At 67.9% G+C, this 56,300-nt stretch carries 52 protein-coding genes (2 of these 52 cut by a window edge); 22 read left to right on the top strand and 30 right to left on the bottom strand.

All coding sequences use genetic code 11. The features are described from left to right. Nucleotides 1-1,177, bottom strand: the 5' portion of a protein-coding gene (locus AC1DFC_RS07590) for a phosphoglycerate kinase (protein ID WP_007829062.1). The gene continues 17 nt to the left of window position 1, outside the view; 1,177 of the gene's 1,194 nt are visible here — the first part of the coding sequence; the start codon lies at nt 1,175-1,177; its stop codon lies off the left edge, out of view. A gap of 91 nt (nt 1,178-1,268) precedes the next feature. Further along, nucleotides 1,269-2,174 carry a LysR family transcriptional regulator gene (locus AC1DFC_RS07585; protein WP_478178914.1) on the bottom strand — a complete coding sequence of 302 codons (906 nt, stop codon included), beginning with the start codon at nt 2,172-2,174 and terminating at the stop codon, nt 1,269-1,271. A gap of 93 nt (nt 2,175-2,267) precedes the next feature. Here AC1DFC_RS07585 and AC1DFC_RS07580 point away from each other — a divergent pair, with 93 nt between their 5' ends. From AC1DFC_RS07580 to AC1DFC_RS07555, 6 genes are read left to right on the top strand one after another with little or no spacing between them, the layout of a single operon-like run. Beyond that, the gene (locus AC1DFC_RS07580; protein WP_007829066.1) at nt 2,268-2,804 is read left to right on the top strand and encodes a VOC family protein; all 537 of its coding nucleotides are present in this window, start codon (nt 2,268-2,270) and stop codon (nt 2,802-2,804) included. After that, nucleotides 2,797-3,918, top strand: coding sequence for an alpha/beta hydrolase family protein (locus AC1DFC_RS07575; protein WP_007829067.1), 1,122 nt, complete (start codon nt 2,797-2,799; stop codon nt 3,916-3,918). The genes AC1DFC_RS07580 and AC1DFC_RS07575 overlap by 8 nt, the downstream gene beginning before the upstream one ends. 7 nt (nt 3,919-3,925) lie before the next feature. Beyond that, nucleotides 3,926-5,578: an FAD-dependent oxidoreductase gene (locus tag AC1DFC_RS07570; protein ID WP_478178913.1), complete on the top strand. Its 1,653-nt coding sequence runs from the start codon at nt 3,926-3,928 to the stop codon at nt 5,576-5,578. Continuing rightward, nucleotides 5,575-5,793: a DUF2783 domain-containing protein gene (locus tag AC1DFC_RS07565; RefSeq protein ID WP_478178912.1), complete on the top strand. Its 219-nt coding sequence runs from the start codon at nt 5,575-5,577 to the stop codon at nt 5,791-5,793. Before AC1DFC_RS07570 ends, AC1DFC_RS07565 begins: the two co-directional genes overlap by 4 nt. Then, complete coding sequence (locus AC1DFC_RS07560; RefSeq protein WP_478178911.1) at nt 5,790-6,755, top strand: MBL fold metallo-hydrolase; 966 nt, start codon at nt 5,790-5,792, stop codon at nt 6,753-6,755. The genes AC1DFC_RS07565 and AC1DFC_RS07560 overlap by 4 nt, the downstream gene beginning before the upstream one ends. Before the next feature lie 40 nt (nt 6,756-6,795). Further along, nucleotides 6,796-7,770 carry a Bug family tripartite tricarboxylate transporter substrate binding protein gene (locus AC1DFC_RS07555; RefSeq protein ID WP_413331905.1) on the top strand — a complete coding sequence of 325 codons (975 nt, stop codon included), beginning with the start codon at nt 6,796-6,798 and terminating at the stop codon, nt 7,768-7,770. Between the two features lie 96 nt (nt 7,771-7,866). Here the strand turns inward: AC1DFC_RS07555 and AC1DFC_RS07550 are convergent, their stop codons facing one another. Genes AC1DFC_RS07550 through def form a run of 5 tightly spaced genes read right to left on the bottom strand, consistent with a single transcriptional unit; the run spans nt 7,867 to nt 10,939 of the window. Further along, nucleotides 7,867-8,178 (bottom strand): AzlD domain-containing protein, encoded by a 312-nt coding sequence (locus AC1DFC_RS07550; RefSeq protein ID WP_126021278.1) that lies wholly within the window; start codon nt 8,176-8,178, stop codon nt 7,867-7,869. Nucleotides 8,179-8,210: 32 nt separating this feature from the next. Continuing rightward, entirely contained in the window at nt 8,211-8,951 is a 741-nt protein-coding gene (locus tag AC1DFC_RS07545; protein WP_478178910.1) for an AzlC family ABC transporter permease, read from the bottom strand. Beyond that, nucleotides 8,951-9,910 carry a methionyl-tRNA formyltransferase gene (fmt, locus tag AC1DFC_RS07540; protein WP_007829080.1) on the bottom strand — a complete coding sequence of 320 codons (960 nt, stop codon included), beginning with the start codon at nt 9,908-9,910 and terminating at the stop codon, nt 8,951-8,953. The genes AC1DFC_RS07545 and fmt overlap by 1 nt, the downstream gene beginning before the upstream one ends. Next, nucleotides 9,907-10,416, bottom strand: coding sequence for a hypothetical protein (locus AC1DFC_RS07535; protein WP_478178909.1), 510 nt, complete (start codon nt 10,414-10,416; stop codon nt 9,907-9,909). The genes fmt and AC1DFC_RS07535 overlap by 4 nt, the downstream gene beginning before the upstream one ends. 4 nt (nt 10,417-10,420) lie before the next feature. Beyond that, a complete protein-coding gene (def, locus tag AC1DFC_RS07530) occupies nt 10,421-10,939 on the bottom strand; it encodes a peptide deformylase (RefSeq protein WP_056592978.1) in 519 nt (172 codons plus the stop codon). A gap of 159 nt (nt 10,940-11,098) precedes the next feature. On the opposite strand from def, the gene AC1DFC_RS07525 reads away from it, so the two are divergent. From AC1DFC_RS07525 to AC1DFC_RS07515, 3 genes are all read left to right on the top strand, one after another. Further along, the gene (locus AC1DFC_RS07525) at nt 11,099-12,316 is read left to right on the top strand and encodes a LysM peptidoglycan-binding domain-containing protein (protein ID WP_007829086.1); all 1,218 of its coding nucleotides are present in this window, start codon (nt 11,099-11,101) and stop codon (nt 12,314-12,316) included. 34 nt (nt 12,317-12,350) lie between these two features. Then, nucleotides 12,351-13,496 (top strand): DNA-processing protein DprA, encoded by a 1,146-nt coding sequence (dprA, locus tag AC1DFC_RS07520; RefSeq protein ID WP_478178908.1) that lies wholly within the window; start codon nt 12,351-12,353, stop codon nt 13,494-13,496. Nucleotides 13,497-13,647: 151 nt separating this feature from the next. Further along, entirely contained in the window at nt 13,648-14,166 is a 519-nt protein-coding gene (locus AC1DFC_RS07515; RefSeq protein ID WP_007829088.1) for a Smg family protein, read from the top strand. A 19-nt stretch (nt 14,167-14,185) separates the two neighbouring features. Here AC1DFC_RS07515 and AC1DFC_RS07510 read toward each other — a convergent pair whose 3' ends face one another. The 5 genes from AC1DFC_RS07510 to AC1DFC_RS07490 all read right to left on the bottom strand — a co-directional run bounded on the left by AC1DFC_RS07510 (nt 14,186) and on the right by AC1DFC_RS07490 (nt 23,888). Next, nucleotides 14,186-16,564, bottom strand: coding sequence for a DUF1631 family protein (locus tag AC1DFC_RS07510; protein WP_007829089.1), 2,379 nt, complete (start codon nt 16,562-16,564; stop codon nt 14,186-14,188). Between the two features lie 157 nt (nt 16,565-16,721). Continuing rightward, the gene (gene secF / locus AC1DFC_RS07505; RefSeq protein WP_413334306.1) at nt 16,722-17,675 is read right to left on the bottom strand and encodes a protein translocase subunit SecF; all 954 of its coding nucleotides are present in this window, start codon (nt 17,673-17,675) and stop codon (nt 16,722-16,724) included. 18 nt (nt 17,676-17,693) lie between these two features. After that, entirely contained in the window at nt 17,694-19,577 is a 1,884-nt protein-coding gene (gene secD, locus AC1DFC_RS07500) for a protein translocase subunit SecD (protein ID WP_007829091.1), read from the bottom strand. Nucleotides 19,578-19,656: 79 nt separating this feature from the next. Beyond that, nucleotides 19,657-19,992 (bottom strand): preprotein translocase subunit YajC, encoded by a 336-nt coding sequence (yajC, locus tag AC1DFC_RS07495; protein WP_007829092.1) that lies wholly within the window; start codon nt 19,990-19,992, stop codon nt 19,657-19,659. Nucleotides 19,993-20,276: 284 nt separating this feature from the next. After that, entirely contained in the window at nt 20,277-23,888 is a 3,612-nt protein-coding gene (locus AC1DFC_RS07490; RefSeq protein ID WP_478178907.1) for an indolepyruvate ferredoxin oxidoreductase family protein, read from the bottom strand. Nucleotides 23,889-24,064: 176 nt separating this feature from the next. Between AC1DFC_RS07490 and AC1DFC_RS07485 the strand changes: the two genes are divergently transcribed. The 4 genes from AC1DFC_RS07485 to AC1DFC_RS07470 all read left to right on the top strand — a co-directional run bounded on the left by AC1DFC_RS07485 (nt 24,065) and on the right by AC1DFC_RS07470 (nt 27,901). After that, on the top strand, nt 24,065-24,541 hold the full coding sequence (locus AC1DFC_RS07485; protein ID WP_007829095.1) for an Lrp/AsnC family transcriptional regulator: 477 nt from the start codon (nt 24,065-24,067) through the stop codon (nt 24,539-24,541). Nucleotides 24,542-24,630: 89 nt separating this feature from the next. Next, entirely contained in the window at nt 24,631-25,389 is a 759-nt protein-coding gene (locus tag AC1DFC_RS07480; RefSeq protein WP_478178906.1) for a basic amino acid ABC transporter substrate-binding protein, read from the top strand. A gap of 86 nt (nt 25,390-25,475) precedes the next feature. After that, nucleotides 25,476-26,246: an amino acid ABC transporter permease gene (locus AC1DFC_RS07475; RefSeq protein WP_007829099.1), complete on the top strand. Its 771-nt coding sequence runs from the start codon at nt 25,476-25,478 to the stop codon at nt 26,244-26,246. A gap of 29 nt (nt 26,247-26,275) precedes the next feature. Next, nucleotides 26,276-27,901: an MFS transporter gene (locus AC1DFC_RS07470; RefSeq protein WP_007829101.1), complete on the top strand. Its 1,626-nt coding sequence runs from the start codon at nt 26,276-26,278 to the stop codon at nt 27,899-27,901. Between the two features lie 24 nt (nt 27,902-27,925). On the opposite strand, the gene AC1DFC_RS07465 is transcribed toward AC1DFC_RS07470, so the two are convergent. Genes AC1DFC_RS07465 through AC1DFC_RS07440 form a run of 6 tightly spaced genes read right to left on the bottom strand, consistent with a single transcriptional unit; the run spans nt 27,926 to nt 33,160 of the window. Next, entirely contained in the window at nt 27,926-28,240 is a 315-nt protein-coding gene (locus AC1DFC_RS07465) for a cytochrome C oxidase subunit IV family protein (protein ID WP_007829103.1), read from the bottom strand. A gap of 8 nt (nt 28,241-28,248) precedes the next feature. Further along, on the bottom strand, nt 28,249-28,950 hold the full coding sequence (locus AC1DFC_RS07460; RefSeq protein WP_007829105.1) for a heme-copper oxidase subunit III family protein: 702 nt from the start codon (nt 28,948-28,950) through the stop codon (nt 28,249-28,251). Nucleotides 28,951-28,960: 10 nt separating this feature from the next. Next, on the bottom strand, nt 28,961-29,578 hold the full coding sequence (locus AC1DFC_RS07455) for a cytochrome c oxidase subunit 3 family protein (RefSeq protein ID WP_007829107.1): 618 nt from the start codon (nt 29,576-29,578) through the stop codon (nt 28,961-28,963). A 59-nt stretch (nt 29,579-29,637) separates the two neighbouring features. Beyond that, complete coding sequence (ctaD, locus tag AC1DFC_RS07450; RefSeq protein WP_042672769.1) at nt 29,638-31,404, bottom strand: cytochrome c oxidase subunit I; 1,767 nt, start codon at nt 31,402-31,404, stop codon at nt 29,638-29,640. A 26-nt stretch (nt 31,405-31,430) separates the two neighbouring features. Then, a complete protein-coding gene (locus AC1DFC_RS07445; protein WP_478178905.1) occupies nt 31,431-32,597 on the bottom strand; it encodes a cytochrome c oxidase subunit II in 1,167 nt (388 codons plus the stop codon). Between the two features lie 47 nt (nt 32,598-32,644). Further along, on the bottom strand, nt 32,645-33,160 hold the full coding sequence (locus AC1DFC_RS07440; RefSeq protein ID WP_007829115.1) for a hypothetical protein: 516 nt from the start codon (nt 33,158-33,160) through the stop codon (nt 32,645-32,647). A gap of 194 nt (nt 33,161-33,354) precedes the next feature. Between AC1DFC_RS07440 and AC1DFC_RS07435 the strand changes: the two genes are divergently transcribed. From AC1DFC_RS07435 to AC1DFC_RS07400, 8 genes are all read left to right on the top strand, one after another. After that, on the top strand, nt 33,355-34,176 hold the full coding sequence (locus AC1DFC_RS07435) for a creatininase family protein (protein WP_478178904.1): 822 nt from the start codon (nt 33,355-33,357) through the stop codon (nt 34,174-34,176). Then, nucleotides 34,173-34,970: an ABC transporter ATP-binding protein gene (locus AC1DFC_RS07430; RefSeq protein ID WP_413314060.1), complete on the top strand. Its 798-nt coding sequence runs from the start codon at nt 34,173-34,175 to the stop codon at nt 34,968-34,970. The genes AC1DFC_RS07435 and AC1DFC_RS07430 overlap by 4 nt, the downstream gene beginning before the upstream one ends. Further along, complete coding sequence (locus AC1DFC_RS07425) at nt 34,948-35,835, top strand: ABC transporter permease (RefSeq protein WP_007829124.1); 888 nt, start codon at nt 34,948-34,950, stop codon at nt 35,833-35,835. The genes AC1DFC_RS07430 and AC1DFC_RS07425 overlap by 23 nt, the downstream gene beginning before the upstream one ends. 120 nt (nt 35,836-35,955) lie before the next feature. Further along, a complete protein-coding gene (locus AC1DFC_RS07420; RefSeq protein ID WP_413334317.1) occupies nt 35,956-37,353 on the top strand; it encodes an FAD-binding oxidoreductase in 1,398 nt (465 codons plus the stop codon). A 56-nt stretch (nt 37,354-37,409) separates the two neighbouring features. Continuing rightward, nucleotides 37,410-38,435 carry an ABC transporter substrate-binding protein gene (locus AC1DFC_RS07415; RefSeq protein WP_007829128.1) on the top strand — a complete coding sequence of 342 codons (1,026 nt, stop codon included), beginning with the start codon at nt 37,410-37,412 and terminating at the stop codon, nt 38,433-38,435. Between the two features lie 155 nt (nt 38,436-38,590). After that, nucleotides 38,591-39,181, top strand: coding sequence for an NAD(P)H-dependent oxidoreductase (locus AC1DFC_RS07410; protein ID WP_478178903.1), 591 nt, complete (start codon nt 38,591-38,593; stop codon nt 39,179-39,181). A 37-nt stretch (nt 39,182-39,218) separates the two neighbouring features. Further along, nucleotides 39,219-40,184, top strand: a complete 966-nt coding sequence (locus AC1DFC_RS07405) for a PDR/VanB family oxidoreductase (RefSeq protein WP_478178902.1) — start codon at nt 39,219-39,221, stop codon at nt 40,182-40,184. After that, nucleotides 40,181-40,846 (top strand): TetR family transcriptional regulator C-terminal domain-containing protein, encoded by a 666-nt coding sequence (locus tag AC1DFC_RS07400; RefSeq protein WP_478178901.1) that lies wholly within the window; start codon nt 40,181-40,183, stop codon nt 40,844-40,846. The genes AC1DFC_RS07405 and AC1DFC_RS07400 overlap by 4 nt, the downstream gene beginning before the upstream one ends. On the opposite strand, the gene AC1DFC_RS07395 is transcribed toward AC1DFC_RS07400, so the two are convergent. The 10 genes from AC1DFC_RS07395 to mdeB all read right to left on the bottom strand — a co-directional run bounded on the left by AC1DFC_RS07395 (nt 40,839) and on the right by mdeB (nt 52,197). Further along, nucleotides 40,839-41,309: a RidA family protein gene (locus AC1DFC_RS07395; RefSeq protein ID WP_478178900.1), complete on the bottom strand. Its 471-nt coding sequence runs from the start codon at nt 41,307-41,309 to the stop codon at nt 40,839-40,841. The two genes, AC1DFC_RS07400 and AC1DFC_RS07395, sit on opposite strands and share 8 nt — an antisense overlap. Next, on the bottom strand, nt 41,306-42,502 hold the full coding sequence (locus tag AC1DFC_RS07390) for an amidohydrolase family protein (RefSeq protein ID WP_007829138.1): 1,197 nt from the start codon (nt 42,500-42,502) through the stop codon (nt 41,306-41,308). The genes AC1DFC_RS07395 and AC1DFC_RS07390 overlap by 4 nt, the downstream gene beginning before the upstream one ends. Continuing rightward, complete coding sequence (gene otnI / locus AC1DFC_RS07385; protein ID WP_413334321.1) at nt 42,499-43,317, bottom strand: 2-oxo-tetronate isomerase; 819 nt, start codon at nt 43,315-43,317, stop codon at nt 42,499-42,501. Before otnI ends, AC1DFC_RS07390 begins: the two co-directional genes overlap by 4 nt. Nucleotides 43,318-43,329: 12 nt before the next feature. Continuing rightward, entirely contained in the window at nt 43,330-43,995 is a 666-nt protein-coding gene (locus tag AC1DFC_RS07380; protein ID WP_413334324.1) for a class II aldolase/adducin family protein, read from the bottom strand. Next, on the bottom strand, nt 43,992-45,263 hold the full coding sequence (gene otnK / locus AC1DFC_RS07375; RefSeq protein ID WP_478178899.1) for a 3-oxo-tetronate kinase: 1,272 nt from the start codon (nt 45,261-45,263) through the stop codon (nt 43,992-43,994). Before otnK ends, AC1DFC_RS07380 begins: the two co-directional genes overlap by 4 nt. 3 nt (nt 45,264-45,266) lie before the next feature. Further along, nucleotides 45,267-46,280: a D-erythronate dehydrogenase gene (denD, locus tag AC1DFC_RS07370; protein ID WP_007829145.1), complete on the bottom strand. Its 1,014-nt coding sequence runs from the start codon at nt 46,278-46,280 to the stop codon at nt 45,267-45,269. 23 nt (nt 46,281-46,303) lie between these two features. Then, the gene (gene ltnD, locus AC1DFC_RS07365; RefSeq protein WP_007829147.1) at nt 46,304-47,227 is read right to left on the bottom strand and encodes an L-threonate dehydrogenase; all 924 of its coding nucleotides are present in this window, start codon (nt 47,225-47,227) and stop codon (nt 46,304-46,306) included. Nucleotides 47,228-47,243: 16 nt separating this feature from the next. Then, nucleotides 47,244-48,578: an MFS transporter gene (locus AC1DFC_RS07360; RefSeq protein ID WP_478178898.1), complete on the bottom strand. Its 1,335-nt coding sequence runs from the start codon at nt 48,576-48,578 to the stop codon at nt 47,244-47,246. Between the two features lie 126 nt (nt 48,579-48,704). Continuing rightward, nucleotides 48,705-49,481 carry a FadR/GntR family transcriptional regulator gene (locus AC1DFC_RS07355; protein ID WP_007829150.1) on the bottom strand — a complete coding sequence of 259 codons (777 nt, stop codon included), beginning with the start codon at nt 49,479-49,481 and terminating at the stop codon, nt 48,705-48,707. Nucleotides 49,482-49,539: 58 nt separating this feature from the next. Beyond that, a complete protein-coding gene (mdeB, locus tag AC1DFC_RS07350; RefSeq protein WP_478178897.1) occupies nt 49,540-52,197 on the bottom strand; it encodes an alpha-ketoglutarate dehydrogenase in 2,658 nt (885 codons plus the stop codon). A gap of 105 nt (nt 52,198-52,302) precedes the next feature. Between mdeB and AC1DFC_RS07345 the strand changes: the two genes are divergently transcribed. Next, nucleotides 52,303-52,770 carry an Lrp/AsnC family transcriptional regulator gene (locus AC1DFC_RS07345; protein WP_007829154.1) on the top strand — a complete coding sequence of 156 codons (468 nt, stop codon included), beginning with the start codon at nt 52,303-52,305 and terminating at the stop codon, nt 52,768-52,770. A 123-nt stretch (nt 52,771-52,893) separates the two neighbouring features. On the opposite strand, the gene AC1DFC_RS07340 is transcribed toward AC1DFC_RS07345, so the two are convergent. Both AC1DFC_RS07340 and mltA read right to left on the bottom strand, forming a co-directional pair. Continuing rightward, on the bottom strand, nt 52,894-55,167 hold the full coding sequence (locus AC1DFC_RS07340) for a PhoX family protein (protein ID WP_478178896.1): 2,274 nt from the start codon (nt 55,165-55,167) through the stop codon (nt 52,894-52,896). A 125-nt stretch (nt 55,168-55,292) separates the two neighbouring features. Next, on the bottom strand, nt 55,293-56,300 hold the 3' portion of the coding sequence (gene mltA, locus AC1DFC_RS07335) for a murein transglycosylase A (RefSeq protein ID WP_478178895.1). The gene runs 141 nt beyond the window's last position; the window shows 1,008 of its 1,149 coding nt (coding positions 142-1,149); its start codon lies off the right edge, out of view; it ends in the stop codon at nt 55,293-55,295.

Below are 56,300 nucleotides of genomic sequence, written 5' to 3'. Positions count from 1 at the left end.
TGGCCAGGATTTCGAAGGCCGGCAGGGTCTTGCCTTCCAGCACTTCGAGGAAGGCACCGCCGCCGGTCGAGATGTAGCCGACCTGCTTCTCGATGCCGTACTTGGCGATGGCCGCGAGCGTGTCGCCGCCGCCGGCGATCGAGAAGGCGCTGCTGTCGGCGATGGCTTGCGCGATGGCCTTGGTGCCGCCCGCGAACGCGTCGAACTCGAACACGCCCACGGGGCCGTTCCAGACGATGGTGCCGGCTTCGCGCAGTTGCGCGGCCAGGATCGCGGCGGTCTTGGGGCCGATGTCCAGGATCAGGTCGTCGTCGGCCACGTCGTTCGCATCCTTGACGGTGGCGGCCGCATCGGCCGCGAAGGTCTTGGCCGTGACCACGTCCACCGGGATCGGCACGTCGGCACCGCGCGCACGCATCGCCTCGATCACCGCCTTGGCCTGGTCGACCAGATCGGGCTCGGCCAGCGACTTGCCGATCTTCAGGCCGGCCGCCAGCATGAAGGTGTTGGCGATGCCGCCGCCGACGATCAGCTGATCGACGTTGGCCGACAGGCTTTTGAGGATGGTGAGCTTGGTGCTGACCTTCGAGCCCGCCACGATGGCCACCAGCGGCCGCTTGGGCTGCGCCAGCGCCTTGCTGATGGCGTCCATCTCGGCCGCCAGCAGCGGGCCCGCCGCGGCCACCTTGGCGAACTGCGCGATGCCGTAGGTGGTGGCTTCGGCGCGGTGGGCGGTGCCGAAGGCGTCGTTCACGTAGATGTCGGTGAGCGCGGCGAGCTTGCGGGACAGCGCCTCGTCGTTCTTCTTCTCGCCCTTGTTGACGCGGCAGTTCTCGAGCAGCACGACCTGGCCGGGTTTGACGTCGACGCCGTCGACCCAGTTGGCCACCAGCGGCACATCGCGGCCGAGCAGTTCGCCCAGGCGCCTGGCGACGGGGGCCAGCGAGTCCTCGGGCTTGAACTCGCCTTCGGTCGGGCGGCCCAGGTGCGAGGTGACCATCACGGCCGCGCCGGCGTCGAGCGCCAGCTGGATGCAGGGCACGGAAGCGCGCACGCGCGTGTCTTCGGTGATGTTGCCGGCGTCGTCCTGCGGCACGTTGAGGTCGGCACGGATGAAGACGCGCTGGCCGGCGGCCTTGCCCTGTGCGCAGAGGTCGGTGAATCGAATGACGTTCATGGGTCTGGAGGAGGTGGAAGACGGGTCGGCCTGCATTGTAGATTTGGCCCCGTCGCCGCCCTGAGCGGCTGTTACCGCGGGCCGATGCTTTTCAGGCCTTTTGCTGCGCCCTGGCGAACTGTTCGAGGATCTCGACAAAACCCGTGGCGGCCGGCGAAAGGCTGCGCCGCGCCGCGCTGTAGACGCACACCTCGCGGTGGAAGTCGGGCGATTCGAGCCGCACCATCTGCAGGCCGTGCGCGCGCACCAGCGGCGCGGAGTAGGTCGGGCACATCGTGAGCCCGAGCCCCGAGGCCACCATCCCAAGCGCGGTGGTCATGTACGACACCTCTTGCGTGCCGGGACGCAGCATGTAGTCGCGCTCGGCCGGCGCCAGTTCGGGCAGCACGCGCTGGCGGAAGTCGCGTGTGGGAGCGATGAAAGTGTAGGGGCCGAGCTCGTGCCAGCGCACCTTGCGACGCTTGGCGAAGGCGTGGTCGGGCGGGCAGATCAGCCAGTGGCGGTCACGGAACAGGGTACGGCGCTCGATGGCGCCGTCCACGGCCACGTCCTGGCCCACGGCCAGTTCCACGTCGCCGGCCATCACGCCCACCAGCAGGCTCTCGGGCAGCGTGTCGGCCAGGCGCACATCGACGTCGGGGTACTGCGCGCGATAGACCGCGATCACGCGCGGCATCAGCGTGCAGGCCATGAGTTGCGGCGCCGCAAGCCGCAACAAGCCTTTCTTCTTGTCACGAAGATCGGTGACGCCGGCCACCGCGCTCGTCAGGTCGCCGAGCAGACGGTGCACCGACGGCAGGAACTCACGCCCGGCTTCGGACAGCTGCACGCTGCGGGTGTTGCGGTCGAGCAGCTGCACGCCCATTTCGCGTTCGAGCTCGCGCACCAGCACGCTGAGTGCCGACTGCGTGAGGTGCAGCTGCTGCGCCGCGGCGGTGAAGCTGCCGCTTTCGGCCACGGCGGCGAAGGCGCGCAGCTGGCGCAGGGTCAGGTTCATATATATGGTTATTTCATCAATTGATGAATTAATTTCGATTGCATCATAAGACGCCGCATCGCCCAATCGGGGGCTTACCGGAGAACACGAGCCATGCCGACCCCACCAACCGTGCGCGGGCTGCACCATTTCGCCTGGCGCTGCCGCGACAGCGAGGAAACCCGCCGCTTCTACGAAGACCTGCTGGGCCTGCCGCTGGCCCACGTCATCAAGAGCGACCACGTGCCGAGCACGGGCGAGTACTGCCCCTACGTGCACATCTTCTTCCGCATGCGCGACGGCTCGTTCATCGCCTTCTTCGACCTGGGCGACGACGTCGCCGCGCTGCCCTCGCCCAACACGCCCTCGTGGGTGAACCACATCGCGCTGCGCGTGGACTCGGTGGCCGACCTGCTGGCCGCCAAGGCGCGGCTCGAAGGCGCGGGCGTCGAGGTGCTGGGCGTGACCGACCACCACATCATCGAGTCGATCTACTTCTTCGACCCCAACGGCATCCGCGTGGAGCTGACCACGCCGACCGTGCCGCAGGCCGAGATGGACGCGCATGCGCTGCGCGCCCATGCGGACCTCGATGCATGGACCGCGCGCAAGGCCGAGCTGCGTGCTGCAAGGGGTGCATCGAATGCCTGATCTGCAACTCGCCGTCATCGACGTGAAGCCCGGCGCGGCCATGGAGAGCCAGTCGGGCCTGCAGCTGCTGCGCCCCCGCATCTACGGCGCCTGTCGCGCGCCGCAGGGCCCGAAGAAGATCGCCGCCATCGTGATGCACCCCACGAGCAACTTCATGGGCCACTACCTGATCGGCCCGCTGGCCGAGCGCGGTATCTGCTGCATGGGCCTCAACTCGCGCTTCGTGGGCAACGACACCGTGCTGCTGATGGAGCGCGCCATCCAGGACCTGGGCGCAGGCGTGCAGTACCTGCGCGCGGCCGGCTACGAGAAGGTGTTCCTCGTCGGCAACTCGGGCGGCGCAGCGCTCTCGGCCTTCTACCAGGCGCAGGCCGAAAAACTCACGGCCACGCACCTGCCCGACGGTGACCCCACGCACCTGCACCCGAGTGACCTGCCGCCGGTGGACGGCATCGCGCTGTGCGCCGCACACCTGGGCCGCACCCGGCTGATGCGCGACTGGATCGACCCCTCGGTCACCGACGAGCACGACCCGCTCTCGGTCGATCCCGAGCTCGACATGTACGACGCGCGCCATCGCGTGCCCTACGACAGCGACTTCCTCGCGCGCTTCAGCGCCGCGCAGAAGGCGCGGCTCGACCGCATCGAGCAGTGGTGCCTCGACCGCCTCGCGCTGCTGCGTGGCACACCCGGCGCACCACGCGACCAAACCTTCATCGTCTACCGCACGCACGCCGATCCGCGCTGCGTGGACCTCTCGCTCGACCCCAACGACCGCCTGCCCGGCAGCGTGTGGGGCGACGCACGGCAGGTGAACTACTCGGCCAACGCGATGGGGCGCACCACCTCGCTCACGGCCTTTCTCTCGCAGTGGTCCTCGCGCTCGCAGGCCGATGGGCCGACCAACCTCGCGCGCACCACGGTGCCGAAGCTGCTGCTGACCTACACGGGCGACCAGTCGACCTTCCCGAGTACGCGCGACGCGTGGATGGCCGCGGGCGGCTCGCGCATCCGCAACGTCGACATCGTCGGCGGCAACCACTATCTCGCGGGACAGCCGGAGCTGGTTCCGAAGGCGGCGGATGCCATTGCCGAGTTCGCGCACGCGCTGTAGGGCACGCATGGAAAACGTCGCTTTCGCGCCGGCCTACGAACTGCCGGCCTGGCCCTTCACGCCACCGCCCGAGTTGGGCAACACGAAGCCCGCGCGCCATCCGATCGTGATCGTCGGCGCCGGCCCCTCGGGCCTCACGCTGGCCTGCGACCTCGCGCAACGCGGCGTGCGCGCCGTGCTGCTGGACGAGGACGACACCGTCGGCGTGCGCGGCGCCTCATCGCGCGGCATCTGCTACGCGCAGAAGAGCCTGGAGATCTTCGAGCGCCTGGGCATCTACGAGCGCATCGCGGCCAGGGGCATCACCTGGTCCTTCGGGCGCACCTTCTCGGGCGAGCAGGAGGTCTACAACTTCAACCTGCAGGCCAACAGCGTCTCGCGGCAGCCGCCCTTCATCAACCTGCAGCAGTTCTACATCGAGTGGTTCCTGGTCGACCGCATCATCGAACTGGGGCTGACCGACCTGCGCTGGAAGAACCGCGTCACGCGCGTGGAGCAGCTCGCCGACGGCGTGCGCCTGGAAGTCGAGACGCCTGCCGGCAGCTACACCATCGAGGCCGACCGGCTGATCGACGCCACCGGTGCCAACAGCGCGATCCGCACGCAGCTCGGCATCGAGACGCACTCCTCGCGCAGCACCGACCGCTGGTGCATCAGCGACGTGCGCTTCAAGAAGCCGTTGCCCACCGAGCGCTGGACCTGGGTGGATGCGCCCTTCAACGAGGGCCGCGGCGTGTGGCAGCACCTGATGGCCGACGGCGTGTGGCGCATCGACTACCAGATGCCCGAGGACTGCGACACCGCCTACATCAGCAAGCCCGAGGTGGCGGGGGCGCGGCTGCGCGAGCAGCTCGGGCCGGACGTGGAGTTCGAGTTCGTCTGGATCGGCCCCTACGGCTACCGCGACCACCTGCTCGACAGCTTCCGCCACGGCCGCGTGTTCTTCATCGGCGACGCGGCGCACGTGGTGAGCCCCTTTGGCGCGCGCGGCGGCAACAGCGGCATCCAGGACGCGGCCAACCTCGGCTGGAAGCTCGCGCTGGTCGCGCAAGGCAAGGCCGGCGACGCGCTGCTCGACAGCTACGACGCCGAGCGCCAGCCCGCCGCGAAGCAGAACCTGCAGGTCACGAGCCGCTCGGCGCGCTTTCTCGCGCCGCGCTCGCCGGCCGAGCACACGCTGCGCCGCGCGGTGGTCGCGCTGGCGACGCGCCATCCCTTCGCGCGGACGCTGGTGAACACCGGCCGCATGTCGGTCGCCAACGACTACCCCGCCGCGCCGCTGCTGCCCGAAGGCGCGCGCTCGGTGCAGAACCTGCCGCTGCGTTGGTCCGACGGCCGCGAGACCACGCTGATGCAGCTGCTGGCCGAGGGCACGCATTGCATCGGCCTGTGGTTCGCGCCGACGCGCGGGCAGGCGATGGCGGCGCTCGACGCCACGGCCTCCTTGCCGCTGCGCCTGCTGGCCGTGGGCGGCGACAGCGGCCTGCCCACGCTGCAGGCCGACGAGAAGCTCGCGGCCCATCTCGGCGCTGGCGACGCGGGCAGCTTCGTGCTCGTGCGTCCCGACGCCTACCGCGCCGCGGTGCTGGCGAACGCCACGCCCGACGCCATCGCCAGCGCCGTACGCACCGCACTGGCCTCCAACGACCGCAATCCATGATCACCGAGCCCCGCATCCCCGACCCCGACGACTTCTACGCCGCGCTGCTCGCCGCCCACGAAGGCCGCAGCGAAGCGCAGAGCGCCGATCTCAACGCCCGCCTCGTGCTGCTGCTGGCCAACCAGTGCGCCGACCAGGACGTGCTGCTCGCCTGCATCCGCGCGGCGGCCGAAGAAGAACCCACGACGACAACGGACGACCACGACACCCCATGACCACGACCGTTTCCTTCGCATCCGCCTCCGACACGCGCGAGCAGAAGCCCCGGCTGCAGGAGCTCGGGCCCGGCGCTTATGGCTACATCAGCGACTTCGATCCCAACTGCGGCTTCGTCGTCGGCGACGAGCACGTGGTGCTGATCGACACGCGCCCCACGCCGCGCATGGCGCGCGACTTCCTCGCAGCCATCCGCACGGTGACCGACAAGCCGATCCGTACCATCGTGCTCACCCACTACCACGCGGTGCGTGTGATGGGCGCGAGCGCCTTCGACGAGGTGCGCGAGATCGTCGCCAGCAGCGGCACGCTCTACTGGATTCGCACGCGCGGCCAGGCCGATTTCGATTCGGAGGTCGGCCGCTTTCCGCGCCTGTTCGCGGGCGTCGAGGAAATACCGGGCCTGACCATTCCCACGACGGTCTTCGATCGCGAGACCACGCTGCCGCTGGGCGGCGGCCGCGAGTTGCGGCTGATGTCGCTGGGCCGCGGCCACTCGGGCGGCGATGCGGTCGCGTGGCTGCCCGACTGCGGCGTGCTCTTTTCGGGCGACGTGGTCGAGAACCGCTGCGGCGTGTATGCCGGCGACGCCTACATCGGCGACTGGGCCGGCACGCTCGACGCGGTGGCGGCTCTGAAGCCGCGCGTGCTGGTGCCAGGCCGTGGCGCGGTGCTGCAGGACGAGGCCGCATGCGCCGAGGCGATCGCGCTCACCAAGGCATTCCTCTCGACGCTGCTGGAGAGCGTGAAGGCCGGAATCGCGGCGGGCGAGACGCTCAAGGGCTGCTTCGCGCGCGCCGAGGCGGCGATGACGCCGCGCTTCGGCGACTGGCCGGTGTTCCAGCACGTGCTGCCCTTCGACGTTTCGCGCGCCTACGACGAGCTGCGCGGCATCGAGCACCCGGTGGTGTGGACCGYCGAACGCGACCGCGAGCTATGGCAAATCTTGCGCGGCGAATGACCTGAACCGATTTCAAAACAAGCAACGGAGACAAGAGACGATGAAGCGATTTTTTCTTCCCCTGCTGGCCTCGGCCTTCGCGCTGGCCGCCGGCCTCGCATCGGCGCAGCCGGCGGCCTATCCCGCCCAGCCGATCAAATGGATCGTGCCCTACGTGGCCGGCGGCGGCACCGACAACCTCGCGCGCACGCTGGCCGAGGCGATGCAGCCCTCGCTGGGACAGCCGCTCATCATCGACAACCGGCCGGGCGCCTCCACCAACATCGGCGTGGGCGTGATGATGCAGGCCAAGCCCGACGGCTACACCATCATGCAGGCCGAGAACGCCGCGCTGCTCTTCAACGAGCACATGTTCGCCAAGCTGCCGTACAAGCCCGCGAGCGACTTCACCTACATCGGCACCATCGGCCGCTTTCCGGTGGCGCTGGTGGTGCACCCCGACTTTCCCGCGAAGAACGTGGCGGAGTTCGTGCGCTACGTGAAGGCCAACCCCGACAAGGTGAGCTACGCCTCGCCCGGCAACGGCTCGCCGCACCACATGGCGATGGAACTCTTCAAGCAGAAGGCCGGCCTGAGCATCACGCACGTGCCGTACAAGGGCGCCGCGCCGGCCATGACCGACGTGATGGGCGGCCAGGTGCCGACGATGATGCTGGACTTGGCCTCGGGCCTGCCGATCATCAAGTCGGGCAAGGTGCGGGTGCTGGCCATTGCGCTGCCGCAGCGCGCGGGAGCCCTGCCCGAGGTGCCGACCTTCGTCGAGGCCGGCTTTCCCGACGTCAACGCCTATGCCTTCCACGGCCTGATCGGTCCGGCCGGCATGCCGCCGGAAGCGGTGGCGCGGCTCAACGCCGAACTGCACAAGGCGATGAAGGCGCCGAAGGTGGTGAAGCTGTTCGCGGACTTCGGCTTCGAGGCGCTGCCGGGGACGCCGCAGGACTTCTACAAGCTGTCTCGCGCGGAGAGCGAGCGCTGGGGCAACATCATCAAGACGGCCGGCGTGAAGCTCGATTGACGAACCGAGAGCCCCGGCTTTTCACTTCGCTTCGCTACGTGTAACTCCACCCCCGAGGGGGAGGCGCGGGCCGCCTTGGGGCGGCCCGGCGGCGGCCTACCAGCCCAGCCCGAGGTGCAGCGGCAGGTACACAGCCATGCCCGCGAGCATCGTGCCGAGCACGCCGCGCCGCCAGTAGAAGTACGCGGCGCCGACCACCGCCGCGTACAGGCGGGCGTCGTGCAGCGTGGTGATGAGGTGGCCCTGCGTCATGACGATCTCGGGCGCGATCACGCCCGCGAGCGCGGCGGCCGGCGCGTAGTGCAGCGCGCGGTGCGCCCACTCGGGCAGGCCCCAGGGCCGGTCGAGGATGAAGAAGAAGCAGCGCGTGAGCACGGTGACCAGGGCCAGGCCGACGATCACGGCCATGGTCCACCAGTCGGTGGTAGCGCCGGCGCTGCTCACTTGTCGTCCTCCGCGTTCGGGTCGAGCCCGAGCTGCTTCTCGAGCCAGAAGCACAGCAGCACGGCCACGCCGATGGCGGCCACGATGTTGAGCTTCAGCGGCAGCGCATAGGCCGCCACGGCCGTGGCGCCGGCGATCAGCCCGGCCAGCACGCGCAGCCGCGTGGTCGCCATCGAGCAGACGATGGCCACCAGGCTCAGCACGCCCGCGAAGCCCAGACCCCATTTCTGCGGAATGAAGTTGGCCAGCGCGACGCCCAGCAGGCTCATGCCCATCCAGGCGCACCAGGTGATGAAGTAATTGCCGGTGAGGTAAGCCTCCTGGGCTTCCTGCTCGGCGATGGTCAGCGGCGGCTTCGGGTACTTCTTGGTGAAGAGCGCGTAGCTCATGTCCGCCGTAAGGTAGCCGTGCAGCATGCGGCGCCAGCGCGGCATGTGCATGAGGTAGGGGCGCAGGTGCAGGCTGAACACCACGAAGCGCAGGTTGACGCAGAAGCCCGTGGCCAGGATCACCCAGGCCGGCGCGCCCGCGAACAGCAGCGGAATGGCCGCGAGCTGCGAGCTGCCCGCATAGACCAGCAGGGTCATCGCCACGGCCTCGAGCACGCTCATGTTCGACTTGACCATGGCCACGCCGGTCATCAGCCCCCAGGCGCCGATGCCGAGCGCCACCGGAGACATGTCGCGCATGCCGATGCGGAATTCCGGTCGGCCGCGGATGCTTTGCGAGAGAAACATCAGCCGAACACCTGCCCGGGCTTCAGGTCGAAGCCGCGCAGGAAATCGGCCACGGCGAGGCGCTTGCCGCCCGGCCGCTGGAGTTCGGTGACGGCGACAACCGAATCGGCAGCCGCCGCCACGGCCACGCCGGCATCGCTGACGGCGAGGATCGTGCCTGGCGCGGCCGATGCCATGGGTGACGGCACCGCATGGGCCGCCCAGAGCTTGATGGTCTCGCCATCGAGCGGGCTGTTGGCGCCGGGAAAGGGGTCGAAGGCGCGGATGCGGCGCACGATGGCGTCGGCCGGCTGGGCCCAGTCGATCAGCGCCTCGTGCTTCTCGACCTTGCTGGCGTAGGTGACGCCTTCGGCCGGCTGCGGCGTGCGCACGAGCGCGCTGATATCCGCAAGCGCCTCGACGATCATCCTTGCGCCCAGTTCGGCCAGCCGGTCGTGCAGGCGGGCGGTGTTGTCGTCGCCGATGTCGACGGCCTCGCGCAGCAGCATGTCGCCGGTGTCGAGCCCGGCGTCCATCTGCATGATGGTGATGCCGGTCCGTGCGTCGCCGGCCTCGATGGCGCGGTGGATCGGCGCGGCGCCGCGCCAGCGCGGCAGCAGGCTCGCATGGATGTTGAGGCAGCCGTGCACCGGCAGGTCGAGCACCCACTGGGGCAGGATCAGGCCGTAGGCCGCGACCACCATCACGTCGGGCCTGGCGGCCAGCAGGGTGTCGCGCGCGGCCGAGGCTTCGTCGGGGTACTTGCCATCGAGCCGCAGGCTGCGCGGCTGGGCCACGGGCCAATTGTTGGCGACCGCGCATTGCTTGACGGGCGACGCCTGCAGCTTCATGCCGCGGCCGGCGGGCCGGTCGGGCTGGCTCATTACCAGCACCACGTCATGGCCGGCGGCGGCAATGGCCTCCAGCGCGACGCGCGCGAACTCGGGCGTGCCCGCGAAAACGACTCTGAGGCGGCTCAATCGCGGATCCGATCGAGCTCGAGATCGTCCCCCGTGTGATAGCGCCGGACCACGCCGGTCGGATCGATGTAGATGTACAGCATGCGGCGCTCGTTCACGGCCTTGTAGCGCCAGTTCCAGACGACACCGTCGAAGGAGCTGACGCGGGTGATTTCATAGGGGCGGCCGTAGAAGGCCACCACATCGTTCTGGCGCCACTGGTCGACCTTGATGTCCTGGCCGAAGCGCGCCTCGCTGAGCACCTGCGTCACCGAGACCACCTTGCCCGAGGCGTCGACATCGATGTCGGTCACCTCGAAGCCGGCCGGCATGCGCGAGTACTGCAGCCGCTCGCCGCCGCCCGTCAGCGGGTAGCGCCCCGTGGGCGCGCCCAGGCGCTGCAGGGTGTCGGCGGCCGTGGCGCCCGGCTGGATGCGCGTGGGCTCGTTGGCGCAGCCGGCAAGACCCAGGGTGGCGACGGCGACGACCGCCTGTGCGGCAAGGGAACCGAAACCGCGTGCGCGCATGGGATCAGGCCCGTTCGCGCAGGTCTTCGCGCTGCTGCTTGAGCAGCTTGCTCTTGATGCGGTTGCGTTTCAGGGGGGAAAGGTACTCGACGAACACCTTGCCCAGCAGGTGGTCGAGCTCGTGCTGGATGCACACGGCGAGCAGGCCGTCGGCCTCGATGGTGCGCGACTCGCCGTTCTCGTCGAGCGCCTGCACCTTGACCGAGGTGGATCGCATCACGCCGTCGTAGATGCCGGGCACCGAGAGGCAGCCCTCTTCGTTCAGCACCTTCTCGTCGCTGGCCCAGGTGATCTCGGGGTTGATCAACACGATCGGCTGGTTGCGCTCCTCGGAAATGTCGATGACGACGACGCGCTCGTGCACGTCGACCTGGGTCGCCGCCAGGCCGATGCCGCTGGCGTCGTACATGGTTTCCAGCATGTCGGCGACCAGCGCCTTGACGCGCGCGTCGACGCCCTGCACCGGCTTGGCCACCGTGTGCAGGCGTTTGTCCGGGTAACTCAGAATGATTCGTTTGGCCATGAAATCGGGGGAAAGTTGTGGCTATTTTCGCCAATTCCGCGACTCAAGGCGCCGCAGGAGCCCGAAATCGTTGCCCTCCAAAGGGCTTCAGCGCAGAATTCGTAGCAAATTGTGAGATTCGTATGCGCCGCGCTACCGTGGGCGCTCACCCATCCAGACATGAAAAAGCTCAGACTCACCGAACGCCAGCGCCCCTCCCTCCTCGCCACGCTGACAGCCCTGGCGGTCATCGGCAGTTGCGGCGCCACGACAGCCTGGGCCCAGAACTACCCCGTCACCCCGCAGCAGCGCGCCACGGCGCAGCAGACCGCCCAGGCCGGCGTGCCGCTGAGCGAACTGTCGCCCAAGGCGCCGGACGAATACACCGTCAAGCCCGGCGACACGCTCTGGGCCATCTCCCGCCTCTACCTGCTGCGCCCCTGGCGCTGGCCGGAGCTGTGGGGCATGAACATCAATGAAATCGCCAACCCGCACCGGATCTATCCGGGCCAGGTGCTCTACCTGGACAAAAGCGGCGGCCGCGCCCGCCTGACCACCCGCCGCGGCGGCTTCAGCGGCGACGGCGGAACCATCAAGCTGTCACCTCGCACCCGTTTCGACTCGCTGGCCGGCATGGCACTGCCCACGCTCAACCCGAGCATCATCGAGCCCTTCCTCAGCGAACCCATCGTGGTGGACGCCGGCACGCTGGAAAGCGCGCCGCGCATCGTCGCGGGCAACGACAGCCGCGTCCTGTTGTCGCGCGGCGACCGGGCCTATGCCCGCGGCAGCGCCGAAGCGCCGCTGGTCGAGGTGCCGGGACCGGTGCAGAACTTCCGGATCTTCCGCAACGCCACGCCGCTGAAGGACCCGGGCACGGGCGAAATCCTCGGCTACGAGGCGCAGTACCTGGGCAAGGCCCGGCTGCAGCGCGGCGAGTCGACCACGGTCGAGACGGTGGAAGACAAGGACGTCATCACGGTGGTGCCTGCCAGCATCGACATCGTCGCGTCGCGCGAGGAAATGCGCGCCGGCGACCGCCTGCTGCCCGAGCCGCCGCGCCAGCTGCTGAGCTACGCGCCGCGCGCGCCCTCCACCCAGGTGGACGGCCGCATCGTGTCGGTCTATGGCAACGCGGTGCAGTTCGCGGCACAGAACCAGGTGGTGGCCATCAACAAGGGCACGCGCGACGGCATCGACAACGGCCATGTGCTGGCTATCCTGAAGAACGGCGAAACCATCCTCGACCGCACCGGCGCCCGCAAGGAAACCATCAAGCTGCCGAACGAACGCATCGGCCTGCTGATGGTGTTCCGCACCTTCGAGAAGGTGTCCTACGCGCTGGTGCTCGAAATCAACGACACTCCGCGCGCCGGCGACTTCCTCGTCAACCCCTGACCAGCGACCCCGGCTTCATTCCTCGCACATTCGTTTGGAACGCGCAGAACTCGCAGGCTGGCTGCGGCTTTCATTGACGCCCGGCATCGGTGACGGTGCCGCACGCCGTTTGCTCGCGGCCTTCGGGCTGCCCGACGGCATCTTTGCGCAGCCCCCTGCCGCGCTGCGCGAGGTCGTCTCCTTGGCCCAGGCCGAAGCGCTGCTGCAGCCGCCTCCCGGCCTGCAGGCGCAGATCGACCAGACCTGGCAATGGCTGCAGGCGGCCGATGGCGGCGTCTCGCGCCGCATCGTGACGCTGGGCGACAGCGGCTATCCGGCCTCGCTGCTTGAAATGGCCGACCCGCCGCTGATGCTCTACGTGCTCGGTACCGCGGACTTCGACCTCACGCAACTCGGCCACAGCATCGCCGTCGTGGGCAGCCGCAATCCGACGCCGCAGGGCGCCACCAACGCGCGCAGCTTCGCGCGGGCGCTGGGCGAGGCGGGGCTGCCCGTGGTGTCGGGCCTCGCGCTGGGCGTCGACGGCGCGGCGCACCAGGGCGCGCTCGATGCGGCCGGCGATGCGCCCCGGCTCGCAACCGTGGCCGTGGTGGGCACGGGGCTCGACCGGGTCTACCCCGCGCGGCACCGCGACCTGGCGCACCGCATCACGCTGCAGGGGCTGATCGTGAGCGAGCTGCCCCTGGGCACGCCGCCGCTCACGCAGAATTTTCCGAAGCGCAACCGGCTCATCGCCGGGCTGGCACGCGGCACGCTGGTGGTCGAGGCGGCGCTGCAGTCGGGCTCGCTGATCACGGCGCGGCTCACGTCGGAGCAGGGCAAGGAAGTGTTTGCGATCCCGGGCTCGATCCATTCGCCGCAATCGCGCGGCTGCCATGCGCTGATCCGCCAGGGCGCGAAGCTCGTGGAATCGGTCAACGACATTCTCGAAGAGCTGCCGCCCCTGCAGCCGCGAGCGGCGGCGACGCCCGCGTCCGGAAATGGAAGCACGGCTGCCGTCGCCACCGACGAAGACCCGCTTCTGGAGGCTCTCGGCCACGACCCCGTGAGTCTCGATGCCCTCAGCGCGCGCACCGGCTGGAGCGCCGCGGCACTCCAGGCGAAGATGCTCGAGCTCGAGCTGGACGGCCATATCGCACGCCTGCCCGGCGGCCTCTTCCAGAGAACGGCCATCGGCTGATTCCCGGGCCCCAGGCCGCGCCCTTTTTTTGCGGGGGCCGCCGCGCACGGCCGCCCGAAGCGGCCGGCCCGCCCCCGGCAGGGGGAAGGAGAAGTGACACGAAGTGCACGAAGCCTGGGGGTGAGCCACCTTACTGGGCTATATTGGGCTCATGTTCGAAGTGCTTGTTTTTGTGTACGAAAACTATTGGCGCGGCGATGCCTGTCCCGAACCCGATCAGCTGGGCCGCAAGCTCAGCGCACACGGCTTCGAGGCAGAGGAAATCCGCGAGGCCCTTCACTGGCTCGACGGCCTGAGCCTTGCCACGCAAGGCATGCAGATCGAGCGCAGCGCCAACGACGAGGGCAGCGCCACGGTCGTTCTCCGGGGCACCCCCGAAGCGGCCATGCCGCAGTCCGCCGATGCGATGCGCATCTACTCGCAGGCCGAGCAGGAGCACCTCGGCGCCGAGTGCCTCGGCTTCATCCGCTTTCTCGAATCGTCGAACGTGCTGCCCTGCGGCCTGCGCGAGATCGTCGTCGAGCGTGCCATGGCGGCGCCCGGCGACCCGGTCGCACTCGACGAGTTGAAAATCATCGTATTGATGGTGCACTGGAGCACGGGCATCGAACCCGATGCGCTGGTGCTCGACGAGCTCTGCGAGTCGCGCGAGGGCCGCACGGCACACTAGGCGCCGCAGGAGCTGGCTGCTAGTTCAGCAGCCGCTCGGGATTCGCATCCAGCTTCGCCAGCGCTTCGCGCGTGGCACGCACCGTGAGCGTTTCTTCTTCCGCCGGCACCAGCAACCCGGCCTGCAGGTAGGTCGCCAGCCGCCCCGCCTGGATCAGGAAGCTGCGTCCATCCGACGACGCGAACAGGTGCAGCTGCTTGCGATCGCTGCGCCAGACGAACTGCACCTGGCTCACGCGGTCGTTGTGGTCCAGCATGAACCAGTTGCCCACCTGCAGCTCATGCGCCCAGGCGAGCATGTCCTCGGGCACCTTGGTGCCGGCGGCGTCGGGAATGACCTCGATCGAGGCCGCATCCACGCCCAGCAGCAGCTCGATGCTGTGGGCATCGAGCGGCAGATCGGCGGTGCCGCCCACGTCGGTCACGAAATCTTCCAGGTGTGCCAGCCGCTCGGCCATCGCCTCGATCTTGGCCTGCGGGATCGCCTCGGTCTTCGACAGGAAGGCGTCGGACAGCGTGGCGCCGATGGTCTTGATGTGCGCCTCCTGCGGCTCGTCCACGATGCCGAGCAGGGCCATCCCCTGGCGCAGTCGCTGCAGCAGCTGCGGCAGGTCCTGGATCACGCGGGCGCGGTCGGTTCGGTTGGGCTTGGCGCTCGCGGCCCATACCAGCTCCGAAGCCACGCGCTTGAGCATCACGGTCTGTTCGCCCTGCGCGCCGTAGCGCAGCGCGGCAATGGCGAGAACCTCGGCCCAGACCTTGAAGAGAAACTCCCGGATCTCGTCGCGCACCGGCATGTCGTTGAGCATCTTGCGCAACTCGATGGTGTACTGGATCGCCATCGTCTCCTTCTGCTCGACCTGCTGCGCCACGCTCATCACGCGCTGCGTGGTGTCGCTCTGGGTCAGGTAGCGGTTGAGGAAGGCGACGAATTCGTCGAACACCAGCTTGAACACGCGCTGGCCGGTTTCGGGATACTGCTCGATCACCTGCACGACGCGGCGGATCTCGCCTTCGAGCGCGCTGCCGGTGATGGCGGCCGCATCGAAGCCCATCACGCAGGAGCCCATGCGGTCGATCAGCATGCGCGCGGGGTGCTGCAGCGTGCCGAAGAACTCGGGCTCGGCGATGGCCACGCGCAGCACCGGCATCTGCAGGCGCGCGAACCACACGCGCGCCGAGAACGGAATGCGCTCTTCGGCCAGGATGGCCTGGAACATCAGCGCCACGATCTCGACCGTGGCCTTGTCGGCCGTGGTGGGCGCGCGCTTCTTGAGTTCGGTGGAGCGCCGGCGCAGGTCGACGGCGGTCTGCTGGATCAGCGTGGCCTGTTCGCCCGCGCCATCCATGTACTGCGTGGCGGCCATCCGGTAGGCGACCTCGGCGTCGGCGATGGCGCCGGCGAAGGTCCTGGAGAACACGCGGGGCGCCGCGCCGCCGCCCTGGCCCGGTTGGCCGCCGCCGCCCGTGGCGCGCCCTTCCGCCCCCCCGGCCTGGAACTGTGCGGCGGCACCGCCCGCGTCGCCGCCGATGCGCGCAGTCACGAAGCGCTTGAGGCTCAGCAGTGCGGTCTGCGCACGTTGCCGCGCGATCATCAGCGGCGAGCCGCCGGTGGTCGACGTGGGCGCCATGGTCGAGGGCATGGACGCCTGCTGATGTCCTTCGAATCCGTACCCGGGGCGCTGCGCAATGGTAGAACCGCCGGTCATGCCGCTGTCGACCGGCGCGACGCCCGATCCGCCGCCGCCTGCATTGCCCGTGCGCCGGACAAAGCTCTTGAGATCGATCTCCTGCATCACGCCATTGGCGATCAGATAGGCATTGGCGCTCTCGTAGGCCTTGACGATCACCTCGACCAGCCCCTGCTGCACCGTGTCCTGCACACGGGCCCACAACCCGCGGCTCAGGCCTGCCGCCAGCCACTGGTCGACCAGCAGCTTGGCCAGCGTCTCGGGCTTGAGCACGTCCTTGGCGTCGAGCTCGGTCGTGCCTTCGAGGTGCTGGATGCGCAGGCGCAGGTCGCTGAGCTCGAAGCTGGCCTTGTCGTGGATCATCTGCGCGAGGCGCGAGGAGAGGATGTTGCTCTCCACTACTTCATTGCCGATCAGTTCGAGCCGCAGCGCCGCAGGCGCGGTCATGGCGCCGGATGTGGTGCCCAGCGCCTTGCGCCAGCCGGCCTGCGCGAGCGTCACCCATTGCGTGGCGTGGCCCTGGAACGCGACGAAGTCGTCGCGGTTTTCCTGCATGGAACGGGCGTTGCCGACCTCGGAGGCCAGGGCCGTCAACCGGTCCCGGATCGCGCCGGCCAGCGGCGCAATGGCGCCCTCGGTGGCCGATACGAAACGCTCACGCGTCTCGCGTGCGAGCTGCAGGGAAGAGGCGGACCGCGCAATGCTCATTGAAAAGTCGGGAAGGCCAGGATGGTCGATTCGTCGGCAACAACTGCGAGCTTGCATCGGGAAGCGCCACCGCACAAGTGCGGAGAGCGCCCGGCGTTGCATGCGAACCGCGGTGGCAGCCGGGCCGCCGCCGCTGTGTTGAACCCCGAAGTATCCGTCAGACCACGGCGCCGGCGTTCGGGTCGTCCTCGGATTCGCCGTCGCGCTTGGTCGGGCCGCCCTTGATGAGGTCTTCGCGCTTCACGCCGAGCCACATGGCGATCGCCGCCGCCACGAAGGCCGACGAGTAGATGCCGAAGCAGATGCCGATGGTCAGCGCCAGCGCAAAGTAGTGCAGGGTCGGGCCGCCGAAGAAGAACATCGACAGCACCACCAGCTGGGTGGAGCCGTGGGTGATGATGGTCCGGCTGATGGTCGAGGTGATCGCGTTGTCGATGATCTCGGTGGTCGACATCTTCCGGTAGCGGCGGAAGTTCTCGCGGATCCGGTCGAAGATCACGACCGATTCGTTCACCGAATAGCCCAGCACCGCCAGCACCGCCGCCAGCACCGCCAGCGAGAACTCCCACTGGAAGAAGGCGAAGAAGCCCAGGATGATCACCACGTCGTGCAGGTTTGCCAGTACGGTGGCCAGCGCGAACTTCCACTCGAAGCGGAACGCCAGGTAGATCATGATGCCGACGACCACCATGCCCAGGGCCTTCAGGCCATTGGTGGTGAGTTCGTCGCCGACCTGCGGGCCGACGAATTCGTTGCTGCGCAGCTCCACCGTCGGCTCGGCCACCTTCAGCGCGTCCATCACCTGTGCGCTCTGCTGGGCGGAGGTCACGCCCTTCTTCACGGGCAGGCGGATCTGCACCGACTTGCCGAAGCTCTGCACCTGCACTTCGGTGTAGCCCAGCCTGCCGACGATGTCGCGCACCTTGCCGACGTCGGCCGACTGCGTGTACGCCACTTCCATCACCGTGCCGCCGGTGAACTCCACCGACAGGTGCAGCCCGCGGTGGAACAGGAAGAACACCGCCAGCGCGAAGGTGACGAAGGAGATGATGTTCAGCACCAGCGCGTGGCGCATGAACGGGATGGTCTTGTGGATGCGGAAGAATTCCATGGCTGTCTCTTCTGCCTCTTACTTGGTTTCGGCCACGGCCGCGCCGTCGGTCTTCGGCCGCCACACCGTGCCGATGGACACCGTCTTGAGCTTCTTCTTCTGGCCGTACCAGAAGTTCACGAGGCCGCGCGAGAAGAACACGGCCGAGAACATCGAGGTGACGATGCCGATGCAGTGCACCACCGCAAAGCCGCGCACCGGACCCGAGCCGAAGGCCAGCAGCGCGATACCCGCGATCAGCGTGGTCACGTTGGAGTCGAGGATGGTGCCCCAGGCGCGTTCGTAGCCCGCATGGATCGCCGCCTGCGGCGACGCCCCGTTGCGCAGTTCCTCGCGCACGCGCTCGTTGATCAGCACGTTGGAGTCGATCGCCACGCCGATGGCCAGCGCCATGGCCGCGATGCCCGGCAGCGTGAGCGTGGCCTGCAGGATCGAGAGAATGGCCACCAGCAGCATCAGGTTGACGGCCAGCGCGATCGACGAGAACAGGCCGAACAGCGCGTAGTAGATGCACATGAACACCATGATCGCGGCGAAGCCGTACATCACGCTGTCGAAGCCCTTCTTGATGTTCTCGGCACCCTGCGTCGGGCCGATGGTGCGTTCCTGGATGATTTCCATCGGCGCGGCCAGCGAGCCGGCGCGCAGCAGCAGCGCGAGGTCGTTGGCTTCGGACACGGTCATCGAACCTGACACCTGGAAACGGTTGCCCAGTTCGCCGTTGATCGACGGGGCCGTGAGCACTTCGCCCTTGCCCTTCTCGAAGATCAGCATGGCCATGCGCTTCTTGTAGTTCTCGCGGCTCACGTCACGCATGATGGTGCCGCCCTTCGAGTCCATGGTCAGGTCGACCTTGGGCTGGTTGCTCTGCTGGTCGAAGCCGGGCTGCGCGTCGGTGAGGTTCTCGCCGGTGACGAGCACCTGCTTCTTCACGATCACCGGACGGCCCTGGCGATCGAGGAATTTCTCGGAACCGAAAGGCACCGGCCCACCGCTCAGTTCAGCCGAGCGGCCTTCGGCGCTTTCGTCCACCATGCGCATTTCGAGCGTGGCGGTGCGTCCGATGATGGTCTTGGCCTGGGCCGGGTCCTGCATGCCGGGCAGTTGCACGACGATGCGGTCGATGCCCTGCTGCTGGATCACGGGTTCGGCCACGCCGAGTTCATTGATCCGGTTGTGCAGCGTCGTGACGTTCTGCTTGAGCGCCGCGTCCTGGATGCGGCGCGCGGCCTCGGGCTTGATGCTGGCCACGATGCGCCATTCGGTGCCCTGCTGGCTCTCGACGGTGCTGAGGTCCGGCATCGTGTCCTGGATCAGGCGCCGGGTGGTTTCCACGCTGTCGGCGTCGCGCAGCGTGATTTCGACGGTCTGGCCGTTGCGGTTCACGGCGCTGCCGCGCACCTTCTTCTCGCGCAGCCCCATGCGGATGTCGCCGGCGAAGGATTCGGCCTTCTTGTCGAGCACGCCGCGCATGTCGACCTGCAGCAGGAAGTCGACGCCGCCGCGCAGGTCGAGGCCCAGGTACATCGGGAAGGCGTGCAGCGCGGTCAGCCACGAGGGCGAGCGCGACACGAGGTTCAGCGCCACCACGTAGGAGGGTTCGTCCGCGTTCGGCACCAGGGCCTGCTGCAGCGTATCGCGCGCCTTGATCTGGTCGTCGGTGGTGGCGAACCGCGCCCGCACCGCGGTGGGTTCGAGGCTCAGCAGTTCGGGCGTGAGGCCGGCCGTCTTGAGCAGCTCCTGCACCCTGGCCCGGGTCGACGCGTCGATCTTGACGGTCGACTTCGCAGCCGACACCTGCACCGCAGGCGCCTCGCCAAAGAAATTGGGCAGGGCGTAGATGAGCCCCACGAGCAACACGACCACGATGATCGCGTACTTCCAGACCGGGTAACGGTTCATGAGAAAGCGCTTTTTCTGAAACGGAACACGGCGTGAATTGGGGCCCCGCGCCGCAAGGCGCAAGGTTCAGCTCACGCTTTTATTGCTTGACGGCGCCCTTGGGCAAGACCTGCACCACGGCGCTGCGCTGGATCTTGATCTCGATGCCATTGGCGATTTCGAGGCCGAGGTACTGGTCGCCGATCGAGGTGATCTTGCCGAGCACCCCGCCGGCGGTGGCGACTTCGTCGCCCTTGGCCAGGGCCTCGATCATGGCGCGGGCTTCCTTCTGGCGCTTCATCTGGGGCCGGATCATGACGAAGTACAGCACCACGAACATCAGCACCAGCGGCAGCATGCTGCCGAGGGAGGACAACATGTCACCGCCGCCGGCTGCAGCGGGCGCGGTCTGGGCGAAAGCAGAGGAAATGAACAAGAGAGTCTCCAGCAGAGGGAAGAGAAAACGATGGGAGCGCAGGACGTGCCCGCGGTTCCTTGGGCTTCGCGGCCGCGAAGGAGGCGGACCGCAAGTCAAAGCGCGGCGCGGCTTGGCCGCGCACAGCACCGGCCATTGTATTCGGCGCAGATGACCGCTCCGCGCGCTTATCCGGCGCGGCCGGGAGGGCTTTCCGGGCAGAGGATTGCGCGCCGTTTTGCTATGTTTTGAATAGCAACGGGCGCCCATCGGGCGCCCGTTGCATGGTCGACCAGCCTTGAAGATCAGGCCGCCGCGCGCTGCCCCTGCGGATTGCGCCACTTGGCCATCAGCTCGCTCCAGCGGGTGCGGGCCGCCGCCAGGTTGCGATCCTTCACGTGGCCGTAACCGCGGATCTGCTCGGGCAGGGCCGCGATTTCCAGCGCCAGCGCGTGGTTGTCCGCGCGCAGGCCTCCGATCACTTCCTCGATGCTGGCGCGGTACTCGCCGATCAGCGCGCGCTCGGTCTTGCGCTCCTCGGTGCGGCCGAAGATGTCGAGCGCCGTGCCGCGCAGGCCCTTCAGCTTCGCGAGGAAGCGGAAGCCCGTGAGCATCCAGGGGCCGAACTTCTGCTTCTGGAGCTGCCCCTTGGCGTCCTTCTTCGCGATGAGCGGCGGCGCCAGGTGGTAGTTGAGCTTGTAGTCGCCCTCGAACATGCCTTCGACGCGGTCGAGGAAGCTGCGATCGATGTGCAGGCGGGCGACTTCGTACTCGTCCTTGTAGGCCATCAGCTTGAACAGATAGCGCGCAACCGCTTCGGTCAGCGCGGTGCTCTTGCCGGCGGCCGATTCGGCCTGCTGCACCTTGCCGACGAACTGCCTGTATTCGTCGGCGTAGGCGGCGTTCTGGTAGCCGGTCAGGAACTCGACGCGGCGCGCGACCAGGCTTTCGACCGATTCGCGCTTCTTGAACTCGATGACCTGGCCGGGACGCACGCGCTTTTGCAGCTCCTCAGGACGCACCGCCGCCTGGCGGCCCCATTCGAACGCCGTCTTGTTGTTCTCGACGGCCACGGCGTTGAGTTCAATGGCGCGCATCAGCGACTCGTGCGCCAGCGGGATCCAGCCCTTTTGCCAGGCGTAGCCCAGGATCATCGGGTTGACGTAGATGCTGTCGCCCATCAGCGTGGTGGCGGCGGCATCGGCGTCGAAGGTGCCCATGCCGTCGACGCCCACGGCGCGCGCGATCTCGGCGGCGCAAGCGTCTTCGGGGTTCTGCCAGTTGGCGTTGCGCACGAAAGCCGCCGTCGGCGAGCTGTGACTGTTGAGCGCCACGTGCGTGCGCCCTTCGCGCATGCGCGCCATGGTTTCGCCGTTGACCGTGACCAGCGGATCGCAGGCCAGGATCAGGTCGGCCGCCGCGGTGCCGACGCGCGTGGTGCGGATGTCGTCCTGCGTGTCGCCGATGAGCACGTGGCTCCAGGTGGCGCCGCCCTTCTGCGCGAGGCCGGCCGCATCCTGCGTGACGATGCCCTTGGCCTCGATGTGCGCCGCCATGCCGAGCAGCTGGCCGATGGTGATCACGCCGGTGCCGCCGACGCCCGCTACCACCACGCCCCAGACCTTGCCGCCGACCAGCGACGGAATCGCGGGCTCGGGCAGCAGGCCGAACTCGGCCGGCGTGGCGCCCTTGTTCTTGCCCTTCTTCTTGAGCTGGCCGCCTTCGACGGTGACGAAGCTCGGGCAGAAGCCCTTCAGGCAGCTCATGTCCTTGTTGCAGCTGCTCTGGTTGATGGTGCGCTTGCGGCCGAACTCGGTCTCCAGCGGTTCGACCGACAGGCAGTTGCTCTGCACGCTGCAGTCGCCGCAGCCTTCGCAGACCAGCTCGTTGATGACCACGCGCTTGGCCGGATCGACGGCCGTGCCCCGCTTGCGGCGGCGGCGCTTCTCGGTCGCGCAGGTCTGGTCGTAGATGATGGCCGTGGTGCCGGGGATCTTGCGGAACTCGCGCTGCACCTCGTCGAGCAGGTCGCGGTGCTTCACCTGGACATGGTCGCCGGGGATGCTCACGCCCTCGTACTTCTCGGGCTCGTCGGTCACGATCACGACCTTCGCGGCGCCCTCGGCATGCAGGCTCTCGGCAATCTGCAGCACCGAGTGGCCTTCCGGCCGCTCGCCGACCTGCTGGCCGCCGGTCATGGCGACCGCGTCGTTGTAGAGGATCTTGTAGGTGATGTTCACACCCGCCGCGATGCTCTGGCGGATGGCGAGCAGGCCGCTGTGGAAGTACGTGCCGTCGCCCAGGTTCGCGAAGATGTGCTGGTCGGTGGTGAAGGGCTGCTGGCCCACCCATGGCACGCCCTCTCCGCCCATCTGCGTGAAGCCGATGGTGGAGCGGTCCATCCAGGTCGCCATGAAGTGGCAGCCGATGCCGCCCATGGCGCGCGAGCCTTCGGGCACCACGGTGCTGGTGTTGTGCGGGCAGCCCGAGCAGAACCAGGGCTGGCGCGTGGCGTCGGCCACGCTGGTGGAGGCCTGCTGCACCACCATCGCGCGTTCCTTGGCTTCGAGGATGGCGAGTTGGGCATCGATGCGCGCGGCCATGTCGGCGCCGGCGGCGGCCAGCAGGCCGGTCTTCTTCAGGCGCGAGGCGATGGCCTTGGCGATCAGCGCGGGGTTCAGGTCGGCATTGGCGCGCAGCAGGGTGTGCGCGGTCGGGTTGGGCATCGACCATTCGCCGCCCGAGTAGCCCTCGGCCGCGTGCACTTCGCCCTCGTCGAACTTGCCGACCACGTTGGGGCGCACGTCGGAGCGCCAGTTGTAGAGCTCTTCCTTGAGCTGGTATTCGATGACCTGGCGCTTCTCCTCGACCACCAGGATCTCCTGCAGGCCGGTGGCGAATTCGCGCGTGAGCTGCGCCTCGAGCGGCCACACCACACCCACCTTGTGCAGGCGGATGCCGAGCTGGCGGCAGGCCGCGTCGTCCAAACCCAGGTCGATCAGCGCCTGGCGCGTGTCGTTGAAGGCCTTGCCGCTGGCCATGATGCCGAAGCGGTCGTTCGGGCCCTCGATCACGTTGTGGTTCAGCCGGTTGGCGCGGATGTACGCCAGCGCGGCATACCACTTGTAGTGCATGAGCCGGGCTTCCTGCTCCAGCGCATGGTCGGGCCAGCGGATGTGCAGGCCGCCGGGCGGCATCTCGAAGTCGGTGGGGATGACGATCTCGACGCGCTCGGGGTCGATCATCGCCGTGGCGCTCGACTCGACGATCTCCTGGATCGTCTTCATGCCCGACCACACGCCCGAGAAGCGGCTCATGGCGAAGGCATGGATGCCCAGGTCGAGGATTTCCTGCACGCTCGTGGGGAAGAACACCGGCGTGCCGCAGGCCTTGAAGATATGGTCGCTCTGGTGCGCGGCCGTGCTGCTCTTGGAGATGTGGTCGTCGCCCGCCACCGCGATCACGCCGCCGAATTCGGTGGTGCCGGCCATGTTGGCATGCTTGAAGACGTCGGAGCAGCGGTCCACGCCCGGGCCCTTGCCGTACCAGATGCCGAACACGCCGTCGAACTTGTTGGTGCCCGCGGGCGAGAAGCCCAGCTGCTGGGTGCCCCACAGTGCGGTGGCCGCCAGCTCTTCATTCACGCCGGGCTGGAAGACGATGTTCCGTTCCTTGAGGAACTTGCTTGCCTTCCACAGCGCCTGGTCGTAGCCGCCAAGCGGAGAGCCGCGGTAGCCGCTGATGAACCCGGCGGTGTTCTTGCCGGCCTGCTTGTCGCGCAGTTGCTGCAGCATGGGCAGCTTCACGAGGGCCTGGACGCCGCTCATGAAGGCACGGCCGTAGTCGAGGGAGTACTTGTCGTCGAGCGTGACGGTTTCTAGCGCCTTGCGGATGTGCTCGGGCAGCGGGGCGTTCATGGTGTCTGTCTCCGTATGGCAGGGCCTTGTGGGCCTGGCTGATTGCTTGGGTCTGTGCCCGGTAGGGCGCGAGCCCATGGTCACGCAAAGTGTATGCCGGGGTTGGCGACAGGTGTTTGCGTTCTTTGCCTCGAAAAAGCGGCTTCCAGAAAGAATCTTTCTTAAAATCCTCACCAATGGAAAGCATCGATAAGTTCGACCTCGCAATTCTGCAAGAACTGCAGGCCGACGGTCGCCTCACCAATGCCGAGCTTGCGCAACGCGTGGGGCTCTCGGCCGCGCCCTGCTGGCGCCGGGTGCGGGCACTCGAGGAGGCAGGCGTCATCAAGGGCTACCACGCCGAGATCGACCGCCACAAGATCGGGCTCGGCGTACTTGCCTTCGTGCGCGTGGACACCGAGCGCGTCACCCACGAGGCCACCCGCAAGCTGGAGGACGCGATCCGCAGGATGCCCGAGGTGGTGGCCTGCCACTACATCAGCGGCACCGGCACCTTCGAACTCCAGGTGGTGGCGCAGGATCTCGACAGCTTCTCGTCCTTTGCGCGCCAGCAATTGATGAACCTGCCGAATGTGAAGGACCTGCACACCAGTTTCTCGCTGGGCGAGGTGAAGGCGAGCAGCGCGCTGCCGCTGGGGCATCTGGCACGCTGAGTGCATGCGGCGACGCGGCCGCCCGATAGCGACAGCCTAAAATCCCCGCCCACCAACTCCCGCCGGACGGCGAAAAACAAGGACCTCGAATGAATCTCCTCCGCCGCGCCCTGACCCTCGGCCTCGCTGCCGCCACGCTCGCATTCAGTGCCCAGGCCCAGAACCGCGAACTCACCGTGGCCTCCAGCGCCACCTACGCGCCCTTCGCCTTCGAGAACAAGGACAAGCAGATCGTCGGTTTCGACATCGACATCATCAACGCCATCGCGAAGCAGCAGGGCCTGAAGATCAAGATCGTCAACACGCCCTTCACCGGCATCTTCGGCGCGCTGAACAACGGCGACGTCGACCTCGTCATCTCGGGCGTGACCATCAACGAGAAGCGCAAGCAGAGCTACGACTTCACGCCGCCGTACTTCGCGGCCCGCCAGCTGATCGCGCTGCCGAAGAACAGCAAGGTCGCCTCGCTGAAGGATCTGGCCGGCAAGAAGATCGCCGTGGTCAGCGCCTCCACCGCCGACGACATCGCCTCGCGCGAGTTCGGCAAGACCAACCCCGACATCCGCCGCTTCGAGAGCACGCCGCTCATCATTTCCGAGCTGGCCGGCGGCGGCGTCGATGCCGCCATGGGCGACAACGGCGTCATCGCCTATCGCGTGGCGCAGAACCCCGACCTGAAGACGCTGGACGACAAGTCCTTCCCCGAAGAGGGCTTCGGCATCGTCGTGAAGAAGGGCGACAAGGCCCTGCTCGACAAGCTCACGGCCGGCCTCGCGGCCATCCGCGCCGACGGCAGCTACGCGACGATCTACAAGAAGTGGTTCAACAAGGACCCGAACGTCCGCTGAGCCGCACCCCACCTGTGATCCGATCACGGCCGCCACGATGCGGCCGTTTGTTTTTTGAGTTTGACGCGATGAAGCGGAGGCGATAGATGGAACAACCAATTCTTCTTTTCGGATGGTTCCGATGGGACATCCTGGTCGAATACAAGGACCTGTTCTGGCAAGGCGCCTGGATGACGCTGCGCATGACCGTGGTATGCGTGCTGCTGGGTTCGAGCTGGGGCCTGTGCCTCGCGCTCGCTCGGCTCGCGCATCCGCGCCACGCACCGTGGACCTGGGTCGCGCGCTTCTTCCTGCGCTGGCCGGCCACTGTGTACGTGAGCTTCTTCCGCGGCACGCCGCTGTTCGTGCAGATCCTGCTGATCCACTTCGCGGTGATGCCGGTGTTCATCCACCCGACGACGGGCATCCTGATCGACGGCGAGCTCGCGCGCACGCTCAAGCAGGAGCACGGCGCACTCATCTCCGGCGTGGTGGCGCTCACGCTCAATTCGGCGGCCTACATCTCCGAGGTGTTCCGCGCCGGCATCCAGTCGATCTCGCGCGGACAGTTCGATGCGGGCCGCTCGATCGGCTTCTCGCCCGCGCAGGTGATGCGCTACGTGGTGCTGCCGCAGGCCTTCCGCCGCATGCTGCCGCCGCTTGGCAACAACGCGATCGCGCTGCTGAAAGACACGTCGCTGGTCTCGGCCATCGGCCTGGCCGAGCTGGCGTACGCGGCGCGCACCGTGGCGGGTGCCTACGCGCGCTACTGGGAGCCGTACCTCGCGATCTCGGTCATCTACTGGGTGATGACGCTGGTGCTGACGACGCTTCTTCGCCGCCTCGAACACCGCCTCGCGCGCAGCGACAGGGGATGACGGCGGCGGGCGCGCCAAAATAGCGCCACATGCCACCCATATCCCCCGAAGAGACGCCCATCCCGCCCGTGCGGCCGCAGCCGGCGAAGCTCGCGGCCCTCGTGCCGCTCCAGCTTCCCGTGTTCCGCATGCTGTGGAGCACCTGGCTCGTCGCCAACATCTGCATGTGGATGAACGACGTGGCCGCCGCGTGGATGATGACCTCGCTGACCACCTCGCCGATCTGGGTGGCGCTGGTGCAGTCGGCCTCCACGCTGCCGGTGTTCCTGCTGGGCCTGCCCAGCGGCGCGCTGGCCGACATCCTGGACCGCCGGCGCTGGCTGGTGGCCACGCAGTTCTGGCTGGCCGGCACGGCCATCGTGCTGTGCGCGGCGCTGGCGCTCGACCTCATGACCGCGCCGCTGCTGCTGGCGCTGACCTTCGCCAACGGCATCGGCCTGGCGCTGCGCTGGCCGGTGTTTGCGGCCATCGTGCCCGAGCTGGTGCCGCGCCCGCAGCTGCCGGCCGCGCTGGGCCTGAACGGCATCGCGATGAACGCCTCGCGCATCGTCGGCCCGCTCACGGCCGGCATGCTGATCGCGAGCGCAGGCACCGTGTGGGTGTTCGCGCTGAACGCGGTGCTGTCGGTGGCCTCGGGCTTCGTGGTGCTGCGCTGGCGGCGCGAGCACACACCCAACCCGCTGGGCCGCGAGAAGCTCGTCAGCGCGATGCGCGTGGGCGTGCAGTTCGTGCGGCAGTCGCAGCGCATGCGCGCGGTGCTCACGCGCATCTCGATCTTCTTCTTCCACTCGACCGCGCTGCTGGCGCTGCTGCCGCTGCTGGCGCGCAACCTCGAGGGCGGCGGCGCCGGCACCTTCACGCTGCTGCTGGCGGCCATGGGCTCGGGCGCGATCGTCGCGGTGCTGTTCCTGCCGCGACTGCGCCAGGCGATGGGGCGCGACCAGCTGGTGCTGCGCGGCACGCTGCTGCAGTCGGGCGCCACCGCCGTCATGGCCTTCGCGCCGAATGCATGGGTCGCGGTGCCGGCGATGTTCTTCGGCGGCATGGCATGGATCACGGTGGCCAATTCGCTGTCGGTGTCGGCCCAGCTCGCGCTGCCCGACTGGGTGCGCGCGCGCGGCATGTCGATGTACCAGATGGCGATCATGGGCGCGAGCGCGATCGGCGCAGCGCTCTGGGGCCAGGTGGCCACGGTCACCACGCTGGTCGCCAGCCTGTGCGTGGCTGCCGTCAGCGGCACGCTGCTGATGCTCGCCGCGCTGCGCTGGGTGACCGACGTGAGCGGCGAGGACGACACCAGCCCCGCCCAGGCCGGCTGGGCCGCCGGCCCGCCCGCCGAGGCACCGCAGGAAGACGGCCGCGTGGTCATCACAGTGGAATTCATGATCGACCCGGCCCGCGCCCCCGCCTTCCACCTCGTGATGCAGCAGACCCGCCGTGCGCGCCTGAGCCAGGGCGCCATCGGCTGGGAGCTGCTGCACGACATTGCGCAGCCGGAACGCTATGTGGAGCAGATCGTCGACGAATCGTGGACCGATCACCTGCGCCGCTTCAACCGCGCCACCGCGAGCGACATGGCGCTGCGCGAGCGCCGGCTGGCGTTCCACCTGGGCGAGTCGCCGCCGGTGGTCACGCGCTACGTGGTGCGGCGCTGAGCCGGGCCGCCGCCCGCGCCGCTATCAGTGGAAGAACGTCATCCGTGTCAGGAAGGTGTGGCCGGCCTCCGCCGCCATCAACCACACCAGGACCAGCAGGCACAGGGGCGGCACCAGGATGGCATAGACCAGCGACAGCCGCTCCCAGGCCATGTGCATGAAGACCGAGACGATCAGCCCCGCCTTCAGCAGCATGAAGACAATGATCAGGGTCCATCGCAGGTACCCATGGAAATGGAAGTAGTCGACCAGGTACGACATCGTGCTGAGCACGAACAGCAGCCCCCAGATCTTGAGATAGAGGCCGATCGGATGTTGTTGGCCGGTGTCAGGGTTCATGGTCGTCCTCACCAGAGATAGAACAGCGCGAAGATGAAGACCCACACGAGGTCCACGAAGTGCCAGTACAGCCCGGCGATCTCGACGATCTGGTAGTTGCCCTTCTTGTCGTAGTCGCCGCGGATCAGCTTGAAGGCCACGGTGAACAGGAAGACCACGCCGGCCGACACGTGCAGCCCGTGAAAGCCCGTGATCATGAAGAAGGTCGAGCCGAACTGCGCCGCGCCCATCGGGTTGCCCCAGGGCCGCACGCCTTCATGCAGGATCAGCTTGGACCACTCGAAGGCCTGCATGCCGACGAAGAGTTCGCCGAGGGTCGCAGTCACGATCATCAGCGTGGCGGCGTTCACGCGGTCACGGCGGTAGGCGAAATTGACGGCCATCGCCATCGTGCCGCTGCTGCTGATGAGCACGAAGGTCATGATCGCGATCAGCAGCAACGGGACGTCGGCGCCCGCCACGTGGAGCGCGAACACCTCGCTCGGGTTGGGCCACGGCACGGTGGTCGAGACGCGCACCGTCATGTAGCCGGTCAGGAAGCAGCTGAAGATGAAGGTGTCGCTGAGCAGGAAGATCCACATCATCGCCTTGCCCCACGAGACGTGGAACGCCTGGCGATCGGAAGACCAGTCGGCAATCAGCCCGCGCCAGCCGCTTGCGGCAAGGGTCGGATTCAACGGCGTTGCCGCGATGGTTGCGGTGTTGTTCATGGATGCCTCCTCAGGATGTGCCGCAGACGAAGCGCGCCACCTCCGGCGTCACCCACCCCAGCAGCGCGAACAGCACCAGCCACACCGCCAGCATGAAGTGCCAGTAGCGCGCGCACAGCGCGATGCGCCATGCGGCCCTGGCGGGATCGGGCCATGCGGCGTGCGCCATCCAGGCCCACCCGACCAGCCCACCTGCCAGGTGGAGCCCGTGCATCGCGGTCAACAGATAGAAGAAGCTGCCCGCCGGATTGCCGGCCGGCATCACCTGCGCGCTCAGCAGCGCCTGCCAGGCCCACAGCTGCACGCCCAGGAAGCCCACCGCGCAGAGACCTCCCGCCAGCAGCAGGCGGCGCGCCCGCTTCGGGTCGGCGCCGCGCGATGCGCCACCGGCCCCTTGCAGCGCCACGCTGCCCGCCACCAGCAGCGCCGAGCTGAGCCAGAGCTGCCACGGCAGCGCGATCGTCATCGAGTCGTCGCCGCTCATGCGCATCACGTAGGCCACGATGAAGAGCGAGAACAGCGCGGTGGCCACGCCCATGAAGACCCACAGGCCGATGCTGGCCGCGCTCGCGCGCGCATCGCGGGGCCGGCCGCCGCGGTCGCTCCAGGCGGCAACCGCGGTCGTCAAGAGACCTCCGTGCTGCGCACTGCGGTGCGAGCTTGCTTGGGAACGGCCCGGCGCTGCGCTCATGCCGGCGCTCCCCGGACCTCGCTCTGGCCTTCCGGCTCGGGCTCCCCGGCCCCGGCCTGCGGCGGCGCGTTCTGCGCGACGAAATCTTCCGCCGCGCCCGGCTCTCCATAGGCATAGGCCCACCGGTAGACCACCGGCAGCCGTGGCCCCCAGTTGCCGTGGCCCGGCGGCGTGGCGGGCGTCTGCCATTCGAGCGAGGCGGCACGCCATGGATTGGCGTCGGCCCGCTGTCCGCGCCAGGCGCTCCAGGCGAGATTGGCGATGAAGAGCAGCTGCGCCACGCCGACGATCAGCGCGACCACGGTGATGAACGTGTTCAGGGTGAATGCCGAGGGCGGGATGAACTTGTAGCCGTCGAAGTTGTAGTAGCGCCGCGGCATGCCCAGCACCCCGAGGTAGTGCATCGGGAAATAGATCAGGTAGGTGCCCAGGAAGGTGATCCAGAAATGCAGCTGGCCGAGCCGGTCGTCGAGCATGCGGCCCGTGACCTTGGGAAACCAGTGGTAGATGCCACCGAACACCACCAGCAGCGGCGCCACACCCATCACCATGTGGAAGTGCGCCACCACGAAATAGGTGCCCGAGAGCGGGATGTCCACGCTCACGTTGCCAAGGAACAGGCCGGTCAGCCCGCCGATGAGGAAGGTGCAGAGGAAGGCCAGCGCGAACAGCATCGGCACCGTCAGGTGGATGTCGCCGCGCCACAGCGTCAGGATCCAGTTGTAGACCTTGATCGCGGTGGGCACCGCGATGATCAGCGTGGTGGTCGCGAAGAAGAAGCCGAAGTACGGGTTCATGCCGCTCACGAACATGTGGTGCGCCCAGACCACCACGCTGAGCGCGCCGATGGCGACGATGGCCCACACCATCATGCGGTAGCCGAAGATGCACTTGCGCGCGTGCACGCTGATCAGGTCGGAGACGATGCCGAAGGCCGGCAGCGCCACGATGTAGACCTCGGGGTGGCCGAAGAACCAGAACAGGTGCTGGAACAGCAGCGGGCTGCCGCCCTTGTAGCCCGTCACCTGGCCCATCGACACCAGCGCCGGCATGAAGAAGCTGGTGCCCAGCGTCCGGTCGAGCAGCAGCATCACGCCGCTGACGAACAGTGCCGGAAAGCCGAGCAGCGCAAGGATGGTGGCGACGAAGATGCCCCACACCGTGAGCGGCATGCGCAGCAGCGTCATGCCTTCGCAGCGCGCCTGCAGCACGGTGGTCACGTAGTTGAGGCCGCCCATCGTGGTCGCCACGATGAAGATGAGCAGCGACACCAGCATCAGCACGATGCCGCCCGCATGGCCCGGCGTGCCGGGCAGGATCGACTGCGGTGGATACAGCGTCCAGCCCGCGCCGGTGGGGCCGCCCGGGACGAAGAAGCTCGCCATCAGGACCACCACCGACAGCAGGTAGACCCAGAAGCTCAGCATGTTGAGGTAGGGAAAGACCATGTCCCGCGCCCCCACCATCAGCGGAATCAGGTAGTTGCCGAAGCCGCCGAGGAACAGCGCCGTGAGCAGGTAGATCACCATGATCATCCCGTGCATGGTCACGAACTGGTAGTAGCGCTCGGCATTGATGAACTCGAACTGGCCGGGAAAGCCGAGCTGCAGCCGCATCAGGTTGGACAGCACCAGGCCCACCACGCCCACCGCGATGGCGGTGCAGGCGTACTGGACGGCGATCACCTTGTGGTCCTGGCTCCAGACGTAGCGGGTCAGGAAACTCTGCGGCGCGGGGTGCCCGGCGTCGTCGGCGTGGGGCATGGCCTGCCCCGTGGGCGAGGAAGAGTTCATCGCGCAGCCTTCTGTTCGGCGCCAGCCTGCGCCGGCGGGCTGCCCAGACTCTGGATGTAGGCCACCAGCGCGGCCAGTTCTTCATCGGTCATTTCGATCTTGGGCATGACCGGCGGGAAGCCCTTCACATGGCGGGCCTGCGGATCGCGGATGAAGCTGCGCAGATAAGCTTCGTCGACCAGCGCGGTGGAGCCGTCCGCCATGGTCTCGGTCTTGCCGTGCAGGCCCTTCCAGGTCGGCCCCACGCGCGGGCTGCCGTCGATCGTGTGGCAGGCCACGCAGCCCTTGGCGTCCGCCAGCGCGCGGCCCTGCTCGACGCGTGCGCCGCCTGCCGCAGAGGCGCCGGCCGGAGCGGCCGGCGCCTCGGGCGCCTTGGCCTGCGATTTGGCGAAGCTCGGCAGCGCCGCGTACCAGGCCTTGTAGTTCGCCGGGTCCTCCACCACCACATAACCGCGCATGTTGGGATGGCCCACACCGCACAGCTGCGCGCAGAGCGCCTCGTAGCGGCCCGCGACGCTCGGGGTGAACCAGAAGCGGCTGACCTGCCCCGGCACCATGTTCATCCGGGCGCGGAACGGCGGCACGAAGAAATCGTGCAGCACGTCGTTCGAGCGCATCAGCACCAGCACCGGCTTGCCGAGCGGCAGGTGCACCTCGTCGCCGGGGATCAGGAGGTCGTCCTGCCCGGCGGGGTCGCCCGGGTCGATCCCGAATGGATTGGTGGCGCTGACGAAGCGCGCGTCGCTCGCGCCCAGCTTGCCGTCCGGCCCCGGGAAGCGGAAGCGCCATTGCCATTGCTGGCCCAGCACCTCCAGCACGAGGGCGTCGCGGGGCTCCCTGACGTAGTTCGCGTACACCACGAGGCCGGGCGCCAGCAGCGCCATGATGCCGACGGTGGTGCCGCCGATCAGCCAGCGCTCGAGCTTCCTGTTCTCGGGCTCATGCGCCGCCCGGTGCCCCTCGCGATGGCGAAAGCGCACCAGCATGTAGGCGACGAACACGTTGATGACGACGAAGAAGATCCCCGTGATCACCAGCGTGATGGTCAGGGTGTCGTCCATCGGCTGCCAGTTCGAAGCCAGGGGCGTCGTCCACCATGGATTGAAGACGTGGAACAGCACCGAGCCGAGCACGATGAGCAACAGGGCGACGGCCATGATCATGTGCGGTCCCTCGGCTCGGCATCATGGGTTCAGGGCTCATTCGCGCTTCAGAGAAACGCCGGGATTCGCGGCTCTTCGCCCTCGAACCGGGCCTCGGGATGCGCAGACTGCAGCAGCGCCTCGATGTCCCGCACGCGCGAACGCGGCAAGTCCACCATCAGCAGGATCTGTCCCTGCGCGATGGCGCCCTCGAAACGCTGCAGCCTGGGACTGGGGATGGAAATGCCGATCATGCTGGCCGACCAAGTGCCGACCACGCCACCCACGACGGCCACCAGCACGGCCACTTCCCATTCGGGATCGTCGCCGAAGATCGGAAACATCAGGGCAGCCATGAGGCCGACGACGATGCCGCAGGCGCTGCCGACCGCCCACCCGGTCTTGGCTGCGTGGACCACGTCCGAGGTCTGCCACACGTTGGCCGCATGGAGCCCGGCCATGTCCATGCCTTCCGGTCCGGCGAAATGAATGCGCGCAACGTCGACGCGCGCCCGCACCAGATCGTCCATCGCCCGCCTGGCGCTCGCCAGGTCCGGCATCAGCCAGTAGATGCGTCTCTTCATAGCGTCCCCTTTCCGCCTTGCGACAAGCCGAGGAAACATGAACGACTTATATGCCCAAGGAGAGCCGCCATCAAGGGGTGGTGCATTCGGCGGCCGCGGCGTGGGTAACCCGCCAATCCATCTTTTTTTGACCGAATGGATGATTTAGATCATCATCCCCGCTCCTACTGCCCGTCACCACGAGGTACGCCACGATGAACCCGGTCCCCTTGCGCAGCCGTTTCTGGTCCGACCTGACCAGCGAAGAGTTCTCCCGCCTCGACCGTGAACGGCTCATTGCCGTGCTGCCCGTGGGCGCGACCGAGCAGCACGGCCCGCACCTGCCGATGTCGACCGACACCGCCACCATCGACGGCATGGTGCACGCCACGCTGCCGCACCTGCCCGACGACCTGCCGGTGCTGTTTCTGCCCACCGTGCCCTACGGCAAGAGCAACGAGCATTCGCGCTATCCGGGCACGCTCACGGTGTCCGCCAACACGCTGATCTCGCTGTGGAAGGACATCGGCGCCTGCGTCGCGAAGGCCGGTGTGCGCAAGCTGGTGCTCTACAACAGCCACGGCGGCCAGATGAGCGTGATGGACATCGTTGCGCGCGACCTGCGCGAGGAACACGACATGATGGTCGTGGCCGCCAACTGGTACACGCTGGGCCTGCCCGAGGGCCTGTTCACCGCGCACGAGGGCCGGCACGGCATTCACGCCGGGGATCTCGAAAGCTCGGTCATGCTGCACCTCGCGCCCGACTGCGTGCGCAAGGACCGGTTCCAGAACTTCAGCTCGATGACGGAGCAGCTGGCCGCCGAGAACAAGTTCCTGTCGATCACCCCCAGCGGCAAGCTCGGCTGGCAGATGCACGACATCAACCCCGCGGGCGCCGCCGGCGACGCCACGCGCGCCACGGCCGAAAAGGGCGCCGCCGTGCTCGACCACGTGGGCCGCCGCTTCGTCGAGTTGCTGCAAGAAGTCGACCGCTTTCCGCTCTCGCGCCTCGCCAACGAACCGGCCTGGAAATGATGTCCGTCCCCACCCCACCGCCCCTGGTCACCCTGCGCAACGTCAGCAAGCGTTTCGCCAACGGCACGCTCGCGTTGCAGGGCATGTCGCTCGACATCGGCGAGCACGACTTCATCAGCTTCCTCGGCCCCTCGGGCTGCGGCAAGAGCACCGCGCTGCGCCTCATCGCGGGGCTGACGCGGCTCAGCTCGGGCGACATGCACTGGTCGGGCGCCAACACCGGAAAGACGCAGAGCGACCGCGACCTGGGCTTCGTGTTCCAGGAGCCCACGCTCATGCCCTGGGCCAAGGTGTTCGACAACGTGTGGCTGCCGCTCAAGCTCGCCGGCATGAGCCGCGACGCAGCGGCGCCGGTGGTGCAGCAGGTGCTCGAGATGGTCGGCCTCTCGCGCTTTGCCGACGTGTATCCGCGCGAGCTCTCGGGCGGCATGAAGATGCGCGTGTCGATCGCGCGCGCGCTGGTCACGCACCCGCGCCTGCTGCTGATGGACGAGCCCTTTGCCGCGCTCGACGAGATGACGCGCATCAAGCTCAACAACGATCTGCTCGCCATCTGGCGCGAGCACCGCTTCTCGGTGGTGTTCGTCACGCACAGCGTGTACGAGTCGGTGTACCTGTCGAACCGCATCGTCGTGATGGCGGCGCGCCCAGGGCGCGTGATCGACGAGATCCGCATCGACGAGCCCTACCCGCGCGGCGAAGAGTTCCGCACATCGAGCCGCTACAACGCGCATTGCACGGCGGTGTCCCAATCCCTGCACGGAGCGCTGCATGGCCTCGACATCGATCACTGAGCCCGTCGCCCTCGCGGACGCCAATGCGGATGCGGTGCCCTCCGAGGCCGCGCTGCGCGCCCACGAAGACAAGCTGCGCCGCCGCGAGTCGATGCTGCGCATCGTGGCGCCCGTCGTCATCATCGCGGCGCTCCTGCTGCTCTGGGAATGGACCGTGCGCGCCAACAACATCCCGCACTACATCCTCCCCGCACCCTCGCTCATTCTTCGCACGCTGTTCGACAACTGGGATTCGCTCTCCAGCGCCCTGTGGTTCACGATCAAGCTCACGCTGCTCGCGCTCGGTGCGGCCATCGTCGGTGGCGTGCTTCTGGCGATCGCGTTCGCGCTCTTCAAGTGGGTGGAAATCGGCCTGTTCCCCATCGCCGTGATCCTGCAGGTGACGCCGATCATCGCGATCGCGCCGCTGATCCTCATCTACGTGTCGAACACCACCGCGGCGCTGCTGCTGTGCGCGTGGATCGTGGCCTTCTTTCCGATCCTGTCGAACACCGTCATCGGCCTGAAAAGCGCCGACAGCAATCTTCGCGACCTGTTCCAGCTCTACAAGGCCTCGCCGTGGCAGACCTTCCGCTACCTGCTCGCGCCCAGCGCGCTGCCGTACTTCATGGCGGGCCTGAAGATCGCGGGCGGGCTGAGCCTGATCGGCGCGGTGGTGGCCGAGTTCACGGCCGGCACGGCGGGCAAGGAAACGGGTCTTGCATCGCGCATTCTCGAGTCGAGCTTCCGCACCGAGATTCCGATGATGTTCGCGGCGCTGCTGCTGGTGTCGTTGTTGGGCATCGTGATCTTCATCGTGTTCGCCGCCCTGTCGCGCCTCGTGCTCGGCCACTGGCACGAAAGCGAGATGCGCCGTGAGAACTAGGCTCGCCCCCAGTCTTCGCGCACTTCGTGTCGCTTCGCAAACCCCCTACCGGGGGCAACACCAGCGGCCCGGTAAAGCCGGTTCCGCGGTGTTCCCCGAACAGAGACGACAGGAAGTTCCATGAACTCCGTGCCTGCCGGATGCGACGGAACCAGCGCGCCTGCCGCCGACTGGGACACAGTGCGCGAAGACCTGCACGGCCTCAACCTGATCACCGCGCCGGCGCAACGCAAGCAGCTGTCGAAAGACTTCTACTGGTACAGCCCCATCCTCACCGCGCAGCTCGCGGGCTGCGTGGCCGACCTCGTCGTCAAGGTCAGCACCGAGGACGACGTGCGGCAGGCCGCCGCCGTGGCCGCGAAATGGAAGCTGCCGCTCACCGTACGTGCCGGCGGCACCGGCAACTACGGCCAGTGCGTGCCACTCGAAGGCGGCATCGTGCTCGACGTGACGCAGATGTGCCGCGTGCTCGACATCAACCCCGGACGCATCCGCGTCGAGGCCGGCGCGCGCATGCACGACATCGACCTCGCCGCACGCGAGACCGGGCAGGCGCTGCGCATGTGGCCCTCGACCTGGCATGTGGCGTCCATCGGCGGCTTCATCGCGGGCGGCTTCGGCGGCATCGGCTCATTCCGCCACGGCATCCTGCGCGACCCCGGCAACCTGCTGCGCGCGCGCGTGATGACGGTGGAGCGCGAGCCGCGCGTCATCGAGCTGCATGGCGACGAGATCCAGCAAGTGCACCACGCCTACGGAACCAACGGCGTGATCCTCGACGTCGAGGTCGCGCTGAGCCCGGCCGTCGAATGGGTGCACTGCACGGTGCTGTTCGAAACGTACCGCGGCGCGCTAGCCTTCGCCGTCGCGGCGCAGGCGCCCGCGCTCGACATCTTCCTGCTGTCCACGGTCGAGGCGCGCTTCTCGCCCTACTACACGGCCATGCGCGACCGTTTTCCTGCCGACCGGCATGCGGTGTTCGCCATGGTCTCGCCCGGGTCGATGGCGGACTTTCGTGCGCTGGCCGATGCACAGGGCGGCACGATCTCGGTCGCCGGCACCGAGGCCGAGCTGCTCGCCGAAGGCCTGCCCCCGGCCTACGAGTGCGCCTTCAACCACACGACGCTGCAGGCTCTGAAGGCCGATCGCAGCTGGACCTACCTGCAGGTGGCCTACGCCCAGCCCTTCGACCCGGCCGTGGTCGAGCGCCATCTGCAAATCTTCGGCGACGACGTGCTGCAGCACCAGGACTTCGCGCGCGCCAACGGCGAGTGCGGCACCTTCGGCATCCTGCTCGTGCGCTGGAAGGGCGAGGCCCACCAGTACGAGCTGATCCGCGAGATCGAGTCGCAGGGCGGCTGCAAGATCTTCAATCCGCATGTCGTCACCATCGAGGACGGCGGCATGAAGACCATCGACACGCAGCAGATCGAGTTCAAGAAGCGCAGCGATCCGATGGGTTTGATGAACCCCGGAAAAACACGCGGCTGGTCGCCCGACATGGCCCGCGACCGCTGAAAAAGAATAGTCTTCGCATCCCGTACTTTCCCAAACCTCCACAGGAGCACGTCCCCATGCGCATCCCCGCCTTCCATCTCCGCCCGTTGGCCTTCGGCCTGGCGCTGACCGCAGCCTTCGCCGCGCAGGCGCAGGAAAAAGTGGTATTCGCCACCAACTGGAAGGCGCAGGCCGGCCACGGCGGCTTCTACCAGGCGCTGGTGGACGGCACCTACAAGAAATACGGCCTCGACGTCGACATCCAGCAGGGCGGCCCGATGGTCAACAACCGGCCGATGCTGCCGGCCGGCAAGGTCGACTTCCTGATGACCGGCAACCTGCTGCAGTCCTTCGACAACGTGAAGAACGGCGTGCCCACCGTGGTCGTCGCGGCCTTCTTCCAGAAAGACCCGCAGGCCATGTTCGCGCACCCGGGCCAGGGCTTCGACACCTTCAAGGACATGGCCAAGGCGCCCGTGGCCTTCATCGGCAAGGACGGCCAGTTCAGCTTCTGGCAGTGGATGAAATCGGAGCACGGCTTCAAGGACTCGCAGCTCAAGCCCTACACCTTCAACGTCGGCCCCTTCCTGGCCGACAAGAAATCGATCCAGCAGGGCTACGCGATTTCGGAACCGCTGTCGATCAAGGCCCAGGCCGGCTTCGACCCGGTGGTGCAGCTGCTGGCCGACAACGGCTTCTCGACCTACTCGACCACCGTCGAGACGCGCGCCGACCTCATCAAGAACAAGCCCGAGACGGTGCGCAAGTTCGTCGAGGCCTCGATCATCGGCTGGAACAACTACCTCTACGGCGACAACAAGGCGGCCAACGAGATGATCGCCAAGATCAACCCCGATTCGCCCGTGGCCGCATCGCAGGGCTCCATCGAGCTGATGAAGAAGATGGGCATCGTCGACAGCGGCGAATCRCTCGCCAAGGGCATCGGCGCGATGGACGAGGCGCGCGTGAAGGACTTCTACGACAAGATGGTCAAGGCCGGCCTGTACAAGCCGGGCGAGGTCGACCTGTCGAAGGTCGTCACCACGCAGTTCGTGAACAAGGGCGTCGGTGTCGACGTCCGCAAGAAGCTGACGGGCAAGTAGGCGGCTTCGTTTTTCCCGTGGGTCGCGCGGGGCTTGCGCCGGGGTCAGATGCCGGCGCCTGGGTTGCCATAAGGTACTGCGCGGCCTTTTATCCCCTGGGCTCTGACCCCGTCTCGCCGGCGGCCAACAACCGCCGGGCGAACCGGCCCTCAACCATGAAAACGCTAGTCGTCCACTGCCATCCGAACCCTGACAGCTTCAACCACGCGCTCTACCGCACCGCCCTCGAGGCGCTCCAGCCGCGACATCCCGTCAAGGCCATCGACCTGTACGCCGAGGGCTTCGACCCCACGCTGACATGCGAAGAGCGCATCGCCTACCTCGACAACCCCGACCTGATACGCGAACGTGTGAAACCCCACGTCGAAGCGCTGCTGTGGGCCGAGCACCTGGTGTTCGTGTTTCCCACCTGGTTCCACGGGCCGCCGTCGATGCTCAAGGGCTGGCTCGAACGGGTGTGGCTGCCGGGCGTGGCCTTCCTGCCGGCGGAACGCAAGGGACAGCTCGCGAGGTCGGGCATGCGGCACATCCGGCGGCTCACGGTGGTGACCACCGGCGGCTCGCCGCGCTGGTTCGTGATGGTCATCGGCGATCCGGGCAGGCGGCTCTTCACGCGGGCGCTGCGCGCGCTCTTCGCGTGGCGCTGCAAGGTGACCTGGCTGCAGCTGCACGACATGAACGCCGTCACCGCGAGCGACCGCACCCATTTCATCGAACGCGTCTCGCGCAAGCTGGGCAGCATCTAGCAGAAGAGCCACCGACTCCAGAGGGAGACACAACACCATGAGCCTCGAACGCACGCTCACCGTCCGCGTCGAACGCATCTCGCGCCAGACGCCGGAAATCCTGGCCTTCGAGCTGGCCCACCCGTGGGGCCGGCCGCTGCCTTCCTACGAGGCCGGCGCGCACATCGACGTGCACATGCCCGGCGGCTTCTCGCGCCAGTACTCGCTGGCGCGCGCGCCATCGACCGCCAACGCGGGGCGCTACGTGATCGGCGTGAAGCGCGAGCTGTCGAGCCGCGGCGGCTCGGCCTCGATGCACGAGCGTGTGCGCGAGGGCGACCTGCTGCCGATCAGCGCGCCGCGCAACACCTTCCCACTGCGCGAAGAGGCCACGCATCACCTGCTGCTGGCCGGCGGCATCGGCATGACGCCGCTGCTGGCGATGGCTCAGGCGCTCGCGGCGCGCGGCGCGGCCTTCACGCTGTGCGTGTTCGCGCGCAGCGAGGAGCACCTGGCTTTCGCCGACGCGCTGCGCATGCCTGCGCTGGCGCCGCACCTGCGGCTGCATCTCGACCAGGGCGATGCCTCGCAGCGCATCGACCTGCGTGCGCTGCTGGCGGAGCACGCTCCCGGCACGCATCTGTATGTGTGCGGCCCCGGCGGCTTCATGCAGGCCGTGCGCGACGCCGCCGCGCACTGGCCCGAAGACGCGCTGCACGCCGAGTACTTCGCCGCGCCCACCGACGCGGGCGCGGCCGCCGGCCTGCCCTTCACGCTGAAGCTCGCCAGGCGCGGCATCACGGTGCCGGTGGCGGCCGACCAGACCGCCGTCGACGCGCTGCACGAAGTCGGCATCGACATTCCGGTGTCGTGCCAGCAGGGGCTGTGCGGCACCTGCGTGGTCGAGGGCGACGGCGAAGGCGCCGAGCATCGCGACTTCTGCCTCACGGGCAGCGAGCGCCGCCACAAGGTCGCCCTGTGCTGCTCGCGCGCCAAGGGGCAGGAACTGGAACTCCAGCTGTGAGCGCGCGTCCTCCCATCAACGAAGAAGGCGACGGCGAGGCGCCCGCCACGCGCGGCCGCTCGCGCAAGTACACGCAGGTGCTCGGCCTCATCAACCAGGCCGCCATCGAAGTGTTCGCCAGCGAGGGGCTGGCCGGCGCATCGACGCAGGCCATTGCCGACAAGGCCGGGCTCTCGAAGGCGCAGTTGCACTACTACATCGAGAGCAAGGAAGCGCTGTATCGCCAGGTGCTGCAGGACATCCTCACCGACTGGATCGTGGTGTTCGGCTTCAGCGACGAGGCCTTCGGCCCGCGCAAGGTGCTGGGCGACCTGATCCAGCGCAAGATGATGTTCTCGTTCGAGCACCCGCTGCGCTCGCGCATCTTCACCGCCGAGATGTTGCGCGGCGCGCCGGTCATCGACGACATGATGGACACGAGCAAGCAGCGCACCGACCAGGCCGCCGCCGTGATCCAGAACTGGATGACCCAGGGCCTGATGGACAAGGCCGACCCGATGCTGGTGCTGTTCCACATCTGGGCCGTGACGCAGTTCTATGCCGACCACGCCACCCAGGCCGCGTACTTCCGCAACGTGGCCCAGCAGGGCGACGACAAGGACCGGCGCTACCTGATCGAGCAGGTGACGGAGTTCCTGCTGAAGGGCGCGGGCGTCAAGTAGAAGGCGAGCGCTGGGGCAGGTACATGGTGGCTTCGACTTCCACCAGCACTTCGTCCCCCGGCAAGAAGCGCGACACCTCCACCACCGTGCTCACCGGCGGCTCACCCGGATAGAACAGGCCGCGCACGCGGTTGTAGAAGGCGTAGTGCGGCAGGTGGCGGAAGTACTGCACCAGCTTCACCACGTCTTCCATCGTGCCGCCATGCTCGGCCGCGATCTGGCGGATGCGCTCGAGCACGAACCAGCTCTGCGCGACGATGGGCGCCTCGAACACGTCGACCGACATCTGCCCCGTGGCGTAGCCGACACCCAGCAGCGCGGTGCGTGCGGCCTCGGTAATCGCGTCGTAGCCTGCGACTGCGCGGCGCGTGGCGGGGTCGACCGCGACCACGCCGCTCATGAAGACGAAATCGCCCACGCGCCTGGCGGCGGCGTAATTGGCCATTGGCTTGCCCATGCTCATTGTGTTTTCTCCAGTGCCCGGCCGGCGCGGATGACGGTGCGTTGCCGTCCGCGCGGGCCGATGAGTTCGTGTTCGTCGGTTGCCGCCAACACCAGCAGGTCCGCCGGGCAGCCCGGCGCGATGCGCCCGTCCCATGCGAGCCCCAGGGCTTTCGCGGGGCTCACGGTGACGGCGTCGAGCCAGTCGGAGGCCGGGGCCAGGTGCGCCATCTGCACACCAAGGCCGAAGGTCTCCAGGAGGTCGTAGCTGCCGTAGGGGTAGAAGGCGTCCTGCACGTTGTCGGTTGCCAGGCTTGCACGCAAGCCCCATGCCGCCGCCTCGCGGATGCGCGTGATGCCGCGCTGCACGGGCGTGCGGTCCCAGGCGCCTTGCAGGTAGAGGTTGGTGGTGGGCAGCGCGACGAGGTGAATGCCCGCGCCGGCGCACAGCGCCAGTGTTTCATTGGCAACTCCATCGCCCTGCACCGACAGCGAGCAGGCATGGCCGCAGGCCACGCCGTTCCTGAAATTGCGCGCACGCACCAGTTGCGCGATGCTGCGCAGACCGCTGGCTTCGGCGTCGAGGCCTTCGTCGACATGGAAGTCGAGCCCCAGCCCGTGCTGCTGCGCGAGGTCGAACACGCGCCCGAGCTTGTGGACGATGCCTTCGTTGCGGTAGACGAACGCGCCGAGCACGCCGCCCGCACGCTTCACCTCGCATGCAATGCGCTCGCCAGCGGCAAGGTCGGCGAACAGGTCGAGCGGCGTGAGCGAAACGAACTGCAGCTCGACGCGGCCACGCCATTCTTCGCGCAGTGCCTCGAACACGGGCAGGGCGGCGGGCGGCTCGGGCTGCACCCAATCGAGGTGCGTGCGCAGCGCGCGCGCGCCCGATTGCCATGCGTCGTGCAGCGCGCGCTCCATGCGCAGGCGCAGCGACTCGCCGGTCCAGCTGTCGCGGTGCTTGTTCATGCGGTCGATGGCGGCGAACAGATTGCCCTGCGCCGCACCCACGTCCTGCACGGTGTAGTTCTTGTCGATGTGCGCATGCGCCTCGACCAGTGCGCTCAGCAGCGTGCCGCGCGCGTGCTGCTGTTGAGCGCTGGCCACGACGGACCCGACCCTGTCGCCGGCCAGCGTGACGTCGAACAGCTGCGCATCGCCCGCCGCGAAACCTCGCAGCGGCACCGGAATGCGCAGCGCTTCGAGCTTCATGCGCGCTGCTGCAAAGCGCGCAACCAGCCGAGCCCGGCCGAGGTGCCGCCCGGCTCCGAACCGCGGCGCGGCCGGTATTCGCAGCCGACCCAGCCCTGCCATCCGCACTGCGCCGACACTTCGTCGATCACGTCGAACAGGTACGGGTAGTTCTGCTCGCCGATGTCGGGCTCGTGGCGCTCTGGCACGCCGGCGATCTGGATGTGGCCGACGCGGCCGGTGGGCAGGTACTTGCGGATCTTCATGGCCACGTCGCCTTCGACGATCTGGCAGTGGTACAGGTCCATCTGCACCTTGAGGTTCGGTGCGCCGACGGCCTCGACGATCTCGTGCGCCTGGTCCTGGCGGTTGAGGAAGAAGCCCGGAATGTCACGCGTGTTGATCGGCTCGATCAGCACGTCGCGGTTTGCCTTGGCAGCTTCGGCCGCGGCCCAGCGCAGGTTGTCCAGGTACACGGGCCGCAGCGCATCGCGCTCCAGGCCTTCGGGCACGAGGCCGGCCATGACGTGGATGCGGGGGCAGTCGAGCGCCACGGCGTAGTCGATGGCCCTGGCGATGCCTTCGCGGAACTCGGCCTCGCGTCCGGACAGGCAGGCCAGGCCGCGTTCGCCGCCGTTCCAGTCGCCGGGAGGGCCGTTGAACAGCACCTGCTGCAAGCCGTTGTGCTTCAGCCTTGCGAGGATCTCGTCTTTCGAAAAGTCGTACGGGAAGAGGTACTCCACGGCCTTGAAGCCGTCTTTCGCGGCGGCGTCGAAGCGGTCGAGAAAGGCGAGCTCCGGATAGAGCATCGAGAGGTTGGCGGCGAATTGGGGCATGGGGTGTTTCTACTACCAGCGCGCTCCGAAGGTGCGGCGCAGTTCATCGATCTGTTCGGCGTTCAGCGGTGCAGGCCTTGCGGCGCTCGCAAGCATTTGAAGCCGGGCGGTTTCCTCTAGTTCCTCGAGCACGGCCATGGCGGCGGCCGGCGTGTCGTGCCAGACATTGGGGCCCAGGCGCGTGAGCATCACGGCACGGATCGGGGTGCCGGCAGCGCCGAGGCGCTCGATGGCCTGCGCCACCTGTTCGGCCGCTTCGGGTGCGCCGGGCCGGTGGTACGGAATGACCGGCACGTGGCCGACCTTCATCACGAAGTACGGCGTGAGGGCGGGCAGCAGCTCGTCACCCGGGTTGTTCAACGTGAGCGCCACGCAGTGCGTGCTGTGCGTGTGGATCACACAGGCCGTGTTCGCATCGAACTTGCGAGCGGCTGCGTAGATTCGCGTGTGCAGCGCGATGGTCTTGCTCGCGCGGTCGCCGCTGGTCTGCTGGCCTTGTGCGTCGAGCCTTGCCAATCGGGCCGGGTCGAGAAAGCCGAGGCATGCGTCGGTCGGTGTGATCAGAAAGCCGTCGTCCAGCCGCACGCTGATGTTGCCGGCCGTGGCATGCACGTAGCCGCGCTCGAACAGGCTGCGGCCGACGCGGCAGATTTCTGCGCGGGCTTCGTTCTCGGTCATGCGAGCACTGCAAAGGCCTTGGTGAAGAAATCGTCACTACCGAAGTTGCCGGACTTCAGTGCGATGTGCACACCCGTCTCGGGCGCGGCGTCGGAGCGCGCGTGGCACCACGGCACACCGGGGTCGATCTGCGGGCCGATCTGCATCTGCGCGATGCCTAGCGCCTGCACGCATGCACCCGAGGTTTCACCGCCGGCCACCACCAGCTGGTGTACGCCGCGTTCGACCAGGCCGCGCGCGATGGCTGCAATGGTGCGTTCGACCATCGCGCCGGCCTCCTCGACACCGAGCCTGCCTTGCACCGACTTCACGGCGCCGGCTTCGGCGGTCGAGTAAACGAGCACGGGGCCCTTGTCGATCAAGGGCGTGGCCCAGGCCAGCACTTCGGCGGCAACGTCCACGCCCGCCGCGATGCGCAGCGGGTCGATGGCCATCGCCTGGCCGCCGCGCTGGATGAAATCGAGCACCTGCCGGTTGGTCGCGAGCGAGCAGCTGCCCGAGACCACCGCGGTCCTGCCACCGGCCTTGGGCAACGCACTGGCCTGCGACGAAGGCGCAAGCCCGAAGTTGGCCGGCAGGCCGATGGCCACGCCCGAGCCTGCGGTGAGCAGCGGCATCTTCGCAAGTGCCGGGCCCATGCGCAGCAGGTCGTCGTTCGACACCGCGTCGACGATGGCGATGCCCACGCCCTCGGCCTTCAGCTGAGCGATGCGCTCGTCGATGGCGGCCGCGCCGCGCGCCACCACCGCATAGTCGATCAGTCCCACCTTGCGTTTGCACTGCGCCTGCAGCACGCGCACAAGGTTCGGGTCGGTCATCGGCGTGAGCGGATGGTTCTGCATGCCGCTCTCGTTGAGCAGCACCTCGCCCGCGAACAGGTAGCCCTTGAACACGGTGCGCTTGTTGTCTGGAAAGGCGGGCGTGGCGATGGTGAAGTCGCAGTTCAGCGCGTCCATCAGCGCCTCGGTCACGGGGCCGATGTTGCCCTGCGCCGTGCTGTCGAAGGTGGAGCAGTACTTGAAGTAGATCTGCCGCGCGCCCTGCGCCTGCAGCCAGCGCAATGCGTCGAGCGACTGCGCGATGGCCTCGGCCGGCGCGATGGTGCGCGACTTGAGGGCGACGACGACGGCATCGACGTCGGCATCGAGCGGGCCTTCGGGCACGCCGATGGCCTGCACCACGCGCATGCCCGCGCGCACGAGGTTGTTGGCGAGATCGGTGGCACCGGTGAAATCGTCGGCAATGCAGCCGAGCACGAGCTTGGCCATGGCTCAGCCCTTCACAGGCAGCTTCACGGCCTGCGCGTTCTCGCGAACGTAGTCGCGCAGGATGGCGTCGAAGCTTGCGTCGGCCTTCAGGCCCAGCGCCTCGGCGCGTGCCGCGTGGATGCGGCTGGGCCAGCTGGTGACGATCTTCGCGATGGCCGCATCGGGCTCCCAGTCGATGAGTCCGGTTGCCTCCTTGCCGGCGATGCGTTCGAGCGCCTGCGCCATCTCGCGCACGGTGGTCGTCAGCGCGGGCAGGTTGATGGCGGTGCGTGCCCCCCATTCGGCAGTGCTGGCCGTGGCCGCGCGCACGATGCCCGCGACGGTGTTGCCGGGCGAGGCCAGCGCGACCGGCGTGTCGGGCGACACCGGGCAGCGCGCGCGCTCGCCGGCCAGCGGCTCGCGCAGCATGCCGCTCAGGAAGCTGGAGGCCGCGCCGTTGGGCCGGCCGGGGCGCACCGACACCGTCATGAGCCGCACGTTGCGGCCCTGCACGAAGCCCTTGCGCGTGAAGTCGGCCACCAGCTGCTCGCCGATGAATTTCTGGATGCCGTAGCTGTTCTGCGGCGTCGGCAGCGTGGTGTCCTCGATCACGGCCGGCAGGCGCTGTTCAGGCGAATCTCCAAACACCGCGACCGAGCTGGAGAACACGAACACCGGCGAGTGGCCCGCGCGGCGCGCGGCTTCGAGCAGGCCGCGCGTGGCGTCGAGGTTGCTGCGCATGCCGAGGTCGAAGTCGGCCTCGCATTCACCGCTGACGGCGGCGGCGAGATGGAACACGAGCTGCGTCTCGGCGATGGGCAGCGCGCCGTTGCCTAGTTGTTCGAGCAGGTCGCCCTGCACGAACTGGATGCGCGCGTCGCCGGCCAGGTCGGCGGGCGGCGGCACGCGGTCGGCCAGCGTGATGCGCGACACGGGCTGCGCGGCGCCGCCGGCCAGTGCGAGGTTGCCGCCCGCGAGCAGCGTGCGGGCGAGGCGGGCGCCGAGGAAGCCGCAGCCGCCGGTGATGAGGATGTTCATGCTGTGTGTCTCTGCTTTCTACTTCAGGCTTGTTTTTTTGGAGCCGGCACTTCGATGCCCGGGAAGATCTTGATGACCGCGCTGTCGTCCTCGCGCGCATAGCCCGCGGTCGAGGCCTGCATGAACATCTGGTGCGCGGTGGACGACAGCGGCAGCGGGAACTTGCTGGCGCGCGCCACGTCGAGCACCAGGCCCAGGTCCTTCACGAAGATGTCGACCGCCGACAGCGGCGTGTAGTCGCCCGCGAGCACATGCGCCATGCGGTTCTCGAACATCCAGCTGTTGCCCGCGCTGTGCGTGATGACCTCGTAGAGCGCGGCCGGGTCCACGCCTTCGCGCAGGCCCAGCGCCATCGCCTCGGCCGCGGCCGCGATGTGCACGCCGGCCAGCAGCTGGTTGATGACCTTCACCTTGCTGCCAGCGCCTGCCGAGTCGCCCAGGCGATAGACCTTGGCGGCCATCGCGTCGAGCACGGCGCCTGCCTTCTCGTAGGCGGCGGGCGTGCCGGCGGTCATCATCGTCATCTGGCCACTCGCGGCCTTGGCGGCGCCGCCGGAGATCGGCGCGTCGAGGTACAGGATGCCCAGCTTCGCGAGGCGCGCCTCGAGCGCCACCGACCAGTTCGGGTCCACCGTGGAGCACATCACGAACAGGCTGCCAGGCTTCATCGAGGCGGCGCATCCGGGCGTGGTGCCGTCGCCGAACAGCACCGACTCGGTCTGCGCGGCATTCACGACCACGCTGACCACAATGTCGCACTGCGCGCCGAGCGCGGCCAGCGTGCCGCAGGCCGTTCCGCCGTCGCGCGCGAAGGCTTCGGCCACCTCGCGGCGCACGTCGAACACGTGCGGCGCATGACCCGCGCGGCGCAGCGATTGCGCCATGCCGGCGCCCATGGCGCCGAGGCCCACGAGGCCGACGACTGGAAAGTTGGAGGAAGAGGTCATCAGGATGTTCTTTCGATCAGCGATTCACGAGTTGCTTCGGCGTGAGCCACACGCCGATGGCGCCGAGCACCAGCGCCGCGGCCAGCACGTACATGCCGATCTGCGTGCTGCCCGTCAGGTCTTTCAGATAGCCGATGAGGTACGGGCTCACGAAGCCCGCGAGGTTGCCCACCGAGTTGATGGCCGCGATGCCGGCCGCAGCCGCCGTGCCCGACAGAAAGGCGGTAGGCAGCGACCAGAACAGCGGCGCGCAGGTCAGCACGCCGGCCGCGGCGAGCGACAGGAAGGCGAGCGACACGGCGGTGTTCTGCGTGTACGAAGCCGCGACCGTGAAGCCGATGGCGCCCATCAGCGCGGGCACGATCAGGTGCCAGCGGCGCTCCTGGCGACGGTCGGCGCTGCGGCCGAAGAGGTTCATCGCGACGATGGCGCAGACGAACGGGATCGCGCTGAGCAGCCCGATGTGGAGGTTGCCCTGCACGCCCGTGGCCTTGACCAGCGTGGGCAGCCAGAAAGTCAGCGCGTATTGGCCCATGACGAAGGCGAAGTAGATCAACGCCATCCACCATATGCGCACATCGCGGAACACGCCAGCCACCGAGTGCGGCCCCTTGGCGCCGTGCTCGGCATCGCGCGCTATCTCGCGCTGCAGCAGCGCCTTTTCCGCCGCGTCGAGCCAGCGTGCCTGCGCAATGCCGTTGTCGAGGTAGACCAGCACCATCACGCCCACGATCACGGCCGGGACGGCCTCGATGATGAACATCCATTGCCAGCCGCTCAGCGACGCCGCGCCGTGGAAGCTGTCCATGATCCAGCCCGACAGGGGGTTGCCGAAGATGCCCGCCACCGGAATCGCCGACATGAACACCGCGATGATCCGCGCGCGCCGGTGGGCCGGGTACCAGTGCGTGAGGTACAGGATCACGCCGGGGTAGAAGCCCGCCTCGGCCACGCCGAGCAGGAAACGCAGGATGTAGAAGCTGGTCGGCGTCTTCACGAACATGAAGCAGGCCGACAGCAGGCCCCAGGTGATCATGATCCGCGCGATCCAGATGCGTGCTCCGACGCGGTTGAGCAGCAGGTTGCTCGGCACCTCGAACAGGAAGTAGCCGAGGAAGAAGATGCCCGCACCCAGGCCGAACACGGTCTCGCTGAAGCCCAGGTCCTGCCCCATCTGCAGCTTGGCGAAGCCGACGTTGACGCGGTCGAGGTACGCGACCACGTAGCAGAGCATGAGGAAGGGCACGAGGCGCCAGAACACCTTGGCGTAGGTGCGCTTTTCGAGCGCGGCATCGGCTGTGGCGGACGGCGCGGCGTGCGTAGCGCCGGCCGGGAGGGTGGAAGAAGTCATGAAAAGGTTTGTCCCGCTTGATTTGTCAGGTCATCATACAAATTTGAGTTTTGTTGATTGACCCGGGGAAACCCGAAGGCAACGCCTCCTGCGGCGACTTTCTGGTGTCTTTATGTGTCGGCGGACTCAGCTGCCGACAGGCCAGCCTTCGACCAGGGGCCGCGCGAGTTGCGCGCCTTCCTGCTGCCAGAACGCGGGATCGGCCAGCTCGATGCGGCGGATCGCGTTGTCCATGTGGTTCTTGGCCGCCTCGCGCGCGCGCAGCGGGTCGCCAGCCTCGATGGCCTCGACGATGCGCGCGTGTTCCTGCGCCACCTCGCGCGCGAAGTCGGCGCGGCGCGCCTCGTTGGCGCGCGTGACGCGGGTGGCGCCATGCAGGAACTGGCGCAGGTACTGCAGCGTGCCGATCAGGAACGGATTGCGCGCCGCCTCGGCGATGGCGCGGTGGAAGCGCACGTCCTCGTCGGCGCCGTTGCCGCCCGCCTCGACCGCCGCATGCAGCGCATCGATGGCCTCGCGGATGCGCTGCACGTCGTCGGCCGTGCGGCGCTCGGCGGCCAGCGCGGCCACTTCGGCCTCGAGCGCACGGCGCACCTCGACCATCTGGATGACGGCTTCGCGCGAGGCGACGTGCGGCATCTCGAAGCGCAGCGGCTCGACACCTGCGGCACGCACGTACACGCCGCTGCCCTGGCGCGAATCGAGCAACCCCAGCGACTTGAGCCGCGACACGGCCTCGCGCACCACGGTGCGGCTGACGCCGAACTGCTCGGCCAGCGCGGCCTCGGTCGGCAGGCGGTCGCCTTCGGAAAGACGCCCGCTGCGCACCTCGGCCGCGAGCGCATCGGCCACCTGGTCGGCGAGGCGGACGGCGGGAGCGAGGGACTGGAAGCGGGCGGTCATGGGTGCGATGGAGGTGGGGCCTGCGACTCTAACGCAGGCCCTGCGCGGCCGCCGGCGCTCAGTTCAGCGCGTGCCGCGCGGCGTTTGCAATGCTCGCGGCATCCACCCCGAAGAATCCGCGCAGCGCCGCACGCGTGTCGCTGCGGCCGAAGCCGTCGGTGCCCAGCGTGAGGTAGCGGCGGCCTTCGGGCAGGAAGGCGCGCACGCTCTCGGGCACGGCGCGCACGTAGTCGGTGGCGGCAATGACCGGTGCCTTGCCGCTGCCCTTGCCGAGCTGCTGCGCGATGAAGGGCGTGCCGGCTTCTTCACCAGCCAGCGCGCGCTGCTCGCAGGCTTGGCCGTCGCGCGCAAGCTCGCTCCAGCTCGTGACGCTGAACACCTCGGCCTCGATGCCTTCATCGGCCAGCCGCTGCGCGGCCTTGACGACTTCCGTCAGGATCGCGCCCGAGCCCATCAGCGTGACCTTCTTCTTCGCCTTGCCGGAGGCCGGCGAATACACGCCGAAGCGGTAGCACCCGCGCAGGATGTCGCCTTCCGCACCTTCCGGCACATCGGGCTGCGCGTAGTTCTCGTTCATGAGCGTGACGTAATAGAACACGTCCTTCTGCTCGACCATCATCTCGCGGATGCCCGCGTCGACGATCACCGCCATCTCGCCCGCATAGGCCGGGTCATAGGCCTTGCAGTTGGGAATGGTCGCGGCCACGAGGTGGCTGCTGCCGTCCTGGTGCTGCAGGCCTTCGCCGCCGAGCGTGGTGCGGCCCGACGTGGCACCGAGCAGGAAGCCTCGTGCGCGCTGGTCGGCCGCGGCCCAGATCGCATCGCCGACGCGCTGGAAGCCGAACATCGAGTAGTAGATGTAGAAGGGCAGCATGGCCAGTCCATGCACGCTGTAGCTGGTGGCCGCGGCCGTCCAGCTCGCGATGGCGCCGGCTTCGCTGATGCCTTCTTCAAGAATCTGCCCGTCGGTCGCTTCGCGGTAGCTCAGCACCGAGCCGATGTCTTCGGGCGCGTAGCGCTGGCCCACGCTCGAATAGATGCCCACCTGCTTGAACAGGTTGGCCATGCCGAAGGTGCGCGCCTCGTCGGCCACGATGGGCACGATGCGCGGGCCGAGCGCAGCGTCCTTCATGAGGTTGCCCAGCATGCGCACGAAGGCCATGGTGGTGCTCATCTCCTTGCCGGCCGCAGCGGTCGCGAACTGCGCGTAGCTTGCGATATCGGGCTTGGGCACGATGTCGCAGGCGGTCTCGCGGCGCGGCATGGCGCCGCCGAGCGCTTCGCGGTGCTGGCGCAGGTAGCGCATCTCGGCGCTGTCCTCGGCCGGGCGGTAGAAATCCATCGCGATGGCCTGCGCATCGGTGAGCGGCAGGTTGAAGCGGTCGCGGAACTCGATCAGGTCCACGTCGCCCATCTTCTTGTGCGAGTGCGTGGTCATCTTGCCCTGCGCGGCGCTGCCCATGCCGTAGCCCTTCTTGGTGTGGGCGAGGATCACGGTGGGCTGGCCCTTGTGCCTGGCCGCTGCCGCGTAAGCCGCATGGATCTTCACGAGGTCGTGGCCGCCGCGCTTCAGGCGGTCGATCTGCTCGTCGGTCATGCCTTCGGCCAGGCGCGCGAGCTCGGGGTTCTGGCCGAAGAAGTTGTCGCGGTTGAAGCGGCCGTCCTTGGCGGCAAAGGTCTGCATCTGGCCGTCGACGGTGTTGGCGAACACGCGCGCGAGCGCACCGCTCACGTCCTGTGCGAAGAGGCCGTCCCAGTCGCTGCCCCACACGAGCTTGACGACGTTCCAGCCCGCGCCGGCAAAGAGCTTTTCGAGTTCGTCGATGATGCGGCCGTTGCCGCGCACCGGGCCGTCCAGGCGCTGCAGGTTGCAGTTGACCACCCACACGAGGTTGTCGAGCTTCTCGCGCGCGGCGAGCGTCAGCGCGCTCATCGATTCGGGCTCGTCCATCTCGCCGTCGCCGAACACGCCCCACACCTTGCGGCCCTCGCAATTCAGCAGGTTGCGGTGCGTGAGGTAGCGCATGAAGCGCGCGTGGTAGATCGAGCTGATGGGGCCGATGCCCATCGAGCCGGTGGGGAACTGCCAGAAGTCCGGCATCAGGTACGGATGCGGATAGCTGCACAGGCCGCGCGCGCCGCTGCCGTCGGTGAAGGCGGGCGCGGTGAGTTCCTGGCGGTAGTGGTTCAGGTCTTCTTCGCCGAGACGGCCTTCGAGGTAGGCGCGCGCATAGACGCCCGGCGCGCTGTGCGGCTGGAAGAACACGAGGTCGCCGCGGTGCTGCTCGCTGCGCGCATGGAAGAAGTGGTTGAAGCCGGTTTCGAACAGATCGGCCGCGCTCGCGTAGCTGGCGATGTGGCCGCCGAGTTCGCCATACGCCTGGTTGGCCTTGGCCACCATCGCGAGCGCGTTCCAGCGCATCAGCGAGGCGAGCTTTTCCTCGATGGCGAGGTCACCCGGGAACGGCGGCTGGTCTTCCACCGCGATGGTGTTGACGTACGGCGTCGCGAGTTCGGGCTGCCAGCCGATGCGCTGCTGCCGCGCGAGCCGGGCCAGCTCGACCAGCATCTGCTTTGCGCGCTGCGGCCCCTGCGTTTGCGCCAGCGCCAGGAAGGCGTCGCGCCATTCGGCGGTCTCGGCGGGGTCGGGGTCGTGCGAGAGCGGCGTGTCGAGCAGCAGGGCACGCATCTGGTCGGGCGAAATCGGGGCGTTCATATCGGCACTTTAGGCCGCCACGCGAAAAATTAGCTACTGGCGAAGCCAATTCCCTGCAAGCGTCGCAGCATAAAATTCCGTCAATCTTCAACCTTCCGGCATTTCATGCAACTCGACGCCATCGACCTGCGCATTCTCGACGAGCTGCAGCGCGACGGCGCGCTGTCGAACGTGGAGCTGGCGCGGCGCGTGCACCTGTCGCCATCGCCCTGCCTCGCGCGGGTGAAGGTGCTCGAAGCGAACGGCGTGATCGGCCGCTATGTGGCGCTCCTCAGCGCCAAGGCGCTGGGCTTGGGGCTCAACGTGTTCATCTCGATCAGCCTCACGACGCAGAGCAAGCAGTCGCTCGCCGATTTCGAGCAGCGCATCGCCGAGCACGACGAGGTGATGGAGTGCTACCTGATGACGGGCGACAGCGACTACCTGATCCGCATCGCGGTGGCTGACATGGCGGCGCTGGAGAAATTCATCCTGGAACAGCTCACGCCGATTCCGGGGATCGAGAAGATCCGCTCCAGCTTTGCACTGAAGCAGGTCAGATACAAGACGGCGCTGCCGTTGCCAAGGGAGTAGGTACTCCCCCAGGCTTCGCGCACTTCGTGTCGCTTCGCCTTCCCCCTCGCCGGGGGCAACACCAGAGGCCCGGCCAAGCCGGTTCCTCGGTGTTTCCCGAAAGGGGGCTGGCTCCTGCGACGATCAGAGGCCGATCAGGCCGCCGTCGTTTTTCGTGATGACGATGGTTGCCGAGCGTGGGCGGGTGTTGCCGCCATCGGGCCAGTGGCTGAGGAACTTCGTCGGATCGGAGATGTTCCCCTTGGCCGTGCTCTCGCCCGGGTGCTGGATGTTCACGAACAGCGCGCGGCCGTCACCCGATTCGGCGATGCCGGTGATCTCGCAGTCGATCGGGCCGACCAGGAAGCGGCGCAGGCCGTCGGTGCCGGGGGCCTTGCCGATGAAGGTGGCCTGCGTGGCGGTGGTGGAACCGTCGACGTTGGTGATGGTCTTCGCGCCGCCGTCGCCGACCTTGCCCGGCAGGGCGGCCAGCAGCATGCAGTTGGTCACGTCGGTGTACGCGCCGTCGTCGGTTTCCAGCCACAGCAGGCCGGGCGCCGCCTGGCTGAACCACATGCCGTCGGGGCTGGAGAAGTCATTGTCGGCGCCGAGGGCGGACAGGTTCACGTCGGCCGATGCAGTCGAACGAGCACCGAACAGGTACACGTCCCACTTGAAGGTCACCGCGGTCGGGTCGCCGTTGGTGTCGGCAAAGCGCACGATGTGGCCGTTCGGGTTGCCCTTCTGGTCCGTGCCGGTGGTCGTCTTGTCGTTGTAGAAGCGCGGGTTGGCGGCGTCGGTCTTGCCGATCGGACGCGAGCTGGCGTTGGTGTTGGTCAGCGTGACGTAGACCTCGCCGGTCTTCGGGTTGACGGCCGTCCACTCGGGGCGGTCCATCTTGGTAGCGCCGGCGGCGTCGGCGGCGTGGCGCGCATTGACCACCACGTCGGCCGCGTCGGCGAAGGCATAGGCGGAGTAGCTCGCGGTGATGTTGTTGACGCCGAGCTTCAGTTCGAGCCAGTCACCCGTGCCGTCGGCCTTGAACTTGGCCACGTAGAGGCGGCCGTCGTCCATGTACTTGTCGCCGGCGGCCATGCCGCCGCCGATGTCGGCCGCGTCCCAGTTCTTCGTGGAGACGAACTTGTAGATGTACTCGTTGCGCGAATCGTCGCCCATGTACCAGACCAGCGGCTTGCCGGCCACGACCGGGCCCAGGCAGGCGCCTTCATGGCCGAAGCGGCCGAGCGCAGTGCGCTTCTTCGGCGTGCTCGTGGGGTTGAACGGGTCGATCTCGACGACCCAGCCGTAGGTGTTGGAGCCGTTGCGGTAGTCGTCGGCGGCGGTGCCGCCCACGACCACGACTTCGGTGTTCCAGCGGCCGTAGAGGTTGTCGGCCGTATCGGGCGTGACGGTGGCCCACAGCTCGCGGCCAGTACTCGAAACGCCATAGCGGCTGAAGGACGCCAATTCCTTGGCCGTACGGTTGGCATTGTCGTTGGCGGCGATGCGGCGGAAGTAGCCGGCCCAGTTTTCCTCGCAGGTGAGGTACGTGCCCCACGGCGTGGTGCCGTTGGCGCAGTTGTTGAGCGTGCCGCGGGTCTTGCTGCCGTCGGTCGAGTACTTGGTCTTCAGGTAGTCGGTCTTGGCGGCCGGGCCCGAGAAGCTCATCTCGGTGAGCGTGTGGACGCGGCGATTGAGGGTCGAGTCCTGCTTGTAGCTCCAGGTGCTGCCGCTCTTGTTGACCTCGATCAGGCTCACGCCGTGCAGGTAGAACTCGCGCAGCACTTCGTCGGCGACGGTGCGCGCGGCCGCGTTGCCGGTGCCGCTGATGGTCTGGCCGGCGGGGTGCAGGAACAACGGCGTGATGGCCTCGTGGTTCATCACGAGCAGGCCGCGCGATGCGCCGGCGGGGTCCCACTTGTTCGACGCGTTCATGCCGAAGTAGGTCATGCCGTCGTGGTGGTCACCCGCGCGACGGTCGTACGTGGTGGCGTCGTCGGAACCGTCGTTCTTGTAGGCGGCGACGCCCGAAGCGATCGGATCACCCAGGCGATAGAGCACGCTGGCGGTGTAGCCTGCGGGCACGGTCACGACATCGGCGAGGCTCTTGGCCACGGGATTGAAGCCGAGCTTCATCGCAGCGGCAGGTGCGGGCGCGGGCGCGGGTGCGGGCGCTGGCGAAGGCGCCGGGGCGGGAGCGGGTGCCGGAGGCAGCACCGGGAACGCGGTGCCGCCACCTCCACCACCGCCGCAGGCCTGGAGCAGCGCCGTGCCGGCGGTGCCGACGCCCAGGCCGAACAGGTGGCGGCGGCTCAGGCGCGAGGCGATCAGGTCGGTGAACGAGGGGTTCGACGTGGGGTTGGTGCCGATGTCGTCGAGGTCGACCGAAGGATCGTCGGTGCGGGTATTTGCGGTCATGCGCAATGTCTTTCTTCATGGATTGGGGGAAACCAGCCCGTGAAGTTAGGCACTTCGTATGACGGCTCAATGAAACACTCAGCTTCCCGTCAGGTTGAATTGATCCACCAAGTGCCGCGCCCTGCTCAGGGAGCGGGCGACTGCCTCGGCCACAGCGCCCACAGGCGCAGCGGCTGGTTCATGCTCGCCGCGAGGCGGCCCGCATCGGCGCCGGTGCCCGCGAAGTAGTCGGCGCGCACCGCGCCGAGGATGGCGCTGCCGGTGTCCTGCGCCACCACCAGTTTCTGCAGCTGCGCCGCCGGCCCGCTGGACGCCAGCCACACCGGCGTGCCGTACGGGATGCTCTCGCGGTCGACCGCGATGGAGCGGCCGGCCGTGAGCGGCACGCCTTGCGCGCCGCGCGGGCCGAAGGCGGCGTCGACCTCGCTCATCGTCTCTTCGCGGAAGAACACGTAGCGCGGGTTGCTCCACATCAGTTGCGACACGCGCTGCGGGTTCTGCGCGGCCCAGGCCTTGGTGTCGTCGGGCCACTTGCCGACCTTGGTCACGCCCTGGCTGATCAGCCATTGCTGCACGCTGCGGTAGGGCTGCTCGTTGGTGGCCGAGAAGGCCATTCGCACGGTGTGCTGCCAGCCGTTGGCCTCGGTGATGCGCAGGCGCCCCGAGCCCTGGATGTGCAGCATCAGCGCGTCGATGGGGTCGGCCATCCACGCGATCTCGCGGCCGCGCAGCGCGGCCTGCGCCTCGGGCAGGGTCTCGATCTCCTGGCGCGTGTACCACGGGCGGCGCGGCACCAGGCCGTCCGGGGCCTGGTAGATCGGCACGTTGAAGGTGGCGGTGGGCACGCGCGAGGCTTCGTACACCGGCTCGTAGTAGCTGGTGAGCTTGCCCTCGGTCTGGCCGTTCAACGCCTCGACGCGGTAGGGCTGCAGCCGCTCGGTCATCCACTGGCGCTGCTCTTCGGGCGTGGCGATGGTCAGCTGGCGCACGTCGCGGCACAGCGGCGCGAAGGCGGCGTTGGGTCGCACGCAGTTCGCCAGCAGCGCGATCCACGCCTCGTGCAGCGGGTCTTCGCCGAAGCCCGGCAGTTCCGTCCAGCCGACCGGCACCCAGCGGCTCTTGGGATGCGCGAG

Source organism: Variovorax sp. 10L421 (assembly GCF_056395365.1).
This window is presented reverse-complemented; position numbering and strand designations above follow the sequence as displayed.

Bases quoted from the DNA above. Each gene is read 5' to 3' on its own strand.
- AC1DFC_RS07585 (WP_478178914.1), bottom strand. From the start codon at position 2,174: ATGAACCTGACCCTGCGCCAGCTGCGCGCCTTCGCCGCCGTGGCCGAA.
- AC1DFC_RS07580 (WP_007829066.1), top strand. From the start codon at position 2,268: ATGCCGACCCCACCAACCGTGCGCGGGCTGCACCATTTCGCCTGGCGC.
- AC1DFC_RS07575 (WP_007829067.1), top strand. From the start codon at position 2,797: ATGCCTGATCTGCAACTCGCCGTCATCGACGTGAAGCCCGGCGCGGCC.
- AC1DFC_RS07570 (WP_478178913.1), top strand. From the start codon at position 3,926: ATGGAAAACGTCGCTTTCGCGCCGGCCTACGAACTGCCGGCCTGGCCC.
- AC1DFC_RS07565 (WP_478178912.1), top strand. From the start codon at position 5,575: ATGATCACCGAGCCCCGCATCCCCGACCCCGACGACTTCTACGCCGCG.
- AC1DFC_RS07555 (WP_413331905.1), top strand. From the start codon at position 6,796: ATGAAGCGATTTTTTCTTCCCCTGCTGGCCTCGGCCTTCGCGCTGGCC.
- AC1DFC_RS07550 (WP_126021278.1), bottom strand. From the start codon at position 8,178: ATGGCCGTGATCGTCGGCCTGGCCCTGGTCACCGTGCTCACGCGCTGC.
- AC1DFC_RS07545 (WP_478178910.1), bottom strand. From the start codon at position 8,951: ATGTTTCTCTCGCAAAGCATCCGCGGCCGACCGGAATTCCGCATCGGC.
- AC1DFC_RS07535 (WP_478178909.1), bottom strand. From the start codon at position 10,416: ATGCGCGCACGCGGTTTCGGTTCCCTTGCCGCACAGGCGGTCGTCGCC.
- def (WP_056592978.1), bottom strand. From the start codon at position 10,939: ATGGCCAAACGAATCATTCTGAGTTACCCGGACAAACGCCTGCACACG.
- AC1DFC_RS07525 (WP_007829086.1), top strand. From the start codon at position 11,099: ATGAAAAAGCTCAGACTCACCGAACGCCAGCGCCCCTCCCTCCTCGCC.
- AC1DFC_RS07515 (WP_007829088.1), top strand. From the start codon at position 13,648: ATGTTCGAAGTGCTTGTTTTTGTGTACGAAAACTATTGGCGCGGCGAT.
- AC1DFC_RS07510 (WP_007829089.1), bottom strand. From the start codon at position 16,564: ATGAGCATTGCGCGGTCCGCCTCTTCCCTGCAGCTCGCACGCGAGACG.
- secF (WP_413334306.1), bottom strand. From the start codon at position 17,675: ATGGAATTCTTCCGCATCCACAAGACCATCCCGTTCATGCGCCACGCG.
- secD (WP_007829091.1), bottom strand. From the start codon at position 19,577: ATGAACCGTTACCCGGTCTGGAAGTACGCGATCATCGTGGTCGTGTTG.
- AC1DFC_RS07490 (WP_478178907.1), bottom strand. From the start codon at position 23,888: ATGAACGCCCCGCTGCCCGAGCACATCCGCAAGGCGCTAGAAACCGTC.
- AC1DFC_RS07485 (WP_007829095.1), top strand. From the start codon at position 24,065: ATGGAAAGCATCGATAAGTTCGACCTCGCAATTCTGCAAGAACTGCAG.
- AC1DFC_RS07480 (WP_478178906.1), top strand. From the start codon at position 24,631: ATGAATCTCCTCCGCCGCGCCCTGACCCTCGGCCTCGCTGCCGCCACG.
- AC1DFC_RS07475 (WP_007829099.1), top strand. From the start codon at position 25,476: ATGGAACAACCAATTCTTCTTTTCGGATGGTTCCGATGGGACATCCTG.
- AC1DFC_RS07470 (WP_007829101.1), top strand. From the start codon at position 26,276: ATGCCACCCATATCCCCCGAAGAGACGCCCATCCCGCCCGTGCGGCCG.
- AC1DFC_RS07465 (WP_007829103.1), bottom strand. From the start codon at position 28,240: ATGAACCCTGACACCGGCCAACAACATCCGATCGGCCTCTATCTCAAG.
- AC1DFC_RS07460 (WP_007829105.1), bottom strand. From the start codon at position 28,950: ATGAACAACACCGCAACCATCGCGGCAACGCCGTTGAATCCGACCCTT.
- ctaD (WP_042672769.1), bottom strand. From the start codon at position 31,404: ATGCCCCACGCCGACGACGCCGGGCACCCCGCGCCGCAGAGTTTCCTG.
- AC1DFC_RS07445 (WP_478178905.1), bottom strand. From the start codon at position 32,597: ATGATCATGGCCGTCGCCCTGTTGCTCATCGTGCTCGGCTCGGTGCTG.
- AC1DFC_RS07440 (WP_007829115.1), bottom strand. From the start codon at position 33,160: ATGAAGAGACGCATCTACTGGCTGATGCCGGACCTGGCGAGCGCCAGG.
- AC1DFC_RS07435 (WP_478178904.1), top strand. From the start codon at position 33,355: ATGAACCCGGTCCCCTTGCGCAGCCGTTTCTGGTCCGACCTGACCAGC.
- AC1DFC_RS07430 (WP_413314060.1), top strand. From the start codon at position 34,173: ATGATGTCCGTCCCCACCCCACCGCCCCTGGTCACCCTGCGCAACGTC.
- AC1DFC_RS07425 (WP_007829124.1), top strand. From the start codon at position 34,948: ATGGCCTCGACATCGATCACTGAGCCCGTCGCCCTCGCGGACGCCAAT.
- AC1DFC_RS07420 (WP_413334317.1), top strand. From the start codon at position 35,956: ATGAACTCCGTGCCTGCCGGATGCGACGGAACCAGCGCGCCTGCCGCC.
- AC1DFC_RS07410 (WP_478178903.1), top strand. From the start codon at position 38,591: ATGAAAACGCTAGTCGTCCACTGCCATCCGAACCCTGACAGCTTCAAC.
- AC1DFC_RS07405 (WP_478178902.1), top strand. From the start codon at position 39,219: ATGAGCCTCGAACGCACGCTCACCGTCCGCGTCGAACGCATCTCGCGC.
- AC1DFC_RS07395 (WP_478178900.1), bottom strand. From the start codon at position 41,309: ATGAGCATGGGCAAGCCAATGGCCAATTACGCCGCCGCCAGGCGCGTG.
- AC1DFC_RS07390 (WP_007829138.1), bottom strand. From the start codon at position 42,502: ATGAAGCTCGAAGCGCTGCGCATTCCGGTGCCGCTGCGAGGTTTCGCG.
- otnI (WP_413334321.1), bottom strand. From the start codon at position 43,317: ATGCCCCAATTCGCCGCCAACCTCTCGATGCTCTATCCGGAGCTCGCC.
- AC1DFC_RS07380 (WP_413334324.1), bottom strand. From the start codon at position 43,995: ATGACCGAGAACGAAGCCCGCGCAGAAATCTGCCGCGTCGGCCGCAGC.
- otnK (WP_478178899.1), bottom strand. From the start codon at position 45,263: ATGGCCAAGCTCGTGCTCGGCTGCATTGCCGACGATTTCACCGGTGCC.
- denD (WP_007829145.1), bottom strand. From the start codon at position 46,280: ATGAACATCCTCATCACCGGCGGCTGCGGCTTCCTCGGCGCCCGCCTC.
- ltnD (WP_007829147.1), bottom strand. From the start codon at position 47,227: ATGACCTCTTCCTCCAACTTTCCAGTCGTCGGCCTCGTGGGCCTCGGC.
- AC1DFC_RS07360 (WP_478178898.1), bottom strand. From the start codon at position 48,578: ATGACTTCTTCCACCCTCCCGGCCGGCGCTACGCACGCCGCGCCGTCC.
- AC1DFC_RS07355 (WP_007829150.1), bottom strand. From the start codon at position 49,481: ATGACCGCCCGCTTCCAGTCCCTCGCTCCCGCCGTCCGCCTCGCCGAC.
- mdeB (WP_478178897.1), bottom strand. From the start codon at position 52,197: ATGAACGCCCCGATTTCGCCCGACCAGATGCGTGCCCTGCTGCTCGAC.
- AC1DFC_RS07345 (WP_007829154.1), top strand. From the start codon at position 52,303: ATGCAACTCGACGCCATCGACCTGCGCATTCTCGACGAGCTGCAGCGC.
- AC1DFC_RS07340 (WP_478178896.1), bottom strand. From the start codon at position 55,167: ATGACCGCAAATACCCGCACCGACGATCCTTCGGTCGACCTCGACGAC.